General features: G+C 69.7%; 53 protein-coding genes (2 of these 53 cut by a window edge). 39 read left to right on the forward strand and 14 right to left on the reverse strand.

Annotated features, from left to right (window positions below; translation table 11 throughout):
- On the reverse strand, positions 1-202 hold the 5' end (the start) of the coding sequence (locus ACF1AJ_RS18590) for a MalY/PatB family protein (RefSeq protein ID WP_391508667.1). 959 nt of this gene lie to the left of the window's left edge; 202 of the gene's 1,161 nt are visible here — the first part of the coding sequence; it begins with the start codon at positions 200-202; its stop codon lies off the left edge, out of view.
- 65 nt (positions 203-267) lie between these two features.
- Between ACF1AJ_RS18590 and ACF1AJ_RS18595 the strand changes: the two genes are divergently transcribed.
- The 7 genes from ACF1AJ_RS18595 to guaA all read left to right on the forward strand — a co-directional run bounded on the left by ACF1AJ_RS18595 (position 268) and on the right by guaA (position 8,330).
- Positions 268-1,386: a GuaB3 family IMP dehydrogenase-related protein gene (locus ACF1AJ_RS18595; protein ID WP_089908665.1), complete on the forward strand. Its 1,119-nt coding sequence runs from the start codon at positions 268-270 to the stop codon at positions 1,384-1,386.
- A gap of 102 nt (positions 1,387-1,488) precedes the next feature.
- On the forward strand, positions 1,489-3,309 hold the full coding sequence (locus ACF1AJ_RS18600) for a glycerol-3-phosphate dehydrogenase/oxidase (RefSeq protein ID WP_391508790.1): 1,821 nt from the start codon (positions 1,489-1,491) through the stop codon (positions 3,307-3,309).
- A gap of 133 nt (positions 3,310-3,442) precedes the next feature.
- Positions 3,443-3,976: a cation:proton antiporter regulatory subunit gene (locus ACF1AJ_RS18605; RefSeq protein ID WP_391508668.1), complete on the forward strand. Its 534-nt coding sequence runs from the start codon at positions 3,443-3,445 to the stop codon at positions 3,974-3,976.
- 6 nt (positions 3,977-3,982) lie between these two features.
- Complete coding sequence (locus ACF1AJ_RS18610; RefSeq protein ID WP_391508669.1) at positions 3,983-5,353, forward strand: cation:proton antiporter; 1,371 nt, start codon at positions 3,983-3,985, stop codon at positions 5,351-5,353.
- 56 nt (positions 5,354-5,409) lie between these two features.
- Entirely contained in the window at positions 5,410-6,237 is an 828-nt protein-coding gene (locus ACF1AJ_RS18615; protein WP_391508670.1) for an SURF1 family protein, read from the forward strand.
- Between the two features lie 4 nt (positions 6,238-6,241).
- Positions 6,242-6,691 (forward strand): DUF3817 domain-containing protein, encoded by a 450-nt coding sequence (locus ACF1AJ_RS18620; RefSeq protein WP_018191911.1) that lies wholly within the window; start codon positions 6,242-6,244, stop codon positions 6,689-6,691.
- A 25-nt stretch (positions 6,692-6,716) separates the two neighbouring features.
- Positions 6,717-8,330: a glutamine-hydrolyzing GMP synthase gene (gene guaA, locus ACF1AJ_RS18625; RefSeq protein WP_391508671.1), complete on the forward strand. Its 1,614-nt coding sequence runs from the start codon at positions 6,717-6,719 to the stop codon at positions 8,328-8,330.
- 67 nt (positions 8,331-8,397) lie between these two features.
- Here guaA and ACF1AJ_RS18630 read toward each other — a convergent pair whose 3' ends face one another.
- Complete coding sequence (locus tag ACF1AJ_RS18630) at positions 8,398-9,189, reverse strand: Bax inhibitor-1/YccA family protein (protein ID WP_391508672.1); 792 nt, start codon at positions 9,187-9,189, stop codon at positions 8,398-8,400.
- Positions 9,190-9,229: 40 nt separating this feature from the next.
- Entirely contained in the window at positions 9,230-9,826 is a 597-nt protein-coding gene (locus tag ACF1AJ_RS18635; RefSeq protein WP_391508673.1) for a hypothetical protein, read from the reverse strand.
- Between the two features lie 85 nt (positions 9,827-9,911).
- Between ACF1AJ_RS18635 and ACF1AJ_RS18640 the strand changes: the two genes are divergently transcribed.
- The 3 genes from ACF1AJ_RS18640 to ACF1AJ_RS18650 are packed head-to-tail and all read left to right on the forward strand — an operon-like array spanning position 9,912 to position 14,646.
- A complete protein-coding gene (locus ACF1AJ_RS18640; RefSeq protein WP_391508674.1) occupies positions 9,912-10,979 on the forward strand; it encodes a glycerophosphodiester phosphodiesterase family protein in 1,068 nt (355 codons plus the stop codon).
- Positions 10,980-11,029: 50 nt separating this feature from the next.
- Positions 11,030-13,585 carry an ATP-dependent helicase gene (locus tag ACF1AJ_RS18645; protein ID WP_391508675.1) on the forward strand — a complete coding sequence of 852 codons (2,556 nt, stop codon included), beginning with the start codon at positions 11,030-11,032 and terminating at the stop codon, positions 13,583-13,585.
- Positions 13,582-14,646, forward strand: coding sequence for an FUSC family protein (locus tag ACF1AJ_RS18650; RefSeq protein WP_391508676.1), 1,065 nt, complete (start codon positions 13,582-13,584; stop codon positions 14,644-14,646). The genes ACF1AJ_RS18645 and ACF1AJ_RS18650 overlap by 4 nt, the downstream gene beginning before the upstream one ends.
- Here ACF1AJ_RS18650 and ACF1AJ_RS18655 read toward each other — a convergent pair.
- Together ACF1AJ_RS18655 and ACF1AJ_RS18660 are read right to left on the reverse strand one after the other, a co-directional pair.
- Complete coding sequence (locus tag ACF1AJ_RS18655; RefSeq protein ID WP_391508677.1) at positions 14,643-15,500, reverse strand: oxygenase MpaB family protein; 858 nt, start codon at positions 15,498-15,500, stop codon at positions 14,643-14,645. The two genes, ACF1AJ_RS18650 and ACF1AJ_RS18655, sit on opposite strands and share 4 nt — an antisense overlap.
- Before the next feature lie 57 nt (positions 15,501-15,557).
- The gene (locus ACF1AJ_RS18660; protein ID WP_391508678.1) at positions 15,558-17,162 is read right to left on the reverse strand and encodes a hypothetical protein; all 1,605 of its coding nucleotides are present in this window, start codon (positions 17,160-17,162) and stop codon (positions 15,558-15,560) included.
- Positions 17,163-17,396: 234 nt separating this feature from the next.
- Here ACF1AJ_RS18660 and sucC point away from each other — a divergent pair, with 234 nt between their 5' ends.
- From sucC to ddaH, 8 genes are all read left to right on the forward strand, one after another.
- Positions 17,397-18,560, forward strand: coding sequence for an ADP-forming succinate--CoA ligase subunit beta (gene sucC / locus ACF1AJ_RS18665; RefSeq protein WP_391508680.1), 1,164 nt, complete (start codon positions 17,397-17,399; stop codon positions 18,558-18,560).
- Between the two features lie 17 nt (positions 18,561-18,577).
- A complete protein-coding gene (gene sucD / locus ACF1AJ_RS18670; protein WP_018191900.1) occupies positions 18,578-19,465 on the forward strand; it encodes a succinate--CoA ligase subunit alpha in 888 nt (295 codons plus the stop codon).
- 145 nt (positions 19,466-19,610) lie between these two features.
- A complete protein-coding gene (locus tag ACF1AJ_RS18675) occupies positions 19,611-20,993 on the forward strand; it encodes a hypothetical protein (protein ID WP_391508681.1) in 1,383 nt (460 codons plus the stop codon).
- Positions 20,994-21,048: 55 nt separating this feature from the next.
- Positions 21,049-22,353 carry a DUF6350 family protein gene (locus tag ACF1AJ_RS18680; protein WP_391508682.1) on the forward strand — a complete coding sequence of 435 codons (1,305 nt, stop codon included), beginning with the start codon at positions 21,049-21,051 and terminating at the stop codon, positions 22,351-22,353.
- A gap of 35 nt (positions 22,354-22,388) precedes the next feature.
- A complete protein-coding gene (gene purN / locus ACF1AJ_RS18685; RefSeq protein WP_018191897.1) occupies positions 22,389-22,982 on the forward strand; it encodes a phosphoribosylglycinamide formyltransferase in 594 nt (197 codons plus the stop codon).
- Positions 22,979-24,559, forward strand: a complete 1,581-nt coding sequence (gene purH / locus ACF1AJ_RS18690; RefSeq protein WP_391508683.1) for a bifunctional phosphoribosylaminoimidazolecarboxamide formyltransferase/IMP cyclohydrolase — start codon at positions 22,979-22,981, stop codon at positions 24,557-24,559. The genes purN and purH overlap by 4 nt, the downstream gene beginning before the upstream one ends.
- A 104-nt stretch (positions 24,560-24,663) precedes the next feature.
- Positions 24,664-25,719 carry a Glu/Leu/Phe/Val dehydrogenase dimerization domain-containing protein gene (locus ACF1AJ_RS18695; RefSeq protein ID WP_391508685.1) on the forward strand — a complete coding sequence of 352 codons (1,056 nt, stop codon included), beginning with the start codon at positions 24,664-24,666 and terminating at the stop codon, positions 25,717-25,719.
- A 24-nt stretch (positions 25,720-25,743) separates the two neighbouring features.
- Positions 25,744-26,967, forward strand: coding sequence for a dimethylargininase (gene ddaH / locus ACF1AJ_RS18700; RefSeq protein WP_309860910.1), 1,224 nt, complete (start codon positions 25,744-25,746; stop codon positions 26,965-26,967).
- On the opposite strand, the gene ACF1AJ_RS18705 is transcribed toward ddaH, so the two are convergent.
- Positions 26,939-28,315, reverse strand: a complete 1,377-nt coding sequence (locus ACF1AJ_RS18705) for an MFS transporter (RefSeq protein ID WP_391508686.1) — start codon at positions 28,313-28,315, stop codon at positions 26,939-26,941. The genes ddaH and ACF1AJ_RS18705 overlap by 29 nt on opposite strands.
- A gap of 401 nt (positions 28,316-28,716) precedes the next feature.
- On the opposite strand from ACF1AJ_RS18705, the gene ACF1AJ_RS18710 reads away from it, so the two are divergent.
- The 3 genes from ACF1AJ_RS18710 to ACF1AJ_RS18720 all read left to right on the forward strand — a co-directional run bounded on the left by ACF1AJ_RS18710 (position 28,717) and on the right by ACF1AJ_RS18720 (position 32,992).
- Complete coding sequence (locus tag ACF1AJ_RS18710) at positions 28,717-30,591, forward strand: ABC transporter ATP-binding protein (RefSeq protein WP_391508687.1); 1,875 nt, start codon at positions 28,717-28,719, stop codon at positions 30,589-30,591.
- The gene (locus tag ACF1AJ_RS18715; protein ID WP_391508688.1) at positions 30,588-32,402 is read left to right on the forward strand and encodes an ABC transporter ATP-binding protein; all 1,815 of its coding nucleotides are present in this window, start codon (positions 30,588-30,590) and stop codon (positions 32,400-32,402) included. Before ACF1AJ_RS18710 ends, ACF1AJ_RS18715 begins: the two co-directional genes overlap by 4 nt.
- A gap of 146 nt (positions 32,403-32,548) precedes the next feature.
- A complete protein-coding gene (locus tag ACF1AJ_RS18720) occupies positions 32,549-32,992 on the forward strand; it encodes a hypothetical protein (RefSeq protein ID WP_391508689.1) in 444 nt (147 codons plus the stop codon).
- 103 nt (positions 32,993-33,095) lie between these two features.
- Here ACF1AJ_RS18720 and ACF1AJ_RS18725 read toward each other — a convergent pair whose 3' ends face one another.
- On the reverse strand, positions 33,096-34,151 hold the full coding sequence (locus ACF1AJ_RS18725; protein ID WP_391508690.1) for a hypothetical protein: 1,056 nt from the start codon (positions 34,149-34,151) through the stop codon (positions 33,096-33,098).
- Positions 34,152-34,329: 178 nt separating this feature from the next.
- Here ACF1AJ_RS18725 and ACF1AJ_RS18730 point away from each other — a divergent pair, with 178 nt between their 5' ends.
- The 5 genes from ACF1AJ_RS18730 (at position 34,330) to ACF1AJ_RS18750 (ending at position 38,783) form a co-directional block, all read left to right on the forward strand.
- Positions 34,330-34,677 carry a response regulator gene (locus ACF1AJ_RS18730; protein ID WP_018191889.1) on the forward strand — a complete coding sequence of 116 codons (348 nt, stop codon included), beginning with the start codon at positions 34,330-34,332 and terminating at the stop codon, positions 34,675-34,677.
- Between the two features lie 43 nt (positions 34,678-34,720).
- On the forward strand, positions 34,721-35,365 hold the full coding sequence (locus ACF1AJ_RS18735; RefSeq protein ID WP_391508691.1) for a LuxR C-terminal-related transcriptional regulator: 645 nt from the start codon (positions 34,721-34,723) through the stop codon (positions 35,363-35,365).
- Between the two features lie 4 nt (positions 35,366-35,369).
- Positions 35,370-37,208, forward strand: coding sequence for a histidine kinase (locus ACF1AJ_RS18740; RefSeq protein WP_391508692.1), 1,839 nt, complete (start codon positions 35,370-35,372; stop codon positions 37,206-37,208).
- 97 nt (positions 37,209-37,305) lie between these two features.
- A complete protein-coding gene (locus tag ACF1AJ_RS18745) occupies positions 37,306-38,481 on the forward strand; it encodes an anion permease (RefSeq protein ID WP_391508693.1) in 1,176 nt (391 codons plus the stop codon).
- Between the two features lie 2 nt (positions 38,482-38,483).
- Positions 38,484-38,783 (forward strand): hypothetical protein, encoded by a 300-nt coding sequence (locus ACF1AJ_RS18750; RefSeq protein ID WP_391508694.1) that lies wholly within the window; start codon positions 38,484-38,486, stop codon positions 38,781-38,783.
- 20 nt (positions 38,784-38,803) lie between these two features.
- Here ACF1AJ_RS18750 and ACF1AJ_RS18755 read toward each other — a convergent pair whose 3' ends face one another.
- The 3 genes from ACF1AJ_RS18755 to ACF1AJ_RS18765 form a co-directional block, all read right to left on the reverse strand.
- Complete coding sequence (locus ACF1AJ_RS18755; RefSeq protein WP_391508695.1) at positions 38,804-39,229, reverse strand: hypothetical protein; 426 nt, start codon at positions 39,227-39,229, stop codon at positions 38,804-38,806.
- 61 nt (positions 39,230-39,290) lie between these two features.
- Positions 39,291-39,659, reverse strand: a complete 369-nt coding sequence (locus ACF1AJ_RS18760; protein WP_391508696.1) for an MGMT family protein — start codon at positions 39,657-39,659, stop codon at positions 39,291-39,293.
- Complete coding sequence (locus ACF1AJ_RS18765; protein ID WP_026307266.1) at positions 39,643-40,095, reverse strand: GNAT family N-acetyltransferase; 453 nt, start codon at positions 40,093-40,095, stop codon at positions 39,643-39,645. Before ACF1AJ_RS18765 ends, ACF1AJ_RS18760 begins: the two co-directional genes overlap by 17 nt.
- A 146-nt stretch (positions 40,096-40,241) precedes the next feature.
- Between ACF1AJ_RS18765 and ACF1AJ_RS18770 the strand changes: the two genes are divergently transcribed.
- The gene (locus ACF1AJ_RS18770; protein ID WP_018191879.1) at positions 40,242-41,456 is read left to right on the forward strand and encodes an NADP-dependent isocitrate dehydrogenase; all 1,215 of its coding nucleotides are present in this window, start codon (positions 40,242-40,244) and stop codon (positions 41,454-41,456) included.
- Between the two features lie 84 nt (positions 41,457-41,540).
- Here the strand turns inward: ACF1AJ_RS18770 and ACF1AJ_RS18775 are convergent, their stop codons facing one another.
- Complete coding sequence (locus ACF1AJ_RS18775; protein WP_391508697.1) at positions 41,541-42,332, reverse strand: SDR family NAD(P)-dependent oxidoreductase; 792 nt, start codon at positions 42,330-42,332, stop codon at positions 41,541-41,543.
- Positions 42,333-42,453: 121 nt separating this feature from the next.
- On the opposite strand from ACF1AJ_RS18775, the gene ACF1AJ_RS18780 reads away from it, so the two are divergent.
- The 7 genes from ACF1AJ_RS18780 (at position 42,454) to nagB (ending at position 50,289) form a co-directional block, all read left to right on the forward strand.
- Positions 42,454-43,638, forward strand: a complete 1,185-nt coding sequence (locus ACF1AJ_RS18780) for an ROK family transcriptional regulator (RefSeq protein ID WP_391508698.1) — start codon at positions 42,454-42,456, stop codon at positions 43,636-43,638.
- A gap of 81 nt (positions 43,639-43,719) precedes the next feature.
- Entirely contained in the window at positions 43,720-45,069 is a 1,350-nt protein-coding gene (locus ACF1AJ_RS18785) for an extracellular solute-binding protein (RefSeq protein ID WP_391508699.1), read from the forward strand.
- 94 nt (positions 45,070-45,163) lie between these two features.
- The gene (locus tag ACF1AJ_RS18790) at positions 45,164-46,117 is read left to right on the forward strand and encodes a carbohydrate ABC transporter permease (protein WP_391508700.1); all 954 of its coding nucleotides are present in this window, start codon (positions 45,164-45,166) and stop codon (positions 46,115-46,117) included.
- Positions 46,114-47,013 (forward strand): carbohydrate ABC transporter permease, encoded by a 900-nt coding sequence (locus ACF1AJ_RS18795; protein WP_391508701.1) that lies wholly within the window; start codon positions 46,114-46,116, stop codon positions 47,011-47,013. Before ACF1AJ_RS18790 ends, ACF1AJ_RS18795 begins: the two co-directional genes overlap by 4 nt.
- Complete coding sequence (gene nagZ / locus ACF1AJ_RS18800) at positions 47,010-48,611, forward strand: beta-N-acetylhexosaminidase (RefSeq protein WP_391508702.1); 1,602 nt, start codon at positions 47,010-47,012, stop codon at positions 48,609-48,611. The genes ACF1AJ_RS18795 and nagZ overlap by 4 nt, the downstream gene beginning before the upstream one ends.
- Positions 48,608-49,504, forward strand: a complete 897-nt coding sequence (locus ACF1AJ_RS18805) for an ROK family protein (RefSeq protein WP_391508703.1) — start codon at positions 48,608-48,610, stop codon at positions 49,502-49,504. The genes nagZ and ACF1AJ_RS18805 overlap by 4 nt, the downstream gene beginning before the upstream one ends.
- Positions 49,504-50,289 (forward strand): glucosamine-6-phosphate deaminase, encoded by a 786-nt coding sequence (nagB, locus tag ACF1AJ_RS18810; RefSeq protein ID WP_309860857.1) that lies wholly within the window; start codon positions 49,504-49,506, stop codon positions 50,287-50,289. The genes ACF1AJ_RS18805 and nagB overlap by 1 nt, the downstream gene beginning before the upstream one ends.
- A 103-nt stretch (positions 50,290-50,392) precedes the next feature.
- Here the strand turns inward: nagB and nagA are convergent, their stop codons facing one another.
- From nagA to purU, 3 genes are read right to left on the reverse strand one after another with little or no spacing between them, the layout of a single operon-like run.
- The gene (nagA, locus tag ACF1AJ_RS18815) at positions 50,393-51,571 is read right to left on the reverse strand and encodes an N-acetylglucosamine-6-phosphate deacetylase (protein WP_391508704.1); all 1,179 of its coding nucleotides are present in this window, start codon (positions 51,569-51,571) and stop codon (positions 50,393-50,395) included.
- The gene (locus tag ACF1AJ_RS18820) at positions 51,568-51,930 is read right to left on the reverse strand and encodes a YrdB family protein (RefSeq protein ID WP_231947045.1); all 363 of its coding nucleotides are present in this window, start codon (positions 51,928-51,930) and stop codon (positions 51,568-51,570) included. Before ACF1AJ_RS18820 ends, nagA begins: the two co-directional genes overlap by 4 nt.
- A gap of 43 nt (positions 51,931-51,973) precedes the next feature.
- On the reverse strand, positions 51,974-52,837 hold the full coding sequence (purU, locus tag ACF1AJ_RS18825; RefSeq protein ID WP_354476653.1) for a formyltetrahydrofolate deformylase: 864 nt from the start codon (positions 52,835-52,837) through the stop codon (positions 51,974-51,976).
- Between the two features lie 89 nt (positions 52,838-52,926).
- Between purU and ACF1AJ_RS18830 the strand changes: the two genes are divergently transcribed.
- From ACF1AJ_RS18830 to ACF1AJ_RS18850, 5 genes are all read left to right on the forward strand, one after another.
- Positions 52,927-53,124 carry a hypothetical protein gene (locus tag ACF1AJ_RS18830; RefSeq protein WP_391508705.1) on the forward strand — a complete coding sequence of 66 codons (198 nt, stop codon included), beginning with the start codon at positions 52,927-52,929 and terminating at the stop codon, positions 53,122-53,124.
- The gene (locus ACF1AJ_RS18835; protein ID WP_391508706.1) at positions 53,121-53,537 is read left to right on the forward strand and encodes a PIN domain-containing protein; all 417 of its coding nucleotides are present in this window, start codon (positions 53,121-53,123) and stop codon (positions 53,535-53,537) included. The genes ACF1AJ_RS18830 and ACF1AJ_RS18835 overlap by 4 nt, the downstream gene beginning before the upstream one ends.
- Before the next feature lie 47 nt (positions 53,538-53,584).
- On the forward strand, positions 53,585-55,051 hold the full coding sequence (locus tag ACF1AJ_RS18840) for a purine-cytosine permease family protein (RefSeq protein WP_391508707.1): 1,467 nt from the start codon (positions 53,585-53,587) through the stop codon (positions 55,049-55,051).
- On the forward strand, positions 55,048-55,593 hold the full coding sequence (locus ACF1AJ_RS18845; RefSeq protein ID WP_391508708.1) for a cysteine hydrolase family protein: 546 nt from the start codon (positions 55,048-55,050) through the stop codon (positions 55,591-55,593). Before ACF1AJ_RS18840 ends, ACF1AJ_RS18845 begins: the two co-directional genes overlap by 4 nt.
- 165 nt (positions 55,594-55,758) lie before the next feature.
- Positions 55,759-56,637: the 5' portion of an MFS transporter gene (locus tag ACF1AJ_RS18850; protein ID WP_391508710.1), read on the forward strand. It continues 345 nt past the right edge of the window; only the first 879 of its 1,224 coding nucleotides appear in the window; the start codon lies at positions 55,759-55,761; its stop codon lies off the right edge, out of view.

Genomic DNA, 56,637 nt, shown 5'->3' on the forward strand with positions numbered 1-56,637 from the left:
ACGCTCGCTGCGTGCGGTCGTCCGGCCCGATGTACCCGGTGTCGCTGCGGTCGACGGCCGCATGCAGCGCCTGGGCGATCGGCGGGGCGAGTGGATAGTCCATCTCGGCGACGAACAGCGGGAGGACGTCGTCGGGGTACGCGCGCCACTTTTCGCTGGTGCGCTGGCGGAGACGGTTGAGGGGTTCGGCTTCGACGGTCACGAGACCACCTTTCCACAGGCCCCCGACGCCGAACAGGCGCGCGGCCTAGACTGAAGCGCGTGAGTATGGAGATCGAGATCGGCCGCGCCAAGCGCGCCCGCCGTGTGTACGCCTTCGACGACGTCGCCGTGGTTCCCAGCCGGCGCACCCGCGACCCGGAGGACGTCTCGGTCTCGTGGACCATCGACGCCTACCAGTTCTCCATCCCCTTCATCGCGGCCCCGATGGACTCGGTGGTCTCGCCGACCACGGCCATCATGATGGGCCAGCTCGGCGGTCTCGGCGTGCTCGACCTCGAGGGCCTCTGGACCCGCTACGAAGACCCGGAGCCGCTGCTCGCCGAGATCCGCGAGCTGCCTGCCGAGCGCGCGACGAGCCGGATGCAGGAGATCTACTCCGAGCCGATCAAGCCCGAGCTCGTCACGCGTCGCCTCGCCGAGATCCGCGAGGGTGGAGTGACCGTCGCCGGCGCCCTCTCGCCGCAGCGCACGCAGGAGCTGTACGAGACGGTCGTCGACGCGGGCGTCGACCTGTTCGTGATCCGCGGGACCACGGTCTCGGCCGAGCACGTGTCGAAGAACGTCGAGCCGCTCAACCTCAAGAAGTTCATCTACGAGCTGGATGTGCCGGTCATCGTGGGTGGTGCCGCCACCTACACCGCGGCGCTGCACCTGATGCGCACCGGCGCGGCCGGAGTGCTCGTCGGCTTCGGCGGCGGGGCCGCGTCGACCACGCGATCCACCCTCGGCATCCACGCGCCCATGGCGACCGCCGTGGCAGATGTCGCCGGCGCCCGCCGCGACTACATGGACGAGTCGGGCGGCCGCTACGTGCACGTCATCGCCGACGGCGGCCTCGGCAGCTCGGGTGACATCGTCAAGGCCATCGCCTGCGGCGCCGACGCCGTCATGCTCGGCACCACGCTCGCCCGCGCCACCGATGCGCCCGGCGGCGGATGGCACTGGGGCGCCGAGGCGCACCACTCGCAGCTGCCGCGCGGCAATCGCGTCGCCGTCGGTCAGGTCGCGCCGCTCGAGGAGGTCCTCTACGGGCCGGCTCCGGTGGCCGAGGGCTCTGCGAATCTCGTGGGAGCCTTGCGCCGAAGCATGGCCACGACGGGATACTCGGACGTGAAGGAGTTCCAGCGCGTCGAGGTCGTCGTCGCGCCGTACCGTACGCAGTAGAGCAGCGCCGGCCGAAGGCGGCCGGAGAGGGAGGAAACGATGGTGAAGTCCCAATCTGCCCCAGGCGGCGACAGGCACGCGACGCCCGCGTCGAACCCGGCCGTGACATACCCGTCGCGGCTCGGTCCGGCGGAGCGCGCCGCGGCGATTGCGGCGCTCAAAGACACGGAGCTCGACATCCTCGTCGTCGGCGGCGGCATCGTCGGCGCCGGATCGGCGGTGGATGCGGCGACCCGCGGTCTGACCACCGGTCTGGTGGAGGCGCGCGACTTCGCCTCCGGCACCTCCAGCCGCTCCTCCAAGCTGGTCCACGGCGGCATCCGGTACCTCGAACAGCTCGACTTCCGGCTGGTCCGCGAGGCGCTCATCGAGCGCGGGCTGCTGCTGCAGCGCATCGCTCCGCACCTCGTGAAGCCCGTGCGCTTCCTGTACCCGTTGCACAAGCGGGTGTGGGAGCGGTTCTACATCGGCGCCGGCATGATGCTGTACGACATCTTCTCGTACAGCGGCGGGCGGCCTCCCGGGGTCCCGCACCACCGTCACCTCAGCAAGCGGCAGGTGTTGAACGCCATCCCGTCGATGAACAAGGACGCCCTGATCGGCGGCATCACGTACTACGACGCGCAGGTCGACGACGCCCGCTACGTCGCCAACCTGGTGCGCACGGCCGCGCACTACGGCGCCCACGTCGCCTCCCGCGTGCGGGTGGAAGGCTTCATCAAGGTCGGCGAGCGGGTGGTCGGCGTGCGCGCCCACGACCTCGAGACCGACGAGCGGTTCGACATCCGCGCCAAGCAGGTCGTCAATGCGACCGGCGTGTGGACGGACGACACGCAGTCGATGGTGGGGGAGCGCGGCCAGTTCAAAGTGCGCGCGTCCAAGGGCATCCACCTGGTGGTGCCGCGGGACCGCTTCCAGTCGAAGATGGGCCTGCTGCTGCGCACCGAGAAGAGCGTGCTCTTCGTCATCCCGTGGGGCCGTCACTGGCTCATCGGCACGACGGACACCGACTGGCACCTCGACAAGGCGCACCCGGCGGCGACCGCGGCCGACATCGACTACCTGCTGGCCCACGTGAACGAGATCCTCAACATCCCGTTGACCCGAGAGGATGTCGAGGGTGTCTACGCGGGCCTCCGGCCCCTCCTCGCCGGCGAGTCCGAGCAGACGTCGAAGCTGTCGCGTGAGCACCTGGTCGCCCACTCGGTACCGGGCCTCGTCGTCATCGCGGGCGGCAAGTGGACGACGTACCGGGTCATGGCGAAGGATGCGGTTGATGCCGCCGTCAGCGCGATCGACGGCAAGACTCCGCCCTCGACGACGATGGACATCGCCCTGGTCGGAGCGGAGGGTTACCAGGCCGCGTGGAACCGCCGCCACCGGATCGCCCAGGAGTCCGGCCTCCACGTCGCCCGCATCGAGCACCTGCTGAACCGCTACGGAACGTTCGCGGAGGACATCCTCGCGCTCATCCGAGAGGACCCGTCGCTGGCCGACCCGCTGCCCGGAGCGGACGACTACGTCGGCGCCGAGGTCGTCTACGCGGCGACGCACGAGGGCGCCCTCCACCTGGAGGATGTGCTCGCCCGCCGCACCCGCATCTCGATCGAGGCCTGGGACCGCGGGGTCTCCGCCGCCCCGGTCGCGGCGTCGCTGATGGCGCGGGTGCTCGGCTGGGATTCGGAGCGGGAGGAGCGCGAGGTGCGCACGTACCTGCGGCGGGTCGAGGCCGAGCGCGCCAGCCAGCTGCAGCCCGACGACGAGTCCGCAGACCGCATCCGACTCGAAGCGCCCGACATCGTGGAGGCCGACGCCGCGGCGGCGAAGGTCGCGTCGAAGGCCGGCACGCCGACGAGCGCCGACCAGGCGCCGAAGGACGTCGAGGGCGCCGGTGCGGAGGACGCGCCGAGGACGGACGGGTAGCCGGCGACAGCGCACGCTGAGAAGCACCGCAGAAGGCCCTCCCGGAGCTCGCTCGCCGGGAGGGCCTTCGCACGCCTCCGGTAGGCTGGAGGCATACCCCCCTTATGCCGGCCGGCCCGGCGGATGGAGACGGATGATGGTAGACGTTCGACGGGTGAAGCTGCCCGGGGTCGGGGTGCTTCACACCTTCGTGACCGACGATGGCGGCAAAGTCGGCGTCATCGCGCACCGTTCCGGCCACAGCGACCTGATCACGTTCTCGGACCACGAAGACGGCAGCGACGTCACCAAGGTGTCGCTCCGGCTCAACGAGGATGAGGCCCACACACTCGCGGAGCTGCTCGGCGGCACGCAGATCACCGAGGCTCTGACCGCGCTCGACCAGATCCCCGGTCTCAGCATCGACTGGTTCACCGTCGACTATGACGACTACATCGCCGGCCAGCAGCTCGGCCAGCCGGGCGACCGCGGCTTCGTCGGCCTCACCGTCGTCGCCGTGGTGCGCGGGGACTCCGCCAACCCGGCGCCCGCTCCCGACTTCAAGGTGTTCCCCGGGGACACGTTGGTGGTCGCCGGCACGCCGGAGAAGGTCGCGAAGGCGTTCTCGTTCTTCCGCACCGGCGAGGTCGCCCACCGTGTCACCGCCGACGCTCCGCCCGGAGGCTGATCGACGATGCATCTCGGCGAAGAACTCATCGTTCTCGGCATCCTCCTGCTCGTCGCGTACGTGCTCGGGCGCCTCGGCAGGTTGGTGAGTCTCCCCGCGATCCCCATCTACATGCTGGTCGGGTTGCTGGCCAGCCCGCACACCGGCTGGTTCCCGCTCAACTTCGAGAGCGACTACATCGAGCTCATCGCGATCTTCGGGCTCATTCTGCTGTTGTTCAACCTGGGTCTGGAGTTCGACCAGGACGAGTTCTTCGGCAACTTCGGCAAGCTGATCGTCTCCGGCGGCTCGTACATCGTCATCAACATGGGCGTCGGCCTGATCTTCGGATTCATGGTCGGGTGGGGCACCCGCGAGGCGCTCATCATCGCCGGGATGACGGCCACGTCGTCGTCGGCGATCGTCACCAAATTGCTCATCGAACTGCGGCGGCTGGCGAACACCGAGACGCCGATGATCCTCGGCGTCACGGTCGTCGAGGACATCTTCATCGCCATCTACCTGGCGATCGTCTCCGTGGTGCTCAGCGGCGAGACCGACTTCTGGCCCGTGGTCGGCAAGCTCGCCATCGCGTTCGCCTTCCTCGTCGTGATGTTCACGATCGCGCGGTGGGGAGGCCGGTTCGTGTCGCGGCTGTTCCGCACGAAGGACGACGAGCTCTTCACCATCCTCTTCTTCGGCTTCGCTGTGCTGTTCGCCGGCATCGGCGAGCTGCTCGGCGTGACCGACGCGATCGGCGCCTTCCTCATCGGCCTGGTGCTCGGCGCGACGAAGTACCGCAGGAAGATCGAGCAGATCGCCATCCCGCTGCGGGATGTGTTCGCGGCCTTCTTCTTCCTCAACTTCGGGCTCGCGCTCGACCCGGCGAAGTTCCCGTCCGTGCTGCTGCCGGTCGGGATCGCGGTCCTCATGACGATCGTGCTCAACATCGGGGCGGGCCAGTTCGTCGCCTGGATCAACGGGATGGGCGTGCAGGCGGGCATCAACACCACGGTCATCCTCCAGAACCGCGGCGAGTTCGCCCTCATCCTCGCCACGCTGTCCCTGGCCGCCGGACTGGATGAGCGCATTCAGCCGTTCGCCGGTCTCTACGTGCTCGTCATGGCGATCATCGGGCCGATCCTCGCAGCGAACTCCGAGAAGATCGGTGCGATGATCCTACGGTCCGGACCGTCACGCCGACGGGATCGGAAGAAGACGAAGAAGCGCGAGCCGATGCTGGACGAGGAGATCGCCCTGGTCGAGGCCGCGACCGCCGACCTCGACTCCGACGCGCGCCGCGAGACGACGAGCGTCGACGAGACGCAGCGGGCCGTCGACAGGATGGTCGAGCGGGCCATGCAGGACGACATCAGCAGCGAACGGGAACGGGACTGACCATCGAGACGACCACGGGGGCCGAGCCGATCGCCGGCGAGACGACCCTCTTCCAGATGATGCGTCGCCCGCGATGGATCGGCGCGCTGGTATTCGCGCTGCTCCTCGCCGCCGGGTTCGCCTGGCTCGGCCAGTGGCAGCTCGAGCGTGCGGTCGAGTCGGGCAAGGCCGTCGAGGCTCCGAGCGAGACCGTGCTCCCGCTCGCAGACGTCGCCGGACCGTCATCGCCCCTGCACGATGTGGCCGTCGGGCAACTGGTCGAGTTCACCGGGACGTTCGTGCCCGAGGACTACCAGCTGCTTCACGACCGGCTCAATCAGGGGCGCAGCGGCTGGTGGGTCGTCGGTCACGTGAACCTGGAGCGCGACGGCCGGCCCGTCGCGCTCGCCGTTGCACGTGGGTGGGCTCCGGACAAGGCGTCCGCGCAGGCGGCGGTCGAGCGGCTGTCGCGGCAGGCGGACACGGATCCGCAGCGCATCGTGGGCCGCATCCTGCCCGACGAGCAGCCCGAGGTGCCGACCGACAAGAAGGATCCGACGGCGATGCGCACGCTCGGCGTCGGCGCCCTCTACAACCTGTGGACCGGCGTCGACGGCATGCCCGTCTACGCGGCCTACGTCGTCGAGCGCGGGGCGCCGGCCGGGCTGGTGCAAATCTACTCGCCCCCGCCGATCGCCCAGACCGAGCTGAACTGGCTGAACATCTTCTACGCGGCCGAGTGGATCATCTTCGCCGGGTTCGCGGTCTTCCTCTGGTATCGCCTGGTGAAGGACGCGAAGCAGCGGGAGGACGAGCTGCGCGAGGAGCAGCTGCTCGAACGTGAGAAGCGTGAGAAGCAGGATGCGATGGCCGGGAAGAACCCCCAGTCCGAGCCTTTAGAATAGGCCCATGCCCCTCGCTCCCAAGCTCGAAGACTTCCCGAAGATCCGCGGGGCGCTCCGGTTCTACCAGGTGTTCGCGTACGTCACGGGCATCATGCTGCTGCTCCTGTGCGCCGAGATGGTCGTCAAGTACGGGCTCGGCTACGAGCTGTTTGCATTCAGCAACTACGGCGCGCTGACCTTCGTCCCCGTCGAGACCGCCGTCGCTCCGACCGGCGTCGACCTGAGCACGGGCATCCTGATCGCACACGGCTGGCTGTACGTCGTGTACCTCATCTCCGACTTCCGCCTGTGGAGCCTGATGCGCTGGCCGTTCACGAAGTTCGTGATGATCGCCCTCGGTGGCGTCGTCCCGTTCCTCTCCTTCTTCGTGGAGGCGCGCATCACCAAGCAGGTGAAGTCCTACCTGGCCGGCCGTGAGGCCGAGGCAGCCGACCTCGTGGAGGCGACACATTAGCGGCGAGACAAGGAGCCCTGACCCGATGAGCACGGATGCGGCGTTCACCGATCTTCTGGGCGGAGCCGACTCCGCCAACCCGTCCGGGCCCGTCCTGGTTGTCGACTTCGGCGCGCAGTACGCGCAGCTGATCGCCCGGCGCGTGCGCGAGGCGAATGTGTACTCGGAGATCGTGCCGCACACGGTGACCGCGTCCGAGGTGGCCGCCAAGCGCCCCTCCGGGATCGTCCTCTCCGGCGGACCGTCCTCGGTGTACGAGGAGGGCGCACCGCGGCTCGACGAGGCGATCCTCGACCTCGGCGTCCCCGTCCTCGGCATCTGCTACGGCTTCCAGGTCATGGCGACCGCGCTCGGCGGCGAGGTCGCGAAGACCGGCCAGCGCGAGTACGGCTCGACCGCCGTGCGGATCAGTGACTCCGGCATCCTGCTCGACGGCCAGCCCGAGGAGCAGACGGCGTGGATGAGTCACGGTGATTCGGTCGCCCGCGCGCCCGAGGGCTTCGACGTCCTCGCCTCGACCGACGGAACGCCCGTCGCCGCCTTCGCGAACGACGAGCGGAAGCTGTACGGCGTTCAGTGGCATCCCGAGGTGAAGCACTCCGCCTACGGGCAGGCCGTGCTCGAAAACTTCCTTCACCGGGCGGCCGGCATCCCCGCGGACTGGAACAGTGGCAACGTGATCGCCGACCAGGTGGCGGCCATCCGTGCCCAGGTCGGTTCGGGCCGCGTGATCTGCGCGCTCTCCGGCGGGGTCGACTCCGCCGTCGCCGCTGCGCTGGTCCACGAGGCCGTCGGCGACCAGCTGGTCTGCGTGTTCGTCGACCACGGCCTTCTCCGCAAGGATGAGGCGCGCCAGGTCGAAGAGGACTACGTCAAGGCGACCGGCGTCCGGCTCGTCACTGTCAACGCGCAGAAGCAGTTCCTCGACGCGCTCTCCGGTGTCAGCGACCCGGAGACGAAGCGCAAGATCATCGGCCGCGAGTTCATCCGCGTCTTCGAGAAGGCCCAGGCCGACCTGATCGCCGAGGCGGCGAGCGAGGGCGACCCGATCCGCTTCCTCGTCCAGGGCACGCTGTACCCGGACGTGGTGGAGTCGGGCGGCGGTACGGGCACGGCCAACATCAAGAGCCACCACAACGTCGGCGGCCTGCCGGAGGACCTCCAGTTCGAGCTGGTCGAGCCCCTGCGCACGCTGTTCAAGGACGAGGTGCGCGCTATCGGGCGCGAGCTCGGCCTGCCGGAGGAGATCGTCTCGCGTCAGCCGTTCCCCGGGCCGGGCCTCGGCATCCGCATCGTCGGAGAGGTCACGCAGGAGCGTCTCGACCTGCTACGCGACGCCGACGCCATCGTGCGTGGGGAGCTGACCACAGCGGGTCTCGACGCCGAGATCTGGCAGTGCCCGGTCGTGCTGCTCGCGGACGTGCGCTCGGTCGGTGTGCAGGGCGACGGCCGGACCTACGGTCACCCGATCGTGCTCCGCCCGGTCTCAAGCGAGGACGCCATGACGGCCGACTGGACCCGCCTGCCCTACGACCTGCTGGCGAAGATCTCGAACCGCATCACCAACGAGGTGGATGGGGTGAACCGCGTCGTGCTCGACGTCACGTCGAAGCCGCCGGGGACCATCGAGTGGGAGTGATCCCGCACTGACGACGAAGGCCCGGGATGTGGTTCAGCATCCCGGGCCTTCGTCGTGAAACGTGGGGTCAGTCGCGCGAGATCGCCAGCATGCGGAGGATCTCGAGGTACAGCCAGATGACCGTGACCATGACGCCGAAGGCACCCGACCAGCCGTAGATGCGCGGGGCGCGGTTGGCGACACCCTGCTTGATCGCGTCGAAGTCGAGCACCAGCGAGTAGGCGCCGAGGAGGACGACCAGGAGGCCGATGATCAGGCCCAGCTTGATGCCGGTGTTGCCGAGCTCGACGCTGTTCAGCCCGAAGCTGCCCCCGGTCACGCCCGTCCACATGAGGACCAGGTTGACCAGCGAGTAGGCGAGGTAGCCGAACATCGCGATGAGGAAGATCTTCGTCGCCTTCGCCGAGGCGCGGATCTTGCCCGACGCGAAGAGCGCCAGGGTGACGCCCACGACGGCGAAGGTCGCGATGACCGCCTGGATGACGATGCCCGACCACTGCGACTCGAAGAACATCGAGATGGCGCCGAGGAAGATACCCTGTGCTGCCGAATAGCCGAGGATCAGCCCGGGCGAGGGCTTGCGCTTGAAGATGTTGACGAGCGCCAGCACGAAGCCGACGATCGCGGCGGGGATGGCGAGAACAGGGACGAACCAGCCGACGCCGGCGCCCGCGAGCAGGAGGACGAAGCAGATCGCCGTCTTCGTGATGGTGTCTTCGACCGTCATCCGGTCGGTGTCCGCGGCCGTCGCCGACGGCGACTGGTACATCTGCTCCAGGTTCTCGGCGGAGACGGTCGCGGCCTGACCGTTGGTGGAGAACGCCGGGTTCGTAGAGAAGGCCGGGTTGTTGAGTGCCATGAGCTCCTCGTTCTATGGGTGGACCGGTTAACGGTCGTCTTCAGTCAAATCTACGGGGTTCTTTTCTGAGAGTTCTGACAGATTGCCATGAATCGAATCGGATGGCGATCCATTTCGCCAGCCAGGCGGCCCCGACGATGACCGTCGTGCTCGTGGCGATGGTGATCCAGCCGTGCTCGTAGTCGTGCACGAACAGGGGGAGGAGGGCGCTCCAGGCGGCGGGGAGGAGGAGGACGGCGAACGACGGGAGCGGGCGGAGACGGACGAGCAGCCAGGCGGCGAGGACGACCGCGTAGCACCAGGCGAAGCCGGAGCCGCCGAGCATGAGCCAGGTGAACCCGAGGACGGGCAGCGGGACGGCGACGCGCCGGCCGATCGTCGAGGGGAGCACGGCCCAGCCGGCCGGCTGCATGAGCGATCCGATGAGGAGGAACGCAAGGCTGTACGTCGTGGTCCCGAGCACGCACGCGGTTCCGACGACGAGCATCGCGAGTCCGGCGATCAGCCGTGGGCGGTAGCCGCCCCAGCGGAGCGGGAGGAGGGACGCGGGCTCCCTCCAGCCCGCGCCGGCGAGCGCGGCGGCGTCGGGCCCCGCGGGGTCGCGGGGCGAAGGGGCCGTGCTCGGATCGGCGGACACCCGTCGATTCTGGCACTCCTGGCGCGTCGACAACCCGGTATTCCGGTCCCGCGGGCGCGCGCGTACCCCGGGCTAGGATCGGGCCATGCGCGCGCGAACGGCTCCCGTGGTCATCGGTCACCGCGGGGCTCCGGGGTATCGGCCGGAACATACGCAGGGCTCGTATGAGCTGGCGTTCCAGCTGGGTGCCGACGCCGTCGAGCCTGACATCGTGGCAACGAAGGACGGCGTGCTCGTCCTTCGCCACGAGAACGAGATCTCCGGAACGACCGATATCGCCGAGCGGGCAGAGTTCGCCGATCGCCGGACGACCAAGGAGGTCGACGGGATCGCCGTGACCGGGTGGTTCACGGAGGACTTCACCTGGGACGAGCTGTCCACCGTGCGGGCCCGGGAGCGCATCCCGGCTCTGCGGCAGCACAGCTCGACGTTCGACGGGCACTATCCGCTGTTGCGTCTGAGCGACCTGCTCGAACTGATCGACCGCGCGGGGGAGGGATCGTCGCGGCCGCCCGGCTTGGTGGCCGAGCTGAAGCACGCGACGTATTTCGAGGCCGCGGGGTATCCGCTTGACGAGCTCCTGCTGCGCGATCTCGCGGAGGCGGGCTGGACGGATCGCGCCGGCGTGGTGGTCGAGAGCTTCGAGCACACCGTGCTGGCGAAGCTGCACGAGCGCGGATTCCGGGGCCGGCGCGTGTATCTGCTGGAGGATGCGGGCGCGCCCGCGGATCGCGTCGCGGCACTCGGGTCGTCGGCGCCCGGGTACGACACCGACCTGAGCCTCCGCGGTCTGTATGCGCTGGGCTCTGCGGCGCCGTCGGCCGCGGACCGGGTCGACGGCATCAGCGTCGAGACCTCGCTCGTGCTGTCCTCCGGCTCGGTGTCGATGGCGCTGTTCGGGGAGGACGACGCCGCAGATGTCGGCGCGGTCACCTCCGACTTGGTCGATCTCGCGCACTCAGCGGGCCTTGCGGTGTTCTGCTGGACTCTGCGCCCGGAGAACGGGACGCTTCCCGCCGAGTTCCGGAGCGGTGACGCCGAGGGGGCCTGGGGGGATTGGCGGCGCTACTTCTCGATCCTGCTGCACTCCGGCGTGGACGGCGTGTTCGCGGACCACCCCGACCTGGCGGTGGCCGTGCGCGACGGTCGCTGACCGCGCTCGCGGCCGAATGACGGTGGCAGCGACTAAAATCGACTGCAGACATGACGAGCCTTCCCGACGCCCCGCAGACCACCCCTTCCTCCGTCCCGATCATCCTGGACGGGTGGCAGGGCGACGGCACCGACGTCGACGCGACCCCGGGCTCCGGCCGGGGCACGGGCGGCGGGCGGGGCTCGCGCGGAACGGGAGGCCCGGGTGGTTCCGGCCACTGGCGCGGGCCGAGCGAGCGCCTGTTCGAAGGGCTGAACCCGCAGCAGCGCGAAGCGGCCGAGTACCGTGGGCAGGCGCTGCTCATCGTGGCAGGTGCAGGCTCCGGCAAGACCAGCGTCCTGACCCGGCGCATCGCCGGGCTGATCGAGAGCCGCGAGGCGTGGCCGAGCGAGATCCTGGCCATCACCTTCACCAACAAGGCGGCCAACGAGATGCGCGAGCGCGTCGAGCAGCTGCTCGGCGGTAAGGCGCAGGGAATGTGGATCTCGACGTTCCACTCGGCCTGCGTGCGCATCCTCCGGCGCGAGGCCGAGACGATCGGCAAGACGCCGAGCTTCACCATCTACGACTCGGGCGACTCCCGCGCACTGCTGAAGCGCATCATCAAGGAGCTCGACGCCGACACTCTCGGATTCACCGTCGGCAGCGCGGCGAACCGCATCTCGAAGCTCAAGAACGAGCTCACCGATCTGGAGACCCACGCGCGCTCGGCCAACCTGAGCGACCCGCAAGAGGTCATGTTCCTCGAGATCTTCCGCCAGTACACGCGGGAGCTCCGACGCGCCAACGCCTTCGACTTCGACGATCTCATCGCCGAGACGGTGTTCCTCTTCCGCGCCTTCCCGCGGGTGGCTGCGCTGTACCAGAGCCGGTTCCGGCACATCCTGGTCGACGAGTACCAGGACACCAACCACGCGCAGTACTCGCTGATCCGCGAACTCACCATGCCGGTCGCTCCGGACATCGCCGACGACCTGGAGGCACACGGCCGCAATGTCGGCCCGCTGCGCGACGCTGCGGGCGTCATCCCGAGCGCCTCGCTCACCGTCGTGGGCGACTCGGACCAGTCGATCTACGCGTTCCGCGGCGCCGACATCCGCAACATCGTCGAGTTCGAGCGCGACTTCCCGGGCGCGAAGGTGGTGCTGCTGGAGCAGAACTACCGTTCGACGCAGAACATCCTGAGCGCTGCCAACGCCGTGATCTCCAACAACTTCGATCGCAAGGACAAGAAGCTGTGGACCGCCGTCGGCGACGGCGAGAAGATCGTCGGCTACACCGGGTACTCGGGCCACGACGAGGCCCAGTTCGTGGCCGACGAGATCGAGAAGCTGCACAGCGCCGGGATGGACTACAAGGACATCGCCGTCTTCTACCGCACCAACGCCCAGACCCGTGCGCTGGAGGAGATCTTCATCCGCTCGGCCCTGCCGTACAAGGTGATGGGCGGCACGAAGTTCTACGAGCGGGCCGAGATCAAGGACGCCATGGCGTATCTGATCACGGTCGCGAACCCGAGCGACATGCTGGCGCTCCGCCGCATCCTGAACACGCCCAAGCGAGGCATCGGACCGGCGACGGAGACCCAGCTGGCGAGCTACGCGGAGGACAACGGACTGACGTTCCGCGCGGCCATGCGCGACGCGGGCTCGCTGGGTCTCGGCCCCAAGGTGACGAACGCGATCCTGCAGCTGTCGAACCTGCTGGACGAGGCGGCGGCGAAGATCGACCCGTCGAACCCGGCCGGAGTCTCGCCGGTCGCCGACATCCTGACCTTCCTCCTGGACGGCAGCGGCTACCTCGAGGTGCTGCGCAACAGCCGCGACCCGCAGGACGAGGCGCGAGCGGAGAACGTGGACGAGCTCGTCGCCGTGACCCGCGAGTTCGCGCGCAACAACCCGGACGGGACGCTGGTCGACTTCCTCACCGAGGTATCGCTGGTAGCGGCCGCGGATGAGATCGACGACTCCAGCGGCTCGGTGTCGCTGATGACGCTGCACACGGCGAAGGGCTTGGAGTACGACGCCGTGTTCCTCACCGGAATCGAGGAGGACCTCCTGCCGCACCGGATGTCGGCGAACGAGCCCGGCGGCCCGGCGGAGGAGCGCCGCCTGTTCTACGTGGGCATCACGCGTGCGAAAAAGCGCCTGTTTCTGTCGCTGGCGATGACGCGCGCGCAGTTCGGCGAGACCGCGGTCGCGATGCCGAGTCGTTACCTGCAAGAGATCCCCGCCGATCTGATCGATTGGCGCCAGTCGCCGGGTTCGGCGAACGGCCGCGGCGGCACGCAGTCCCGTGCGCTCAACGCACGGCGCCCGGGGCTGGGCGCCGGTTCCGGCGGGACCGGGTGGAACGACCCGCTCTCGTCGTCGACGTTCCGCCAGGAGCGCCCGAAGGCGGAGTGGCCGAACCGCGTCACGGGCAAGGTCCGCGACAACGGCGACCTCGAGCTGTCGCCCGGCGATCGCATCCGCCATTCCGACTTCGGCGAGGGCCGGGTCACGCAGGTGACCGGGCAGGGCGCGAAGCGCGTCGCGCATGTCCAGTTCGACAAGGTGGGCGCGAAGAAGCTCCTCATCAAGATCGCCCCGATCGACAAGCTGTGACGGCGGCTGCCCCCGCAGAACGGAAGGGCGGAACTCCGCGCAACCTCGAAGTCGGTCTGCGTGCGGCCGTCGCAGTCGCGGTGCCGCTGTTCCTGCTCTTCGCGGCCGGTCGGCTCGATCTGACCGCGTACGCCGCCTTCGGTGCGTTCACCGCGCTGTACGGGAGGAACGAGCCGTACCGGGTGCGGGTGCGGACCCTGACCGTCGCGGCTGTCGCGCTGCTCGTGAGCATTTCCGCCGGCGTCGGTCTCGCCGTGCTCGGTGAACCACTCGCGCTCGTGGCCGTTGCGCTGGTGCTGGTCGTCGGCGGCGGAACCCTCTTCGTCACGGTCTTCCAGATGATGCCGCCGCAGGCGCTGTTCTTCGTCTTCGCCCTGCTGGTCTGCGCCGCCGTACCGACTCCGGCGGCGGACGCGCTCCCGCGCATCGGTCTTGCGGTCGCGGCGGCGGCGTTCGCGTGGCTGCTGACCATGTCCGGCTGGGCGGTGCGTCGCATCCCGGGCGTCGCGCGCAGTGCCTTGGGGCGCTCCGGATTCGTGCCCGAGCTGCGTCGGCGGCCTGGCATCGACACAGCCGCCGTCAGGGATGCCCGGGTCTGGCTCACGGTGGCCCAGAACGTCGTCGGCGTGCTGATCGCCGGAGGTGTCGCCCTCGCGTTCGGGCTCGGTCATGCCTACTGGGCCGTGGTGAGCGTCGTGGCCGTGATCCCGCCGGCGCGGGCGGCGCACTCCATTTCGCGTTCCCTGCACCGGATCGTGGGGACGATCGTGGGAGTCGGGGTGACGGCCCTGTTGCTTGTCTGGTCGCCTCCGGCCGTCGCGATCATCTGCGTGATCGTGGTGTGCCAGTTCTTCGCCGAGATCCTGGTCGCCCGGCACTACGGCGCCGCCCTCGTCTTCATCACGCCGCTGGCCCTGTCGGTCTCGCACCTGGCGAGTCCGACTCCCCTGAACGTGCTGGTCGTTGACCGCGTCCTCGAGACGGTCCTCGGCGCGGGCGTGGGCATCGCGCTGGTGCTGCTCGCCCGCGCCGTCGAGCGCCGACGGGGTCTCGACGCCTAGCGCTGCGCGGTCGGCTTCGTCGCGCCACGATCCTCGGGGCCGGCTGCACCCGGTGCGAGGACCGCCCGCCGGAGCTTCGCCCGATAGCGCTCCCGCGGCACGTGGCGGAGCCGGAGCGGAAGCCGAGGGTAGACCGACGCGGTCCATCGCATCGCCCGCTCGAACCGGAGCTGCCGCCTCTCGTCCCACGGGAGCCCGAACTGTTGTCTCACCGATTCGGGAAGGAGACCGGCTGTTACAAGCCGCACCAGGGGCAGGGTCGGGCGGAGCCACCACGGCACGCGACGTGGATGCAGGATCTGCCGTGACACCGCCCGTACGTCGTCGTTCACCCCGAGCAATAGGAGCATCCGCTCCCAGTAGGCGTCGAAGTCCGCGCGCCGGGCCGGCCATCGGTCGCGGGTGAGCTGCAGGTTGGAGAGAGCCCCCGAGAGGTCCTCGTACGCGCTGTCCGCTTGTGCGGGGGTGAGCGGACCGAACACTCGCCGATGCAGATCCATCACCGTCTGATAGAGGGTAGCGGCCACCCAGAGCTGGAGCTCCGGATCGAAGGCGTTGTAGGCCGAACCGTCCGCGGCGATCGTCCCGCGGACGGGCGCATGCGCGCGGTTCACGATTCTCCGCATGGCCGCGAGCTCTGCCTCCGAGCCGAACATGGTCGCCGTGAGATAGACCATCGTGCCGTCGAACCGGTCCATGAGCCGCTCGGCGAAGTCGCTGTGCTCGACGACGCCCTGGCCGACCGAGGGATGCGCGATCTGCAACAGAAGCGCACGGCCTCCGCCTGCCAAGGTCAGCGCCTCGGAGACGATGTCCTCGACCTCGACGGGACGGTTGCGGGGATTTCTGCGCACCCGGACATCCTGTCGTCGGCTCCTGCGAGGGACCGGAGAATGACCGTCTCATGCTGCTCACGGCCCCACCCACGTCGAGCGGGCTCGCCGGGGGCGCACGTTACGTCGACCGGTGACGTGCGGAGGCCGACCGGGGCGGTCGACCATCTCGGGGTCGAGGACCGCTCCCTCGAGTGCCGCACGCCTCCCGCGTGCGCGACGGGCTCCGCGGGTCCGCAGCCGGCCGGCGATCAGCAGCAGCACGCCTGCGACGCCGGTGCCGGAGCCCCATACTGCCGGCAGGAGGGCGTCGGCGCCCGTGTCGGCCAGTCGCGTCTGAGTGAGCGCGGGCTCGACATCCGGCACCGGGACGGTGGGAGTCTGCGCCCGGGTGATCTCCGTGGCGATGCCGAACTCGGACGTCCACGGGTGTACCCGTGCGCTGCCTGCATCGGGATCGGTACGTCCCGGGTCGATGCGTTCGGTCCAGACGTAGTAGCCGTCGGCCGGCAGAGTGCAGGTCGGAGTGGTGTATTCGCCGACCCCGTCGATCACCGTCTCGACCGTGCAGACGGTGGGCGAGTCCGGCGGCGGTGCGGGGGAGTGGGCGATCGGGTCGGCGAACGGCCCGAGTAGCGTGCTCTCGACGACCGCGGTGACGGCGGTGAAGCCGTCGTCGCTGGAACGAACTCCCCAGGTCGGTAACAGCCCATCACCCTCGGCGACACTCACGGTGAGGTGGTCCGCGATCTCGGCGCCCGGATGCGCTTCCGCCAGAGAGGTTCGCGTAACCACCTGGGGCTGGAACGGCAGTGGTGACGGACCGGTCGCGTGCGCCTCGGCCTGCGCGTTCGCCGTGGACGGTTCCGCGATCAGCACGGCCTGAGCATCCGTCGTCGGCAGAGCGACGGTGATCCGGTTGCCGTAGGGAAGCTCCCCGGTCTTCGCGGTGGCGCTCACGGCGACGCTGGCCTCCGAGCCGGTCGGCCGGATCGCGACATCGGTCCCGGACCGGATCGTGCCGGCGCTCCCGCCGCCGTCGAGTGTGGCTCCCGTGAGGGAGACGGAGACCGGGTGGGCCCCGCTGGGGAGCAGCTCCGGACCGGCGATGCGATCGACGGTGAGCTCGACTCGCAGGCGGCCCGCTCCCGTCTCGGCGAGTTCGACGACAACGGCGGCGCGCACGCCCGTCGAGGCGCGGCTTCGTGCCTCGGCCAGCATCTCGACCGCTCGCGCGTAGACGCGGTCGCTGTCGGCTCCGGCCCGTGCCGCGTGCTCACGTGCCTCGGGCTCGGACATCCCGGCGTACATCCACGTCGCCAGCTGGCCGGCGGCCGCGGTGAGTCGGTCGCTGCTCCCCGCCCAGGTGCGGGCGAAGTAGGCGAACATCGCCGACTGCTCCGGCGTCCACCAGCCCATTCCGGCCGGGTCGGCGTAGCTGTACTGGAGGCCGACCGGTGCGACCTTGCCGGGATTCAGGCAGAAGCCCAGTGCGCCGTCGTCGAAATGGTAGGCGCCCAGCCACCAGCCGTCGGCCGACTGGTATCCGGGACCGTGGCCGTCGCCCACAAGGGCGCGCGCCGGCCCGGCAGCGGGGGTGAGCGCTCCATGGAGGACGCCGAGGAAGACGGCGAGCCCCGCGAGGCACACAGCGGAGATCAGGGTGAAAGGTCGATGAGTCATGCCTCCACCGTCGCGGCGCCGGCGGCGCCGCGTGGTCGCTGTCGACGGATCGGTGGACAACGGCGTTCGCCGAGGACCTGTGAACACCTCGGCCGGTTTCGGCCCGTTCAGGGGAAGGGTCTAAAGTTCTTCCTGGCGAATTTATCTCGGCGTCGAGCTATTCTCGCGCCGGACCGTCAGGAGAAATCAGCCGGCAGCCACGAGCGCACCGGAACACCAGCGGATTGGATAACCGTGGATCTATACGAGTACCAGGCCAGAGACCTGTTTGAGAAGTACGGGGTCCCGGTGCTTCCGGGCATCGTCGCCGACACCCCCGAGGAGGTGCGTGCGGCTGCCGAGAAGCTGGGCGGCGTGACCGTCGTCAAGGCGCAGGTCAAGACCGGTGGTCGCGGAAAGGCCGGCGGTGTCAAGGTCGCGAAGAACGCCGATGAGGCGGAGGCAGCGGCGCAGGCCATCCTCGGACTCGACATCAAGGGCCACGTCGTCCGTCGCGTCATGGTCGCCGGCGGCGCCCGCATCGCTCGCGAGTTCTACTTCTCGGTGCTCCTCGACCGCGCCAACCGCTCCTACCTCTCGCTGACCAGCGTCGAGGGCGGCATGGAGATCGAGCAGCTCGCTGTGGAGAAGCCGGAGGCGCTCGCCCGCGTCGAGGTCGACCCGCGCGGCGGCATCGACCACGCGAAGGCCGTCGAGATCGCCCAGGCCGCCGGATTCCCGGAGGACCTGGTCGAGAATGTCGCCGATGTCTTCGTCAAGCTCTACGAGGTCTACACGGGCGAGGACGCGACCCTCGTCGAGGTGAACCCGCTCGTCCTCACCGAGGAGGGCGACATCATCGCTCTCGACGGCAAGGTCTCGCTCGACGAGAACGCCGACTTCCGTCACCCCGACCACGAGGCGCTCGAGGACAAGGACGCGGCCGACCCGCTGGAGGCCAAGGCCAAGGCGGCGAACCTCAACTACGTCAAGCTCGACGGCCAGGTCGGCATCATCGGCAACGGCGCGGGCCTCGTCATGTCGACGCTGGACGTCGTCGCCTACGCCGGCGAGAAGCACCAGGGCGTCAAGCCGGCCAACTTCCTCGACATCGGCGGCGGCGCGTCCGCGGAGGTCATGGCCGCGGGTCTCGACGTCATCCTCAACGACCCGCAGGTGAAGAGCGTGTTCGTGAACGTCTTCGGCGGGATCACCGCGTGCGACGCGGTCGCCAACGGCATCGTGAAGGCCCTGGAGATCCTCGGCGACGAGGCGAACAAGCCGCTGGTCGTGCGTCTCGACGGCAACAACGTCGACGAGGGGCGCCGCATCCTGACCGAGGCCAACCACCCGCTGGTCACCCTCGCGCTCACCATGGACGAGGGCGCCGACAAGGCCGCCGAGCTGGCCGCGAAGTAAGCGAAGGACGAACGAGAATGTCTATCTTCCTCAACAAGGACTCCAAGGTCATCGTCCAGGGCATCACCGGCGGCGAGGGCACGAAGCACACCGCTCTGATGCTGAAGGCCGGCACCCAGGTCGTCGGCGGCGTCAACGCCCGCAAGGCCGGCACGACCGTCACCCACGGCGATGTCGAGCTCCCCGTGTTCGGCACGGTCGTCGAGGCCATCGAGAAGACCGGCGCTGATGTGTCGATCATCTTCGTGCCGCCGGCGTTCGCGAAGGACGCGATGGTCGAGGCCATCGACGCCGAGATCCCGCTGCTCGTCGTGATCACCGAGGGCATCCCGGTGCAGGACTCCGCAGAGGCGTGGGCCTACGCCAAGGAGAAGGGCAACAAGACCCGGATCATCGGCCCGAACTGCCCCGGAATCATCACGCCCGGCGAGTCGCTGGTGGGGATCACCCCCGCGACCATCACCGGCAAGGGCCCGATCGGCCTCGTCTCGAAGTCGGGCACGCTGACCTACCAGATGATGTACGAGCTCCGGGACCTCGGCTTCTCGACCGCCATCGGCATCGGCGGCGACCCGGTCATCGGCACGACGCACATCGACGCGCTCGCCGCGTTCGAGGCCGACCCGGAGACGAAGGCCATCGTGATGATCGGCGAGATCGGCGGGGACGCCGAGGAGCGTGCCGCCGACTTCATCAAGGCGAATGTGACCAAGCCGGTCGTCGGCTACGTCGCGGGCTTCACGGCGCCCGAGGGCAAGACCATGGGCCACGCCGGCGCCATCGTGTCGGGCTCGGCGGGCACCGCCCAGGCCAAGAAGGAGGCGCTGGAGGCGGCGGGCGTCAAGGTCGGCAAGACGCCGTCCGAGACCGCAGAGCTGCTGCGTGAGGTCTACGCCGCGCTGTAATCGCGCCACGTACCACCGCGAAGGCCGGGACCCGGGAGGTCCCGGCCTTCGTCGTTCCCGCGCCGGCCACTCCGCTCAGGTACTCCCTGCCGCACACGGCGACCGCGGCGCTACAGTGAGCGCACCGTGCCGGAAGGAGACGCTGATGGCTCGTCCGACGAACACCGAGCTGCTGCAGCGCATCGCAGCCCTGGAGGAGGAGAACGCGGCGCTCCGCATGCAGAGCGCCGATCCTGCGGCCGATACAGTGCCGATCGCGTCGTCCCCGCCGGTCAAGCACCAGCGCAGCTGGGCGTGGACCCTGCTCGCGACCGTCCTGATCGTCCTCGGCGCCATCCTCGCGCCCGTCGCGGTGATCTCGTCGTGGGCGAAGGTCCAGCTGACGGACACCGACTCCTTCGTCTCGACCTACGCCCCGCTCGCGCATGACGCCGGCGTCCAGGCGTTCGTCACCGACGAAGCCGTGAAAGCCGTACAGGACAACGTGGACATCGACGGGCTGACGTCTCAGGTGATCGACGGCATCACCGATCTCGGCACGGGCCCGGTCGCCACCAAGGCTCTGGAGTCGCTGAAGGCTCCGCTCGCTCAGGGCATCGAATCGCTGCTGCGTTCGACCGTCCAGCGCTTCGTCGCCTCGGATGCGTTCGCGCAGGTCTGGCAGCAGGCGCTCCGGACGAGTCACGATCAGCTCATCGCGACGATGCAGAACGACCCGAAGGCGGCCATCACGGTCGGGTCGGACGGCTCCGTCGGCATCCAGCTCGCCCCGATCATCGACCGGGTGAAACAGCTGCTGGTGGATCAGGGGGTGACGTTCGCGGCGCAGATCCCGTCGGTGGACCGCACCATCACCGTTGCACAGAATTCGTCCATCCCCACTCTGCAGCTCTTCTACGGGCTGGCGGTCGCGGCCGGTGCGTGGCTGCCCTGGGTCGCCATCGGGCTGCTGGCGTTGGGCGTCGTCGTCGCCCGCCGTCGTGCCCTCGCTCTGATCTGGGCTGCGGTCGCGCTGGGCCTCGCCATGGGGATCACCCTGGCCGCGATCGGGATCGGCCGGCTCGTCTTCGTCTCGTCGGTGTCGCCGTCGCTCGTCCCCTCGGGGCTGGCGCAGACGCTGTTCTCGACGGTGACGGATGCGATGATCGCGACCGCCGTCGCCGTGCTGGTCCTCGCGATCGCTGTCGCCGTGGTCGGGTGGTTCTCCGGCCCGTTCGCCGTTCCCCGGAGGCTGCGCGGTTTCTTCGGCGACGGTGTCGCCTGGGTGCGCCAGTCGGCGGAGCGTCACGGCATCACGACCGGCCGGGCGGGCGAGTGGATGTACGCCCAGCGCACGCTGCTCCGCGCGGCCGTGGCGGTGATCGCCGCCGCCGTCGTGCTGTTCGTCCGCCCGCTCACACCGGCTCTGATCATCTGGACGCTGGTGCTCGCGGCGCTGGTCGTCGCGATCCTCGAACTGGTGCAGCGGCCGGTCATCACCGTGCCGGAGCAGGCCGACGACGAGACGCCGGTGGTCACGGTCTCCTGAGCGCCGAAGTGTCGGCCCTCCGGGCCGCGTGCGCGCCGGTAGGCTCCGTTCGGTCATGAGTCGCACAACCGTCGCCCTGCTCGCCGCGCTGGAGGCGCTCATCGTCGCCGCCATCGGCATCGGGATCTGTCTCGTCCCGATCACGATCCTCTGGGCGGCGCAGTACCAGCTCGGCGCCGATTTCACGGTCGTGTGGCGTTCCGCCGCCGACATCTGGCTGGTCGGCCACGGGGTCAACCTGACCATCGCTCTCGATCCGCAGACGGTCGCGCAACTCGGCCTACCGGCCGCGGCGGTGCCGTTCCAGGTGACGATCGCGCTGCTCGGGTTCGCCGCCCTGACCGCCGGGCTGGGCGTTTGGACCGGGATGCGCGCAGCCGAGACCGATCAGCGCGCGGTCGGTGCCCTGAGCGCGCTGGCGGCTTTCGCGGTGATCTCGACGCTCGTGGTCCTGACCGCGGGCTCCGCGGTGGCGCAGCCGTCTCTCTGGCAGGGCATCATCCTGCCGCCCTTCGTCTACGGGGTCGGGATCGCCGCCGGATTCGGCTTCGCCGCGCTGCGCGGCGGGGCGCCCGCCGAGGCCGGGTCCGTTCCCGCGTCGGGGGATCGGGATGCGACGGGCGCGCTCGACGGCGGCATCGGCGGCTCCTCGCCGGGCCGGGCGGCCGCGCCGGCCGTCCTCTCCGTGCTGCGGACCGCCACCGTGCCGATCCCCGGCGCCCTGCGCACCGGCGCGGCCGCCGCACTGCGGGCCGGGACGGCGGCGACCGCCATCGTGATCGGCGTGGCCGCTCTGGTGGTCGCGCTGCTGATCTTCGGCAATTACGGGACGATCATCAGCCTCTACGAGCAGCTGCAGACCGGTGTCGCCGGGGGAGCGGCGCTGACCATCGGGCAGCTCGCCGTCATCCCGAACGTCGTGGTGTGGATGGCGTCGTGGCTGGTCGGGCCCGGCTTCGCCCTCGGCACCGGGTCGTCGGTGAGCCCGATCAGCACCGCGCTGGGCCCGTTGCCGGGGCTGCCGCTCTTCGGCATCATCCCCGCCGGCGGGTGGAGCTTCGGCCTGGTCGGTGTCGTCGTCCCGATCCTCGCCGGCTTCGTCTCCGGTGTCCTGGTCCGCTCGCGGACGGCGGTTCGGGGGCTCGATGGCCTGCAGGCCCTGCTGCTGACCGCGCTCGGGATCGGCGCGGTCGCCGGGATCGAGCTGGGGCTCCTGGCGTGGTGGTCGTCCGGTGCGCTCGGACCCGGGCGCTTGCACGATGTGGGACCGAACCCGTGGCTGGTCGGCGCGCTGGCGGCCGCGGAGGTCGCCGTCGCCGCAGGGATCGGGCTGGCGGCGGCCGGGCGCGGCCGCAGGTGATCGAGCCGGTCGTCGCACGCCGCTAGGCTGGTGGAGTGCTCTCGATCGTGGTGCTGATCTCCGGTGGCGGCTCCAACCTGCGTGCCCTGCTGGAGGCCTCGGAAGACGCCGAGTTCCCCGCCCGTGTCGTCGCCGTGGGCGCCGACCGCGACGCGGACGGCTTCGAGCACGCGGAGCGCTTCGGCATCCCGACCTTCACGGTGCCGTTCACGTCGTATCCGAGCCGGGAGGAGTGGGGCGACGCCCTGCTCGAGCAGATCCGCCAGTGGGAGCCCGACCTGACCATCCTGTCCGGCTTCATGCGTCTGGTGCCGCCACGGGTGGTCGAAGCGCTGTCGCCGCGGCTCATCAACACGCACCCCGCGTACCTGCCCGAGTTCCCGGGCGCGCACGCGGTCCGCGACGCGCTCGCCGCCGGCGTGACCCAGACCGGGGCGAGCCTGATCGTCGTCGACAACGGTGTGGACGCCGGCCCCATCATCAGCCAGGAGCGCGTGGAGGTGGAGCCGGGCGACACCGAGGCCGCCCTCCACGAGCGCATCAAACCTGTGGAGCGACGGCTGCTCATCGACGCCGTGCTCGACATCGCCAACGGACACATCGACCTCGAGGAGCTTGCCCGAGCATGAGCGGACCCCGTCACGACGCCAGCCTGTACCGCGAGCGGGATCTCGTCCCGATCCGCCGCGCCCTGATCTCGGTCAGCGACAAGACCGGACTGCTCGACCTGGCATCCGCGCTCGCCGCGGCGGGAGTGGAGGTCGTCTCCACCGGCTCCACGGCACAGACCATCCGCGACGCCGGTCACGCGGTGACCGATGTCGCCAGCGTCACCGGGTTCCCGGAGTCGCTCGACGGGCGCGTGAAGACGCTGCACCCGGCCATCCACTCGGGCCTCCTCGCCGACCTCCGGCTGGCGTCGCACGAGGAGCAGCTCAAGGACCTCGGCATCGAGCCGTTCGAGCTCGTCGTCGTCAACCTGTACCCGTTCGTCGAGACGGTTGCTTCCGGCGCGGTCGGCAACGACGTCGTCGAGCAGATCGACATCGGCGGCCCGGCCATGGTGCGCGCCGCCGCGAAGAACCACGCCAACGTGGCGATCGTGGTGTCGCCAACAGACTACGACGGCATCGTGGATGCGATCGCCGCCGGCGGCACGACCTTCGACCAGCGGCGCGAGCTCGCGTCGAAGGCATTCGCGCACACGGCCGCCTACGACGGCGCCGTCGCCGCCTGGTTCGCGGGCGCAGCCCCCTCCACCGACGACTTCCCCGAGCGGTGGGAGGCGCGGGCCGAGCTCAAGCAGACCCTCCGCTACGGCGAGAACTCGCACCAGGCGGCCGCCCTCTACGCCGACCCGAAGGGCACCGGCATCGCCCAGGCGACCCAGCTCGGCGGCAAGGAGATGTCGTACAACAACTACGTGGATGCGGACGCCGCCCTGCGCAGCGCCTACGACTTCCGCGAGCCGGCCGTCGCCATCATCAAGCACGCGAACCCCTGCGGAATCGCCGTCGCGGACGACATCGCCGAGGCGCACCGCAAGGCGCACGAGTGCGACCCGGTGTCTGCGTACGGCGGCGTGATCGCGGCCAACCGCACGGTCACCCTCGCCATGGCCGAGACCGTGAAGGGCATCTTCACCGAGGTGCTGATCGCCCCGGGCTACGAACCGGAGGCGCTGGAGCTCCTGCAGACGAAGAAGAACCTCCGCATCCTGCAGCTGCCCGAGGGGTACGCCCGCGCGCTGACCGAGTTCCGCCAGATCTCGGGTGGCGTGCTCGTGCAGGACTCCGACCGCTTCGACGAGTTTTCGTCGGAAGCCTGGACCCTGGTCGCCGGCGAAGAGGCCGACGCGGCGACCCGCGCCGACCTCGAGTTCGCGTGGAAGGCATGCCGCGCCGTGAAGTCGAACGCCATCCTGCTCGCCCACCACGGCGCCTCCGTCGGGGTCGGCATGGGCCAGGTCAACCGCGTCGACTCGTGCACCCTGGCGGTCAGCCGGGCGGGGGAGCGGGCGGCCGGCTCCGTGGCCGCATCCGACGCGTTCTTCCCGTTCGCCGACGGACCGCAGATCCTCATCGACGCGGGCGTCCGCGCGATCGTGCAGCCGGGCGGCAGCATCCGCGACGAAGATGTGATCGCGGCGGCGAAGGCGGCTGGAGTCACCATGTACTTCACCGGCGAGCGGCACTTCTTCCACTAGGAGAACGCGCGGCGACGTTGCCTCCGCGGCCGGGTCGCGGGAGAATGGACGGCGGTCCACAAGACCGTCATACATTTTCACCGCGATCCCACGAGGAGACACCGATGTCCGTCCTGCCCGCAGACCTGCCGCACGAAACACTGCACGTGGTGAAGGGGAGGCGGAGCGGTCTCACCATCAGCATCGCGGTCCACTCCACCGTCCTCGGCCCGGCCCTCGGCGGATGCCGGGTCTGGACGTACGACTCCTGGCAGGAGGCGGTCGCCGACTCGCTGCGGCTGGCGGAGGGCATGACCCTCAAGAACGCTGCGGCCGGTCTCCACCGCGGCGGGGGCAAGGCCGTCGTCTATGTGCCGCGCGGCACGGTGCTCACACCGACCGAGCGCTACGAGGCCATGCTCGATCTCGGCGACGCCGTCGAGACGCTCGGCGGCAGCTACATGACCGCGGAGGATGTTGGCACGAGCGCCGAGGACATGTCCGTCGTCGCGTCGCGCACCGCGCACGTCTGCGGCCTCCCGCCGTCGGAGGGCGGGGTCGGGGAGCCCAGCGATGCGACCGCGGCAGGCGTCTACGCCGGTCTGCAGGCCACTATGGAGCGTGCGTTCGGCAGCCGGGATGTCGCCGGCCGCCACGTGATCGTGCTCGGCCTCGGCCACGTGGGATCGCTCATCGCCATGCGCCTCGCCAGCGAAGGCGCCGTGCTCACCGTCACGGACGTGAACCCCGCGAAGCGCGCCCTCGCGGACGCGCTCGGCGCCACCTGGGTAGAGCCGGAGGACGCCCACCGCGTCGAGGGCGATGTCTTCGTCCCCGCCGGTGTCGGCGGAGTCCTGACCGACCGGGTGATCGACGAGCTCCGGGTCGCCGCGGTCGTCGGCCCCGCGAACAACCAGCTCGCGCACCGCTCTGGAGCGGAGCGTCTCGCCGCACGCGGCATCCTGTGGGCTCCCGACTTCGTCGTCAACGCGGGCGGTGTGATCTTCCTGTCGATGGCGGGCGAGCCCGGCGTGACCGCCGAGGCCACGCAGGAGCGCGTCGAGCGGATCGGCGACACGGTCGCCGAGATCTTCCGGGCGGCCGACCAGCGCGGGGTCACCACACTGCAGGCAGCGGAGGAGCTCGCGCTCGACCGGCTCCGGGAGCCAGCGAACGCATAGCAGCGCTCCGCTAGGTTGGTTCCCATGACGTCTTCCTGGGGCCGCCGGCTCATCGCATCCCTTGTCGCTGCCCTCGTGGTGGTCCTCGTCGTTCACGCGGCGATGATCGCCGCGTTCTACGTGGGGAGCCTCGCCGGGTCGTCGGCCCCGTCGGGGGCGTTGATCGTCGCCGTCAGCAACTACTTCTCGCTGACCAGCGTCATCGCCTTCGTGCTGCTCTGGGTCGCCGGTTTCGTCGGTGCGTTCGACCGGTGGTGGACGGCGTTGATCGCGGGCGTGCTGGCCGGAGTGCTGGCGCCCGCGGTCGGGACCATCCTGACCGCCACCTCGGGCGGTTCGCCGTTCAGCGGCGACCTGATCGTCGCGGTGCTCGGCACGCTGCTCGGGATCAACCTCCTCTACGCCGTCGCCATCACCGCGCTCACTCCGACGTTCGGCCGGTGGCTGTTCCGCGTCGTCGAGGGCACCCGCAGCCGCTTCGAGACCGACCGGAAGGTCGCGCTGGTCCGCATCCCCGCCGGCAATCTCGCCGAGGGCCTGGTGACTCACATCGACCGCCAGCCGGTGGATGCGGAGCGCGCGGACGCGCAGTGGGACGCCTACGTCGCGGCCCTCTCCGAGGCCGGCTGGCAGACCGTCGAGGTCGCGAGCGCGGACTCCATGGCCGACTCCGTCTTCGTGGAGGACACCGCCGTCGTCTTCGGCGACACCGCCGTGATCACCCTGCCCGGCGCGGAGTCGCGCCGCGCGGAGGTCGTGGGCACGGAGGCCGCGCTGCGAGCGCAGGGTCTGCACCTCGAGCGCATCGAGGCGCCGGGGACGCTCGAGGGCGGCGATGTGCTCAAGGTCGGATCGACGGTCTACGTCGGTCGCGGTGGGCGCACGAACGCGGAGGGCATCCGCCAGCTCCGTGCCCTCGTCGCGCCGCTCGGGTACACCGTCGTCGCCGTACCGGTCACGAAGGCACTGCACCTGAAGACGGCTGTGACGGCGTTGCCCGACGGGACGATCATCGGCTACGAGCCGATCGTGGACGACCCGCGCGTCTTCGAGCGCTTCCTCCCCGTGCCCGAAGCGCATGGCACCGCGGTCGTCGTGCTCTCCGACGACACCGTGCTGATGTCGTCGTCGGCCCCGCAGTCGGTGGCGCTCGTGGAGGACCTCGGCTACACCGTCATCCAGGTCGACATCTCGGAGTTCGAGAAGCTCGAGGGATGCGTCACCTGCCTGTCGATCCGGATCCGCTGACTCCCTCCAGCGACTCCCGGCGTGCTCTGAGTCGAGCAGGCAGGGCGCACCACGCTGCGGTCGCCGCAGCGAGCAGGGCCGCGGCAGCCCATCCCGCACCGACGCCCGCCACCGTGGCCACGAGCACCAGCGCGGAGGTGCCGAGTGCGGTTCCGAGCTGGGCTCCGGTGTTGAGGATGCCGCTTGCGCTCCCCGCGAGGTCGTCGGGCACTGTCGTGCCGATCGTCGTCGCGGCGACGGATGAGAGCCCCAGCCCTGCGCCTGCCAGTGCGACTCCGACGAAGATGCCCCACCAGGTGCCGACGGTCAGGGCCATCAGCAGGCAGCCGAGCGCGATCGCCGCGATGCCCATCCCGCACACGGCGTAAGCACTCAGCCGCTTCAGCAACGCGCGCGTACTCGTCGAAGTGAAGATGACCGCGACGCTCAGCGCCATCAGTGTCAGTCCGGCGGCGATCGGGTCGAGTCCGAGCCGCTCCTGCAAGAACAGGGTCGCCAGGACGGCGGTCGAGCTGGTGGTCGCAGTGTTGACGAACGACAGCAGGGTGCCGTGCCGCAGCGGGCGCGACCGGAAGGCGGCCGCGGGGATGAGGGGTGCGCGGGCGGTGCGCAGCCGGATGCCGAGGAGGACGGCGAGGACGACGCCGGCACCGACCGCCGCGACGCCGATCATCCGGGTTGCTGGTTGCTCGATCCAGGCCGCGCCCGCGATGACGGCCATGACCGCGAGGATGAGAAGCGCGGCGCCCAGGGCGTCGATCGGCCCCTTCTCGAAGCGTTCGGGTACCCCCGCCACCGTGGCGACGATGCCGATCGTCAGCGCGACGGCGAGCGGCAGGTTGACCCAGAAGACGGCCGGCCACCCGAACGCCTGCACGAGCAGCCCGCCGACCAGGAAGCCGGATGCGCCCGCTGCCGCTCCCGTGGCGCTCCACGCCGCGAGGGCGCTCCTGCGCTGCGGGGCGTCTGGTGTCGCCGAGAGCAGCAGCCGCAGTGCCGAGGGGACCGACAATGCGGCGGCCGCCCCCTGCAGCGCCCGGGCGACCAGGACGACGGCGAGGGCTCCCTGGTCCCAGACGGCAGCGGTGCCGCCCAGCACGGAGACGGCGCCGAACATGCCGATGCCCACGAGCAGGATGCGTCGATGCCCGAAACGGTCGCCCAGCCGAGCGCCCAGGATGAGGACGCCGCCGAAGAACATGGCGTAGACCGTCGCCAGGGGGCCAGCCGCGGACTGCGATGCGCCCAGGCCGCTCAGGATGGCGGGAATCGCCGTGGTCGCGCTCGTCACGCCCAGGACGTCGACGAACTGCACCAGACACAGCACGAAAACGGCCCCTCTGCGCACGCGGCCACCGTACCCGGCGCCTCCGACAGGCCAACCCTCCACGGGGACGTGAGAAAAACTCTTGCATTCGGCGAGAACCTGGCAATATGCTGTAGGGCTGCCTTGTCGCGGCATAACGGACGTGTACATCGAGGCTGGGAGGACGCCATGACGACGATCGAGACCGCACGAAAGACCACCGTGCCCGGGATCGTCGCCGCTCTCGCGGCCGACGCCCGACCGTCCGGGCGGTAGCTCCCCGCCCCTCGCCGCGCGCTGCCGCGCACGACACCGGGATCGTCTGCGGACGCTCCCCGCATCCACACCACAAGACCCGCCATCGTCGGCGCGTCTTCGGCGACTCCTCCGCGTGCTCGCCGCCGGCTCCATGACGTCGGACACCTACAGAAAACGGATCATCCATGTCTGTCGCCCAGACTCCGAACACCCAGACTCCGAACACCCAGACTCCGAAAACTCGGACTCCGAAGACCGCCGCGAAGCGGAAGAGCACCGCGCGCATCCTGCTGCGCATCCTCCCGTTCGCGAAGTCCGCTGCGCCCCGCATCATCCTGGGCATGGTGGCCGCGTTGCTGGCCAGCCTCGTCGCGCTGAGCATCCCGCAGGTGCTGCGCTGGCTGGTCGACGGCCCGCTGTCGACGGGTGACCCGTCGGCCGTGTGGCCCGCCGCGCTGCTCGTGGTCGGGCTGGGTGCTGCCGAAGCGGTCTTCATCTCGCTGCGGCGCTGGTTCGTGCTGACCCCGGGGACCCACGTCGAGGCGAAGATGCGTAACGCGCTGTACGCGCAGCTGCAGGATCTCCCGGTCGCGTTCCACGACCGGTGGCCAAGCGGCCAGCTGCTGTCGCGCGCGGTCAGTGACCTCAGCATGATCCGCCGCTGGCTGTCGTTCGGCATTGTGCTGCTGGTGGTCAACGTCGTCACGATCGTGGTCGGGTTCGCGATCCTGATCGGGTGGAACTGGATCCTGGGGCTCATCTTCCTGGTGTGCTCCATCCCGCTGTGGATCTACGGGTTCGTGTTCGAGAACAAGTACTCGGTCATCGCGCGGCGCAGCCAGGATCAGGCGGGCGACCTGGCGACGGCGGTCGAGGAGTCGGTGCACGGCATCCGTGTGCTGAAGGCGTTCGGGCGCGGCAAGCACGCGCTGAAGACCTTCGAGTCGCGCGCGGAGGAGCTCCGCGGTACCGAGATCGAGAAGGCGAAGGCCATCGCCGGCATCTGGCTCTGGCTGCTGCTGGTCCCGGACGTCGCGTTCGGCATCTGCCTCGTCGTCGGCGTCTGGCTGTCGGCGCAGGGGCAGCTGTCGGTCGGCGAGCTCGTCGCGTTCTTCGCCACGGCGACCGTCCTGCGGTTCCCCGTGGAGTCGATCGGCTTCCTGCTGTCGATGACCTTCGACACCCGCACGGCGGCGGACCGCTACTTCGAGGTGATGGACGAGGTCAACACGATCACCGACCCGGCCGAGCCCAAGCACATCGCCGAGCCGCGGGGAGAGCTTGTCTTCGACGACGTGCACTTCCGGTACCAGGACTCGCCGGAGCGCTTCCCGGATCTGCTCGACGGCATCAGCCTGACGGTCCGCCCGGGGGAGACGATGGCCCTGGTCGGCTTGACCGGCTCGGGCAAGTCGACCCTGACCGCGCTGACGACACGGCTGTACGACGTGACCGGCGGCGCGGTGAAGGTAGACGGAGTGGATGTGCGCGACCTCACCCGCTACGACCTGCGCAAGGCGATCGCCATGGCGTTCGAGGATGCGACCCTGTTCTCGGCGTCCGTGCGCGACAACGTCCTGCTCGGCCGTGACGACCTCGACCCCGCATCGGCGGAGGCCGAGCGCGTGCTCACCGAGGCGCTCGAGGTGGCGCAGGCGGGCTTCGTCTACGACCTCCCCGAGGGTGTCGAGACGAAGGTCGGCGAGGAGGGGCTCAGCCTGTCCGGCGGTCAGCGACAGCGGCTCGCGCTCGCGCGTGCCGTCGCCGCGAATCCCAGCATCCTGGTGCTCGACGACCCGCTGTCGGCGCTCGACGTCGACACCGAAGCGCTCGTCGAGGCCGCGCTGCGCCGGGTGCTCGCCTCGACCACGGCCCTGATCGTCGCGCACCGCCCGTCCACGGTGATGCTCGCCGACCGGGTGGCCCTGCTGGAGGACGGCCGCGTCACCGCGGTCGGCACCCACCACGAACTGCTCGCCAGCAGCGAGCACTACCGCTTCGTCATCTCCAGCCTGGAGGACGAACAGAACGAAGAGATCCTCGAGGAGGTGAACCTGTGAGCACCACGACCGTCCTGGGCGTCGAAGGCGAAGAGCGCAACGACCTCAGCAAGGAGGAGAGCCGGCAGGTGCGGCGCCGTTCGCTGCGCCTGCTGGGCTCGCTGCTGCACCCGCTGCGGATGCGGCTGGCACTGACGGCCGTCGTGGTCGTCGTGAGCACGGCCGCCCAGGTGGCGGGTCCTGCGATCATCGCGTTCGGCATCGACAACGGCCTCCCGGCGCTGCTCAAGCAGGACTGGTTCCCGCTGGCCGCAGCCGGTGTCGCGTACCTGGTCACCGGCGTGATCGGCGCGGTGCTCATCGCCTGGTACACGGTGCTGAGCGCGCGGATCAGCCAGGCCATCCTGCTCGACCTGCGCAAGCGGGTGTTCCTGCACACGCAGAAGCTGTCGCTCGAGTTCCACGAGTCGTACACGTCCGGCCGGATCATCTCGCGCCAGACGAGCGACCTGGATTCCATCCGGGAACTGCTCGACTCGGGCATCAACCAGCTAGTCCAGGGCTTCCTGTACATGCTGTTCATCGCGATCGCGCTGTTCTCGATCGACTGGATCAGCGGTGTCGTGCTGCTCGTGTCGCTCGTGCCGCTGTACCTGCTGACGCGGTGGTTCCAGAAGCGCTCGCAGGTGCTGTTCCGCATCTCGCGGGTCGCGTCGGCGAAGCTGATCGTGCACTTCGTGGAGACCATGACCGGCATCCGCGCGGTCAAGGCGTTCCGCAAGGAGAAGCGCAACGAGAAGGACTTCGGCGGGCTGGTGGAGGACTACCGGGATGTGAACGCCCGCGTCATCCAGCTGTTCGGGATCTTCGACCCGGGGCTCGTGATGATCGGCAACGTCACGGTCGGCGTCGTGCTGCTGGTGGGCGGCTTCCGCGTCGCCGACGGGCAGCTGGCGATCGGCGTGCTGCTCGCGGTGCTGCTGTACACGCGGCGCTTCTTCGACCCGATGGAGGAGATGGCGATGTTCTACAACTCCTACCAGTCGGCCGCCGCGGCGCTGGAGAAGATCTCCGGTGTCCTGGAGGAGGAGCCCAGCGTTCCGGATCCGGTGCAGCCGGTCGACCTGTGGTCGGCGCAGGGGCACGTGAGCTTCGACGAGGTCTCTTTCGCCTACAAGAAGGACCGCGTCATCCTGCCGGAGTTCACGCTCGACATCCCGGCCGGGCAGACGGTCGCGCTGGTCGGTTCGACCGGTGCCGGCAAGTCGACGCTGGCGAAGCTGATCTCGCGCTTCTACGACCCCACCGCGGGTTCGGTGAAGCTGGACGGCGTCGACCTGCGCGACCTGCACCCGAAGGATCTGCGCCGGGCGATCGTGATGGTCACCCAGGAGGCGTACCTGTTCAGCGGCTCTGTCGCCGACAACATCGCCCTGGGCAAGCCGGATGCGACGCGCGACGAGATCGTGCGGGCGGCGGAGGCCGTCGGCGCGCACGAGTTCATCGAGGGTCTGCCGAACGGCTACGACACCGACGTGAACAAGCGCGGCGGCCGCGTCTCCGCGGGACAGCGGCAGCTGATCTCATTCGCGCGGGCGTTCCTCGCGGACCCGGCCGTGCTCATCCTGGATGAGGCGACGAGCTCGCTCGACATCCCGAGCGAGCGCCTGGTGCAGGAGGCGCTGCAGACGCTGCTCGCCGACCGCACGGCCGTGATCATCGCACACCGCCTGTCCACCGTCGCGATCGCCGACCGGGTGCTCGTCATGGAGCACGGCCGCGTGGTCGAGGACGGCACGCCCGACGACCTGATCGCGGGCACCGGCCGGTTCGCCCAGCTGCACGCGGCCTGGCGCGATTCGCTGGTGTAGCGGTCACGGTCGCGCGTGCGGCCGCGCGTCCGGCGGGGACCACGGGAGACCTCCCGTGGTCCCCGCCGTCGTCTCGGCGGCCCGGGGATGCGGCGATTGACCGCTATCAGGAGGCCACGGCGCGGTAGCCGCTAAGGTTCCTCGTGATGTCGGCGTTCAGAGGGTCGAGCCGGGGAAATCCCGTCTGGTTGCTGTGGTTGATTCTGGGTCTCACGTTCCTGTTCATCGCGTGGGAGGTCGGTTCCTGGTTCTGGTTGCAGCGTCCGGTCGAGTTCACGGAGTCCGATCTGTATGGAACCTGGGTGAGCGATGGTCCGCATCCGACGACCCTGGATTTCACGAAGGATGGCGTCGTGACGATTTCGGGTGCGCCCCTCCCTCAGGCGCCCGAAGACGAGGATCCCGTGCTGAGCGGTGTGACCGAGTGGAAATACTTCCCGGATACGCGCGATCCGAGCGTTTCGGTGGGCGGAACCCACAGCCAGTCCCTGTCTGCGGAGAACTCGATGTTCTCGACCGTTTTGGCCCTGTACACCGGTGACCCGGACTCGGCGGGCACGAGGGTGGTCTTCAGACACACGGACGGCTAACCCTGGTCGGGGCAAGCCTCGACGTCGCGGGCGATTCCGGCGGGGACCACGGGGAAGCCTCCCGTGGTCCCCGCCGCCGGTCGCCGGCCGGTCAGGGGTTGAGTCAGCCGGCCGGGGACCAGGTCGAGCGCGCCCGGGAGGGACGCAGCGTGCGGTGTCCGCCCACGCGAGCATGCGGGGTGCGGCGCACGGAGGGGGCCTCGCGGGCCAGCGCCGTGCGGAAGAGGGGCAGGCGGGACAGCAGGCCGTCGCGCATCCCGTCGCGGAGCACGACCACCTCGCAGCCCGCGTCGATGTAGGCGCTCGCCGTCGGGCCGTCGGCGAAACGTGCTGCCGCGCCGGCGGAGACGGTGATGCAGTCGGCGACGAGTGCGCGACCGGCCGTCGCCACCACGGTGGTGCGGGAGGTCGCCGGAGCGACGAGCGAGCGGATGGTGCGGGCGAGTGCCGGCCACTCGGACGGACGGATGGCCGTGCCGTCGGAGAACGTGTCGCCGAGGTCGAGCAGCTCCAGACGGCGGCCGGTCGCGGCGGACACCTCTGCGCTCGCACGCACGGCGCGCTGCAGGAGCGCGACCAGGTCGGTGGCGGCGGTGTCCGAAGCGACGGGGAGGGAGAGGCCGGCGACGCGCACCCCGAGCGCCGACGCGTACCGGGCGACCGCATCGGCGATGGCCGGGTCGACCCGGAGCAGAACCTCCGTGCCGGCCGGTGCGGAGACGAACGTGTCCAGGTCGTCCGGGTCGTCGACGACGAACCGGCGGACGCCCGCCTCCCAGGCGGAACGCCGCTGCAGCCAGCGCGCACCCGGCGTGGCGTGCAGCACCCGACCGAGGTCTGCACCCACTCGGCGGAGGGCCGGGAGTGCGGCGTCGTGGGTCACGGTGAAGCCGGCGCCCTCGGCGGAGATGGTCGCGAGAAGAGCCGGATGCGCGAGAGCGCTGACGTCGTAGTGCACGTCCACCCACGGGAAGGCAGCGCGCAGGTCGCGGAAGCGACGAGCCGCTCGCGTCAGATCGATGACGACGACGGGCAGCTCATCGGCGCCACGTCGGCCCCGCCCGGAGTGACGGCCGTCCACCGCGCCCGCCCCGGTCGCCGCGTCCGTTCGGGCGGCAGCGGCGCCGGTCGGGTCGGCGGTTCGGGTCGCGGTGGACATCGCCATCTCCTCGGGTGGACTTTCGTCCCGCTCATCGGCGGGAACCTCGACGTTCGGGTCGTTGAGGTTGTCTCACATCCTGGCCCGGGCCCAGATGGCCCACATCCGGGGGGTCACCTCATTCCGTTTGCGTGGAGGCACGGATGAACCTCGGGGTGCGTGCGGAGATGATGGTGCCATGTACCTCCGCGTTGTGATCGTCGACGACCACGAGCGGTTCCGTGAACAGGCGGCGGAGCTGCTCCGCCTGGAGAGCTTCATGGTGGTCGGCGACAGTGCGACCGCGGCCGGCGGCATCGAGCTGAGCCGTCGCCTCGCCCCGGACGTCGTCCTGCTCGACGTCGGCCTGCCCGACGCCAGCGGCTTCGACATCGTGCCCGCGATGCGGGCGACCGGAGCCGCCGTCGTGCTCACGTCGAGCCGGTCGGCGACCGACTACGGAAGACGGGTCGCCGACAGCGGCGCGGAGGGTTTCATCAACAAAGACGAGCTGACCGGTGAGGCGATCCGCACCCTGCTAAGGTAAGCGCGTGAGCGGGGGACAGACTGTAGAGTCTCGCGCGCTCAGAGTGGCCGTCGCCGACGACGCAGTGCTGCTGCGCGAGGGGATCGGACAGATCCTGCGCGCGGGCGGTATGGAGGTCGTCGCCTCGGTGGACACCGCCGAGGAACTCCTGCGCGCCGTCGCGACCGACGCGGACGTCGACGCGATCGTCCTCGACATCAAGATGCCGCCCACCCACACCGACGAGGGGCTGCGGGCTCTCGAACGCCTGCGTGCGAGCGGCTCCCGCGCCGGCATCCTGCTTCTCTCGATGTACACGACCGCGTCGTACGCGATCCGGGCGATGAGCGCCGGCAGTGGCACCGGCTATCTGCTCAAGGACCGCGTCGCCGACGCCGACACCCTGATCACCGCGGTCCGCACAGTCGCACGCGGCGGCTCGGTAGTCGATCCGGAAGTCGTGCAGCTTCTCGTCACCGCGCGGTCGTCGGAGGCGACGGTCGAGTCGCTCTCCTCGCGGGAACGGGACGTGCTGCGGCTGATGGCGGAGGGCAAGTCGAACGTCGGTATCGCGACCGAGCTGCACCTGAGCCTGCGAACCGTCGAATCCCACATCGGGCACATCATGGCGAAGCTGGGCGTGGAGGACTCCGCCGAGGGCCATCGGCGGGTGCTCGCCGTTCTGCGCTTCCTCGGCCGGGACGCCTGACCCCATGGACGCCGCGCTCCCGGCGCATCCGGAGGCCGCGCGCACCGGCGATGTCGGCGTCGCCCCCGCCCGACCAGGCGCCGGCCGAGTGATCCTCCGCGCGCTGGCCGTCACGGTCGCCATCGCGTCGAATGTCACGGCGCAGGTGCTCAGCGCGCTCACCGGCGACTACGGGCCGCGTCCCTCCGGCGTCGGCTGGGCCATCGTCTTCGTCTCGGTCGCGGTCGTCTACGTCGTCTGCGCGGTGATCGCCTGGCGGATCGTGCGGAGTCCCATCCCCGGCTGGCTCATGGTCGGGGCCGCCTTCTTCTGGTCGGCGGGCGCCTGGTATCCGCTGGTCCGGCAGTGGGGCTGGGTGTGGCCGTGGGTGCAGGGCGTGACGGACCTGTGGGCGGTGCTGGTCGGGCTCCTCGTGCTCTGCTACCCGACGGGGAGGCTGGTCGCCCGCTTCGACCGCGCCATCCTGCTGGCCATCTCCATCGCCTTCGCGGTGCGTCTCGGCGGCACCCTGCTGTTCTCGTCGCCCGAGCCGACCGAGTGCGGGTGTGTGATGAATCCGTACGCGGTGCTGCCCAGCGACACGGCCGACTACTGGCTGGGGCTGGCGTGGCGCTTCGTGGGGCTGGCGCTCATGCTGACCGTCGCGGCCCGGCTGATCGCGCGGTGGTTCACCAGCTCCCTCCCGGCCCGCCGGGTGGCCTTCGTGATGCCGCTCGCCATCCTGCTCTGGTGCTACGGCACGGTCCAGGACTCGCTGAGCTTCGCGTTCGGTTGGGACGGTGGCTGGCTGCAGTTCATCCCGCCGGTCGCGATCGCGCTGATCCCTCCGGCGTTCGTCGGCGGTGTGCTCTACGCGCGGGGACTGCGCTCGCGGATGGCGGACCTCGTCATCGTCGCGCGCGACAAGGTCGACCGCGGTCTGTGGGAGTCGAGCCTCGCGCGGATGCTGCACGACGGATCCCTGCGCGTGTTCTGGTGGGACGAGCCGCTGCAGAGCTACCAGACCAGCGACGGAAGACCGATGCCGGACGCCGGTCCGACCGACCGGCCGGGTCGCTCGGTGCTCGCGATCGACTCGGACCAGGGGCCGATCGCCCTCATCGAACACGACGTGGCACTCAGCCAGGACGACCGCCTGCTCGATGCCGTCTCGTCGGCGCTCCTGCTCTCCGTCGACAACGACCGGCTGCGCGGGCGGCTGGAGCGCACCATCCAGGAACTGCGGGAGTCGCGGCTGCGCATCGTCGAGGAGGGCTACCTCGCTCGCCGGAAGCTGGAACGTGACCTTCACGACGGCAGCCAGCAGCAGCTCGTCTCGCTGGCCATCAGCCTCCGCATCGCGACGTCGAAGGCCGAAGCGCACGGCGACGAGGAGCTCGCCGGTGACCTGCAGCGCGCGTCCGAGCAGCTCGCGGATGCCCTCCGCGAGCTGCGGGAGCTCGCCCGCGGCATCCACCCCACGGTGCTGAGCGACGGCGACCTGCGTTCGGCGATCGAGGAGCTCGGACTCCGGAGTCACGTGCCGGTCGAGGTCCACGTGGATATCGTCGGCCGGCTGCCCGAGGTCGTGGAGGAGACGATCTACTACTGCGTCTCGGAGGCCCTCGCCAACGCTGCGAAGCACGCGCGCGCTCGCACGTGCACCGTCATCGTGTCGCGTGCGGACGCGACGGTGACGGTCATCGTGAAGGACGACGGACAGGGCGGCGCCCGCATCGAGCCGGGCGGTGGACTCGAAGGCCTGCGCGACCGGGTGGAGGCCGTGTCCGGCCGCGCCGAGGTGCGATCGGTCGAGGGCCTCGGCACGATCATCGAGCTCACCATCCCGGTGCAGGGTTCCTGACCAGAATTCATCCGCCGTTCACGAAGGCGGGCGGGGATCGGCGTACTCAGGGGGTGGGCGCATCGCGTGCCCGTCAACCTTCCCGGAAGGACCGCCGATGGACATCCTCGTCACGGTCGTCGCCGTGATCGTCGTCGCCCTCGTCTTCGACTTCACGAACGGCTTCCACGACACCGCCAACGCGATGGCGACCTCCGTCGCCACCGGCGCACTCAAGCCGCGGACCGCCGTGCTCATCTCGGCCGTCCTCAACCTGGTGGGCGCGTTCCTGTCGACCGCGGTCGCCCAGACGATCTCCGGCGGCGTCATCAAGGAGGGGTCGTCGGGTGTCGACATCACCCCGACGATGATCTTCGCCGGCCTGGTCGGCGCGGTGCTGTGGAACCTCGTCACCTGGTACTTCGGCCTGCCGTCGAGCTCGACCCACGCGCTGTTCGGCGGACTGATCGGCGCCGCCGTGATCGGAGCCGGTTTCGGAGCCGTGGACTGGGGTGTGCTGCTGAGCAAGGTGATCGTCCCCGCTCTGCTGTCGCCCCTGGTCGCGGGAGGCGTCGCCCTGGTGGCCACCTTCGCGGCCTACCGCATCACCCGGAATGCGCGGGTCCACGGCGCGGAGGCCGGGTTCCGGCACGGCCAGACGGTCTCCGCCTCCCTCGTCTCGCTCGCTCACGGCACGAACGACGCCCAGAAGACCATGGGCGTCATCACCCTCACGCTGATCGCGGCCGGCTACCTGAGCTCCGGAAGCGCGCCGCCGTTCTGGGTGATCGTCTCGTGCGGCCTGGCGATCGCGCTCGGCACGTACCTCGGCGGCTGGCGGATCATGCGCACGGTCGGCAAGCGGATCACCGACGTGAAGGCTCCGCAGGGCTTCGCGGCAGAGACGTCGTCCGCCGCCACCATCCTGGTCTCGTCGCACCTCGGCTTCGCCCTCTCCACCACGCAGGTCACCTCGGGTGCCGTCGTGGGGAGCGGCCTCGGCAAGAAGCTCGCCTCGGTGCGCTGGGGTGTCGTCGGGCGGATCGCGACGGCCTGGGTGGTGACATTGCCCGCCGCGGCCTTGGTGGGCGGACTGGCGGCCTGGATCGCCTCGGCCAGCCTGATCGGACTCATCGGGGTCGCCGTGGTCGGGCTCCTCGCCGGTCTCGGATTGTGGGCGCTGTCGCGCCGCAATCCGGTCACCCGGCATAACGTCAACGAGGGCGACGTGGCCGAGGACGACGCGACCGGCTCGCGCGCGACGGCGTCCGTGGGCGCCGGGCAGGAGGGATGAGGATGCGACAGCTGATCGTCAACGCGGCGGCCCCCGACGGCTCGTTCCTCGGCGTGGACTGGGGTTCGTTCGTCGTGGTACTGCTGGTCGCCTTCGCAGCGACGACGGTGGTCGTCATCAGTTACGCGGTCGCTCTGCGGCTGCTGTCCGTCGGCGCTCCGCTGGACGCCGACGGCGGAGCGGCGAGCGTGCGGACCGGGCGACGCCCGCTCACCGCGACGGTCGGAGCGATCGTCTGCTTCGCCATCGGCGTCGCCGCGGTGCTCTATGGGATCTGGCTGATCGTCCCGCAGTTCCACTGACGCCGCGCGGGCGGCCGGCGCTACTTCTTGGCCGGTGACTTGACCGCCCAGACCTGCTGACCGATCCCGAAGGCGGCCCAGCCGTTCGGGCACTTCGACGACTCGGGCGGGATGCCCTGGACCGGCCACCAGCTGTCCTCGATGGGGGGCTTCGGCGTCGCGACGGCGCCGGAGCACACGTTCGGCGCGAGCAGCGTCTTCGACGTGTACGTCATGATCGCCGACCCGTTCTGGGTGTCGTAGTCGACGCGGATGACCGTCGCGTCATCCGGCACGAACGTCGGCGAACCGATCAGGGCCGTGTTCGACGCCTTCATCTCCTTGGCCGTGTCCCAGATCGCGGAGTCGACGTGAGGCTCGAACGCGGTCAGCACCGAGCATCCGGACAGGGCCAGGGCGAGGGCGGACGTCGTCGCGATGACTCCGGCGGTTCGGATGCGGGGCACGGCAGCTCCAGGGGAAAGGGACAAGGATCTCCTACGAGTGAACACTACGGAACTGAATGGTTCATCGGTCGGAGGGATGATTCCGCGCGTCGTCGAAGCGGGCCGCCCGCAAATCTACCCGGTACGGCGACTTTCCGCCGCCCAGCAGGGGAGTGCCCTCGGCGCGGTAGTGCTGCAGCGCGATGTGCTCGTGACCCGCCGCGGGGTGTCCGCTGGCCCGCACGACCCGCCACCACGGCACGTCCGACCCGTAGTACGCCATGACCTGGCCGACCATCCGGGCCGCACGCGACCCCAGCGTCGCCGCCACATCCCCGTAGGTCATGACGAGCCCGGGCGGGATCGCATCCACGACCTCGAGCACCCGCTCGACGAAGGATGCGCTCGCCGCGTCCTCCGGGTCGGGTTCCGGGTCAGAGATCGAGGGCACCGATCGTCTCGCCGTACTGGGTCTCGCCGACCGGCTGGAAGCCGCTGCGGAGGAAGAACTGCTCCGGCCCGAGCTCGCCCGACTCCCAGATCACGTAGAGGCGCTGGTGGCCGCGGGCGCGCGCCTCGTCGGCGAGTGCACGCACGGCGAACGTGCCGATGCCGCGACCCTGGTCGTCGGCGTCGACGTTGATCCGCCACAGAATGGCCTTGAACTCCTCGTGCTCGGCGTTCGGGTCGAAGTTGCCCATGATGAAGCCGACCACCTCGTCGCCGTCGAGCACGACGCGCTGCCACGAGGTGTTCGGATCGGCGACCGCGGCCGCGGCCGAGTAGGACACGGGAGCGATGAACTGCTCCTGGCCCGGCTTCAGCGTGAGCGCGTTCGCCGCCACGACGGTCCGCGCGCTCAACTCTTCCAGTCTCAACTCAGCCATGACGAAAGGGTAACGTGCGCGAGCGACCGCGGCATAGTCGCGCCGCACCCGACCGGCAGCTGATAGAAAGTGTCTCGATGTCAAGATAGTTGTCGCGCTCGGGTAAGCTGTCGTCGGCGTAAAACGGCAGACACCCCAGGAGAACCATGGACAAGATCAAGGTTGACGGAACGGTCGTCGAACTCGACGGCGACGAGATGACACGCATCATCTGGAAGGCCATCAAAGACTCTCTCATCCACCCGTACCTCGATGTGAACCTCGAGTACTACGACCTCGGCATCCAGAAGCGCGATGAGACCGACGACCAGATCACGATCGACGCGGCCCACGCCATCCAGAAGCACGGCGTCGGCGTGAAGTGCGCGACCATCACCCCCGACGAGGCTCGCGTCGAGGAGTTCGGCCTGAAGAAGATGTGGAAGAGCCCGAACGGCACGATCCGCAACATCCTCGGCGGTGTCGTCTTCCGCGAGCCGATCATCATCTCCAACATCCCGCGGCTCGTCCCCGGCTGGAACAAGCCGATCGTCATCGGCCGTCACGCCTTCGGCGACCAGTACCGCGCCACCGACTTCACGTTCGACGGCCCGGGCACGCTCACGATGAGCTTCCAGCCGGCCGACGGCGGCGAGGCGCAGTCCTTCGAGATCTACCAGGCACCGGGCGCCGGCGTCGCGATGGGCATGTACAACCAGGACGCGTCTATCCGCGACTTCGCGCGCGCGTCGTTCAACTACGGCCTCGACCGTCAGTACCCGGTGTACCTGTCGACCAAGAACACGATCCTGAAGGCCTACGACGGCCGCTTCAAGGACCTGTTCCAGGAGGTCTTCGACACCGAGTACAAGGAGAAGTTCGACGCGGCCGGCCTCACCTACGAGCACCGACTCATCGACGACATGGTGGCCTCCAGCCTCAAGTGGGAGGGCGGCTACGTCTGGGCGTGCAAGAACTACGACGGCGACGTGCAGTCCGACACCGTCGCGCAGGGCTTCGGCTCGCTCGGCCTGATGACCTCCGTGCTGACCACGCCGGACGGCTCGGTCGTCGAGGCGGAGGCCGCGCACGGCACGGTGACCCGCCACTACCGCCAGTACCAGCAGGGCAAGCCGACCTCGACCAACCCGATCGCCTCGATCTTCGCCTGGACGCGCGGCCTCGCGCACCGGGGCAAGCTCGACGGCAACCAGGACCTCATCGACTTCACGCACACCCTCGAGGACGTCGTCGTGAAGACGGTCGAGGAGGGCAAGATGACGAAGGACCTCGCGCTGCTCGTCGGCCCGGAGCAGAAGTTCCTCACCACGGAGGAGTTCCTGGACGCCATCAGCGAGAACCTGAAGGCGCGCCTGGGCTGACCCTCCCTCACACATTCGTGCCGAATGTGCGCTATCGCGACGCGAAAACGCACATTCGGCACGAATCGTTAAGGGGTCAGCGGGTCAGCGGGCGGTCCAGCCGCCGTCGATCGCGAGGGTCTGGCCGGTGATGAGGGATGCCGAGGGCGACGCCAGGAACGCGACCGCTCCCGAGACCTCGCGCGGCTCGCCGATGCGGTGGAGCGCGGCGATGCGCTCGACGGTGTCGGCACGGAACGCGTCGTCCGAGAGCGCGGCGGACGTGCCGTCGGTCTCGATGAAGGTCGGCGCGACGGCGTTGACGCGGATGCCGTACTGGCCCCACTCGACGGCCAGGCAGCGCGTCAAGTGGACGACGGCGGCCTTCGCCGCGCAGTACGACGCCTCGCCGGGCAGCGCCACGAGCCCGGCCTGCGATGCGACGTTCACGATCGCGCCGCCTCCGTTCTCCCGCATGCTCTTCGCGACGTGCTGCGACAGGAAGAACGTCGAGCGGGTGTTGAGCTGCCAGACGTGGTCGAAGTCGTCTTCGGTGACCTCGAGGGCGGGGGAGTCGATCCCGCCACCGGCGTTGTTGACGAGGATTCCGATCGGACCGCCCTCCTCCGTCACCGCGTCGATGGCTGCCCGGCAGGCGGCCAGATCGAGCACATCCATCCGGATGGCCACCGCGTCGACGCCGAACGCGCGCAGTTCGTCGACCAGCCCGGCCGAGCCGTCGGGGTCGCGGACGCCGAGCACGACGTCGGCGCCCTGGCCGGCCAGTTCGAGCGCGATCTCTCGGCCGAGGCCGCGGCTGGCGGCGGTGACGAGGGCACGCGAACCGGTGAGCGTGAACGGGGCGCGGGTGGATGCGGCGGGGGCTTCAGTGACCATGGGGGGAGCCTAGCCCCGGGTCGGAGGGCGCGCAGAACGGAAGTCGGGACCACGCGAAGTCCGTGTAACAACTTCGTTTCGTCTCTTGCAATTCATTTGTTCGTAAGCTTTACTAACAAACATGACGACGACCGAGGTGCAGGGAAGCACCGGGGGACTGGCTCCGGGCCGGGCTCTCCGGCCGCGCGCCAAGGTGCTTCCCGAGCACGCCCGCAGCCACAATCGGTCGCTGGTGCTGCAGACCCTGTACCGGGATGGGCAGCGCAGTCGTGCAGACCTTGCCAGGGAGACAGGGCTCACCCGGGTGACGGTCTCCGACCTCGTGGCCGAACTGCTCGCCGAAGGGCTCGTCATCGAGCTGGGCCAGCGCGAGTCCGCGCGACCAGGCAAGCCGGCCGTCCTCCTCGACATCGACCGCGCGGCACACCAGATCATCGGAGTGGACCTCAGTGACCACGACCGCTTCCGCGGAGCGGTGATGGATCTGGACGGACGCATCCTCGCCAGGGCGGAGGTCATGCTCGCGGACGGCGAGGGCGGGGAGTCGGCCACCGGCGAGTCCGCGGCCGCCAAGGTCGACGCCCTGGTCGACCGGCTGGTCGCCGCGACCACCGCACCCGTGCTCGGGATGGGCGTCGGCTCGCCCGGTGTCGTCGACCTGACCGGCACCATCCTGACGGCGCCCAACCTCGGCTGGGACGACCTCCCGCTGCAGCAGCGCCTCGCGGCACGCACCGGCCTGCCCGTCGTCGTCGCCAACGACGCCAACGCGGCGGCGCTCGCCGAGCACACGTACGGAGGGGCCGCGGGCGACATGATGCTCATCCGAGTCGGCCACGGTATCGGCGCAGGTCTCCTCGTCGCCGGCGCGCTCGTCTACGGCAGCCACTTCGCGGCGGGCGAGATCGGGCAGGTCATGGTCGGGACCGATCTGGGTCTTGAGACGACCTATAACCGCGATCAGGTGCTCGAGCACTGGCTCAGTGTCCCGCAACTGCAGCGCGGCATCCGCGACGCCGAGGCCGCCGGCGTCGACGCGACGCCCATCCTCCGCGAGGCGGGGCAGCGGCTCGGCATCGCCCTCGCGCCCGTCGTCGGCGCGCTCAACCTGTCGGAGATCGTGCTCAGCGGCCCGACCGAACTGCTCGACGGCCCCCTCGCCGAGGCGACCGTCCACACGCTCCGGAACCGGACCATGGCCCAGAACCATGCCGACCTGTCCCTCCGGATGACCACGCAGGGGCAGGACATCGTCCTCCGCGGCGCGGCCGTACTCGTCCTCTCCGGACAACTCGGGGTCTCTTAACACAGCACCACCCGAACCACGACCCCTGCACCGACGGTGTGCTGCACCTGCAGCCACTGACCACTACGAAAGGAACCAGCAATGAAGAGAAAGCTCGTCGGCCTCGCCGCTGTGGCAACGGCTTCCGCTCTCGTGCTCGCCGGATGCGCCTCGGGAGGCTCGACCGCCGCGAGCACCGACGGCAAGGGCAAGACGGTCACCCTGTGGCTCGTCGGCTCCGACACCCCGGACAAGCTCCGCGACTACCTCAAGACGGAGTTCAACAAGGAGACCGGGGCGACCCTCAAGATCGAGCAGCAGGACTGGGGAGACATCGTCACCAAGCTCACGACGGCCCTCCCGGACGCCAACAACACGCCCGATGTGACGGAGATGGGCAACACCCAGTCGCCCACCTTCACCAACGTCGGCGCCTTCCTCGACATCTCCGACATGTACAAGGACCTCGGCGGGAGCGACCTGCTGCCGTCCTTCGTCGAGGCCGGAAAGGTCGACGGCAAGAACTACACGCTGCCCTACTACTTCGGGTCGCGCTACATGTTCTACCGCAAGGACATCTACCAGGCGGCCGGGGTGAGCGTCCCCACGACGCTGGACCAGTTCAACACGAACGTGGCCGACATCACGGCCAAGAACCCGAAGGGGATCAACAACTTCTCCGGCTTCTTCCTCGGCGGCCAGGACTGGCGCGACGGCATCTCCTGGATCTTCGCCAACGGCGGGGACATCGCTAAGAAGGACGGCGACAAGTGGAAGGCCACCCTCGAGTCGGAGGAGTCGCTGAAGGGCCTCCAGCAGCTTCAGGACCTGTACAAGAACGCGTCCAAGGCGCCGAACGACGCAAAGGACTCGAACCAGTACATCTACCTCAACGACACCGACCAGACGGTCGACGCCGACGGGAACAAGACCGGTGACACCTCCCTCGCGGCGGCCACCATCATGGCTCCGGGATGGGCGCACTGGTCGATCGGCGACATCGGGAAGGGCGACGACGGCAAGCCGACGCGCACCTGGAACGACGCCACGTTCGGCACGTTCGTGCTCCCGGGCAACGACGGCAAGCCGGCCCCCGTGTTCGCGGGCGGCTCCAACATCGGCATCTCGGCGAAGACCAAGGAGCCGGGGCTGTCGAAGACGCTCCTGAAGATCATCTTCTCCAAGGAGTACCAGGAGATGCTCGGCAAGAACGGCCTGGGCCCGGCGAACGAGAAGTACACCTCCTCGCTCGGCGACGACCAGTTCGCGAAGGCGCTCATCGAGTCGGCATCCAACTCCAAGCTCACGCCGGCCGCACCCGGCTGGGCCTCGGTCGAGGCGGGCAACGTGATGGAGGAGTTCTTCTCCAAGATCCGCGACGCCTCCGACCTGAAGGCGCTCGCGCAGGAGTACGACAAGAAGATCGACGCGCTGCTCAACGTCAAGAGCTAGCGCTTCACACCTGATTGACGAGACACGCCGTGCCGGAACGCACCGGCACGGCGTGTCGCGTCAACTCGATCACTGACACGGAAGGAGGCCGTACGTGACCGCCACCGAGGACACCCGCATTGCCGTGGGGCCGCCGGCACCGGCGCCGGACGCACCGCGCCGCCGCCGCGGGAAGCTCACGCCGTACTCCCTGCTGCTCCCGGCCATCATCATCCTGCTCGTCGCGCTCGGCTACCCGATCGTGTGGCAGCTGATCACCTCGATGCAGCACTTCGGACTCGCCCAGCAGTTCGGCAAGCCGGCCGAGTTCGTCTGGTTCGAGAACTACATCACGCTCTTCTCCGACGGCTACACCTGGGTCGTCGTCGGCCGTTCGATCGCCTTCTGCCTGGTCACCGCCTTCGTCACGGTCGTGATCGGCGTCGGGATGGCGTTGCTGATGAACGCGGTCAACAACGTCGTGCGCATCATCCTGCAGATCGCCCTGCTGCTCGCCTGGGCGATGCCGGTCGTCGCGGCCATGACGGTCTGGAACTGGCTGTTCGACTGGCGTCGCGGCGTCGTCAACTACGTGCTCACGTCCTGGGGGCTCGACTTCCAGGACCACAACTGGCTCCAGAATCCGCTCTCCTTCTTCTTCGTCGCGATGGTGATCGTGACGTGGATGAGTGTGCCCTTCGTCGCGTTCTCCGTCTACGCCGGGCTGACCCAGGTCTCCACAGAGGTGGTCGAGGCGGCGCAGATGGACGGCGCGCGGGGATGGCAGCGGCTGCGCTACATCATCCTGCCGATCATCCGGCCCGTGCTCGGCATCGTCCTGCTGCTGCAGATCATCTGGGACCTGCGCGTCTTCGCGCAGATCAAGCTGCTGCAGGACAAGGGCTCCATCGCCAGCGAGACCAACCTGCTCGGCACCTACATCTACCAGCTCGGCGTCGGCTCGAGCGACTTCGCGATGGCGAGCGCCGTCAGCGTCTTCGTGCTCGTGCTCACCGTCGCGCTCAGCTGGTTCTACGTGCGCTCCCTGCTCAAGGAGGACGAATCGTGACCACCGCGACCTCGACCCGGCCCGCCGCCGTCTCGGCGCGGCCCCGGACCCGGACCCGCCGGCGCATCCGCGCCTCCCGTGTGCTGCTCGGCGCCCTCGGCATCGTGCTCGCCCTGGTGTGGGTGTTCCCGGTGTACTGGATGGTGAACTCGTCGCTGCTGCCGAACGTCATCCTGCAGAACACCACGCCGACGTGGCTTCCGTTCGGCGGATCCTTCGACAACTTCTCGGCCGTCGTCGAGGGCGGGACGTTCTTCCCGGCGCTCGGGATGAGCGTCGCGGTCGCCCTCATCACCGTCGTGTGCTGCCTGGCGTTCGCGTTCCTGGCGGCGCTCGCGATCAGCCGGTTCAAGTTCCGCGGGCGTCGCTCGTTCGTGCTCGCGGTGTTGCTGATCCAGATGCTCCCCGCCGAAGGGCTGTTCATCGCGCAGTACAAGCTGATGGGCACGCTGGGCCTGCTCAACACGGTCGTCGGGGTCAGCATCCTCTACATCGCCGCCGTGGTCCCCTTCACCATCTGGATGCTGCGCGGCTTCGTCGCCGGCATCCCCGCCGACCTGGAGGAGGCCGCCATGGTGGACGGCCTCAGCCGTACGCAGGCGTTCCTGCGGATCACGTTCCCGCTGCTCGCCCCGGGGCTCGTCGCCTCCGGCGTCTACGCGTTCCTGCAGGCCTGGAACGAGTTCACGGTGGCCCTCGTCATCCTGCCGCAGTCGAGCAGCGCGACGCTGCCGCTGTGGTTGCGGGGGTTCGTCCAGCAGTCCGCCTCGCGGGCGACCGACTGGGGGCAGGTCATGGCCGCATCCACTCTGGTCGCCGTGCCGGTCATCATCTTCTTCCTCATCGTGCAGGGCCGGATGACCAGCGGCCTCGTCAGCGGGGCGGTGAAGGGGTGAGCGGCGCGTCCGTCGCCCACACCGCCGTCGCCGATCCGGACCTCCGCCGCAGCATCGCCGCGACGCTGCTGCCCGGGTTCGTCGGGACGACGCTGCCCGCGTGGCTCGAGGAGCGCCTGCGCGGCGGCCTCGGCGGAGTGTGCCTGTTCGGGCAGAACATCGCTACGCCGGAGCAGCTGCGAGCCCTGACGGACGCGATCTACGCCGCCAACCCGGACGCCGTCGTCGCGATCGACGAAGAGGGCGGCGACGTGACCCGGCTGTACTACGGGAGCGGTTCGCCCTACCCGGGCAACGCCATCCTGGGCCGCCTCGGCGACGCGGGCTACACCGAGCGCGTGGCGCACCGGGTCGGCCAGGAGCTGAGGCGCGCGGGCGTGAACCTCGACTTCGCCCCGGACATCGACATCAACTCCAACCCGGACAACCCGGTGATCGGCGTGCGGAGCTTCGGCTCGACGCCCGAGGTGGTCGCCGAGCACGGTGCCGCCTGGACCCGCGGGCTCCAGTCGGCGGGCGTCGCGGTCGCCGCGAAGCACTTCCCCGGGCACGGTGACACCGGCACCGACTCGCACCTCGAGCTGCCCGTCGTCGACCTGTCGCCGCAGCAGCTGCGCGAGCGGGAGCTCGTCCCGTTCCGCGCCGTGATCGACGCGGGCGCCCGGGCGGTCATGACGTCGCACATCCTGCTCCCGCAGCTGGATGCGATGCACCCGGCCACGCTCAGCCCCGCGATCATCGAGGGGATGCTGCGCGGCGAGCTCGGCTTCGACGGCGTCGTCGTCAGTGATGCGCTCGACATGCAGGGCGCCAGCGGTGAGCGCGGCATCCCGGAGGCGGCGGCGCTGGCGCTCGCAGCCGGCTGCGACCTGCTGTGCATCGGCACCGAGAACACCGACGAGGAACTCGCCGCGATCGAGCAGGCCATCGCCGACGCCGTTGCGGCGGGCCGCCTTTCCGCCGCCCGCGTCTCCGCCGCCGCCGCCCGCGTCCGCACCCTCGCCCGATCCCTCCGCGTCGCGCCTCCCGTCCCGTCCCTTCCGCCCACCGTCGAGTCCGCGAACTTTGCACGCGACACGTCCGCTGAGCGTGCAAAGTCTGCGGACTCGACGGCGGGGCAGAGCCAGCTGCGGGCGGCAGATGTCGCGGCGGCGGAGCGCGCCTTCGACGTGAGCGGGCACGGGCGCGAGTGGCTGCGGGAGAACGGCGGCGGACGGTACTCGGTCGTCCGCATCGACACGGTCGCCAATATCGCCGTCGGGACGGCGCCGTGGGGACCGTTCTCGGAGGTCGAGGCCGACCCGGGAACCCCGTGGGCCGCGGCATTCACCGCCAACCCGGCGGTCGTCTTCACCGAGAGCGACCATCCCGACCTGGTGCTCGCCGCGCAGTCCCCGGTGCTCGTCATCGGCAAGGACAACCACCGGCACGCCTTCGCCCGGGCCGCCATCGACCGGTTGCGCGCCGAACGCGAGCGCGTGCTCGTCGTCGACATGGGCTGGCCGAGCGACGACCGCGCCTATGCCGACATCGCGACCTTCGGCGCATCCCGCCTGGTCGGTCGCGCCCTCCTCGAACTGCTCGGACGCCGGACGTGAGGCTCGGGATCGACATCGGCGGCACCAAGACCGACGCGGTCGCCGTCGACGAGCTCGGCGCGCTCACTCAGCGGGTGCGTCTGGTCACGGGGTTCGGGCATGACGCCGTCGTCGAGACCGCCGTCGCCGCCGTTTCACGCATCGGAGAGCTGACGGGGCTCCCACCCGGCGGCTTCCAGTCGATCGGGATCGGCGTGCCCGGAATGGTCGACACCGCCTCCGGGCAGGTCGCGCACGCGGTCAATCTGGGTCTCGAGCAACTGGAGCTCGGCGGGATGCTCGCCGGCCGGCTCGGCGTCGGCGTCCGCGTCGAGAACGACGTGAAGGCCGCCGCCCTCGGCGCCTACCACCTGCTCGGCCTGACCGGCACGATGGCGTTCCTCAACCTCGGGACCGGGATGGCCGCCGGCATCGTCGTCGACGGACGCCTCTGGCGCGGGAGCACGGGCATCGCCGGCGAGATCGGCCACCTGCCCGTCGACCCGCAGGGAGCCCTCTGCGCCTGCGGTCAGCGCGGCTGCCTGGAGACCGTCGCGAGCGGATCGGGCGTCGCCCGCCAGTGGCCGACCGACGACCCTCTGCCGGTGCGCGCGGTGTTCGCTGCGGCGGCCGATGGCGACCCCGTCGCCCGCGCGATCACGGCTAGGCTGGCTGCGGGCATCGCCTCAGCGGTGCGCGTCCTCGTGCTCACCGTCGATGTCGGCACCGTCGTCATCGGCGGCGGCCTGAGCCACCTCGGGGAGCGCCTGCTCGGCGACGTCCACGAGGTGCTGCACGACTGGGAGCGCACGTCGCCGTTCCTGGCGTCGCTCGACCTGCCCGGGAGGGTGCGCCTCGTTCCCGAAGGCACCCCCGTCGCCGCGCTGGGCGCGGCACTCGTAGGAGAGAACTGATGGCCGAAATCGTCGTCGTCCGCGACCAGGACGCCGCGGGCGAGCTCGCCGCGCGCAGCATCCTCGACCTGATCGCCGCCAAGCCCGATGCGGTGCTGGGCCTCGCGACCGGGTCCACCCCGCTGGCGGTCTACCGAGCCCTCGAGCGCGGCATCCAGGAGCGCGGTGTGGATGTGTCCCACGTGCGCGGGTACGCGCTGGACGAGTACGTGGGACTGCCGGCCGGGCATCCCGAGTCGTACCGCGCGGTGATCACGCGTGAGGTCGTCGAGCCGCTCGGATTGACGCCGTCGCTCATCCACGTGCCCAACGGATCCCTCGACGGCATCGAGCACGCCGGGGCCGACTACGAGAAGGCGATCGCGGAGTCCGGGGGAGTGGATGTGCAGCTCCTCGGCATCGGGACCGACGGCCACATCGGGTTCAACGAGCCCGGTTCGTCGTTCGCGTCGGTGACCCGCGTGAAGACGCTGACCGAGCAGACCCGCAAGGACAACGCGCGCTTCTTCGCGTCGGAGGACGACGTGCCGATGCACTGCATCACGCAGGGGCTGTCGACGATCCTGCGCGCGCGGCACCTGATGCTGCTGGCGTTCGGCGAGGGCAAGGCGGAGGCGCTCGCGGGTGCGGTGGAGGGGCCGGTGTCGGCCTCCAACCCGGGCTCGGCCATCCAGCTGCACCCGCACGTGACGGTCCTCGTGGATGAGCCGGCGGCCTCGCGCCTGCGCAACCTCGACTACTACCGCTACGCCTACGCGAACAAGCCCTCCTGGCAGACCCTCTGACCCACTGTCGACCGCCCCACCGTCGAGTACGCACAAACTGCACGCGGCACGCCGCCAGAGCGTGCAAAGTTCGTGTACTCGACGGCGGGGAGGTGGGCGCGCGTCAGGCGAGCGGGGCGCCGTCGGCGACGACGGTGGTGACGCGCCACTCGTGGTCGAGCAGGACCGCGTCGGCGACGTAGCCGGCGTGCAGCCGTCCCAGGCGGTGGGATTCGCCGAGCACGTGGGCGGGTGTGCGGGTGAGGGCGGTGACCGCGACGACCGGGTCGAGCCCGGCGAGCGTGACCGCGTTCCGCAGGGCGACATCCTGCGTCAGCGTGGAGCCGGCGATCGTGTCGGTGCCGGAGAGCACCGCGAGCCCCCGGTGGACGGTGACGTTGAGGCCGCCAAGCCGGTAGTCGCCGTCCGTAGCGCCGGCGGCCGCCATCGCATCGGTCACGAGGGCGACGCGGCCGGGCGCCTCGCGGAACAGCAGCGCCCCGACCGTTGGGTCGACGTGAAGCCCGTCGAGGATCAGCTCGAGCGTCACGTCGGGGTTGTCGATCGCGGCCATGACCGGCCCAGGTGCCCGGTGGTGGATGCCCGGCATCGCGTTGAACGCGTGCGTCAGCAGCCGCGCGCCCACCTCGAAGGCGCGAGCCGTCTCGGCGTATCCGGCGGTCGTGTGGCCGACGCCGACGACCGCACCGGCCTCGATCAACACGCCGATCGCCTCCAGGGCGTTGGGAAGCTCGGGCGCGATGGTCGCCGTCCGGAGCGTTCCGCGGGCGGCGGCGATGAGCTCCTCGACGGCCTCCGGCTCGGGGTCGCGGAGGAAGCGGGCGTCGTGCGCTCCGCGTCGTTCCGGCGCGAGGAACGGGCCCTCCAGGTGCGATCCGAGCACGAGCGGGTCGCTCGCGGTCAGCTCGGCGACGACGGCGAGGCTCTCGCGCAGCGACGCCAGCGGGTTCGCGACGTGCGAGATCAGGGAGCGGGTCGTGCCATGCGCGCGGTGCGTCGCGAGCGCTGCACGCATCTGGTCGATGCCGTCGTCGTAGGGGTGGCCTCCGCCGCCGTGGCAGTGCAGGTCGATGAAGCCCGGGGTCAGCCAGTGGCCGTGCGCGTCGATCACCTGCGGCCCGGCGTCCGATGAGGCGTCGCCATCCGTGCCGCGCACCGCCTCGCGCCAGCCCGATCCGGTTCCGGTCGCGGTGATGTGCGCTCCATCGGTGACGAGCCAGAAGTCGTCGACCAGCCCATCCGCATCCACCTTGCGGGCGCTGTGGATGACGAGGCCGCTCATGAGAACTCGCGCCGTCCGTTGATCACGCCGCTGATGGTCGCGATCACCGCGAAGACGATGGCGACGACCGGCTGGCCGAGGTCCCACCAGGCGAACGCCGCGGAGCCCATCACGACGATCTCGACGATCGCCTTCACGAACGGGTCGACGTGCAGCACCGCGCGCGGCGAGCGGAACAGCGCCCACAGCAGGATGGCCACGACCGGAGCCCCGATACCGACGAGGATGTTCCACGGCAGCGGCCAGGCCAGGAACCCCCAGATGCCGAGCGAGACGATGGCGAACAGCTCCAGGACGAAGCGCAGGATGTCGTTCGGCCCCACCGTGAGCCGGGCGTGCTGGTCGGGTGCTGAGGTCACCACGGCAGTCTACCGACGCGCCGTGGGGCTGAGACAGCGCGGCTCAACGGAAGATGATGGTGCGCGCGCCGTCGAGCAGCACGCGGTCTTCGGCGAACCACTTCACGGCCTGCGTCAGCGTCCGGCTCTCCTCGTCCTGTCCGATCGCCACCAGCTCCTGCACGGTGTTGCTGTGGTCGACCCGGACGACGTTCTGCTCGATGATCGGCCCTTCGTCGAGGTCGCTGGTGACGAAGTGGGCGGTCGCTCCGATCAGCTTTACGCCGCGCGCGTGCGCCTGGCGGTACGGGTTGGCGCCCTTGAAGCCGGGGAGGAAGGAGTGGTGGATGTTGATCGCGCGCCCGGCGAGGCGCTCGCACAGCTCCGGCGAGAGGATCTGCATGTACCGCGCGAGCACCACCAGCTCGATGTCGTGCTCGTCGACCGCCTCGAGGATGCGCTGCTCGAACGCCGCCTTCGAGTCCGGGTCGGTGACGACCCGCGACTCGAAGGGCACGCCGTAGAACCCGGCGAGATCGCTCAGGCTGTCGTGGTTGGAGAGCACGAGCGGGATCTCCACCGGCAGCTGCCCGGCGCGCTGACGGAATAGCAGGTCGTTGAGGCAGTGCGCGGCCTTCGACACGAGCACCAGCGTCCGGAGCGGACGGCCGACGTTGTCGACCCGGTGCGTCATCCCGAACTCCTCCACCACCGGGGCGAGCGCGCGTTCGAACTCGTCGCGTCCAGCAGCCGACTCCACCTGCAGCCGCATGAAGAAGCGGCCGGTGTCGGTGCTCGCGAACTGCTGGCTCTCGGTGATGTTGCCGCGCGCGGCGACGATCGCGCCGCTGACCGCGTGCACGATCCCGGGGCGGTCGGAGCAGCTGAAGGTGAGTACCCAGTGATTGGAAGCGGAGGAGTCGGTCACCAGATCAGGGTAGCGGTCGGCGTGATAGCCTTGGTTGATATCCAAAATATGTCTGCATTAGGGGGCATTTGATGATGAAGCAAGTATCGGTGACCGTCGGTCTCGACGTGGACATCTACGAGACCCTCGAGATCATGGCTCGCGGCGAGAGCCGGACGGTCGGTGAGGAGCTTGAATACATCGCGGGGAGGGTCGCGGTGGGCGAACCCGTCGACCCGCGTCCGAACTACAAGAAGCTGGGCTTCGTGGAGTTCATCCGGAACCGGGTCGAAGCGATGGACGAATGATCCTGCTCGACACGAACGTCCTGTCGGAGTTCGCGAAGCCCGAGCCGGACCCGCGTGTGCTGTCCTGGTTCGCCTCCGTCGGCGATGGCGAACTGCGAATCTCGGTCGTCACCGTCATGGAGATGCTCACCGGAGCCAATCGCATGCAGGACGGCCGCCGGTCGGAACACAAGGCCGGGATCATCCTCGAGATCCTTGGGTACTACCACGCCCGCACCCTCCCGTTCGATCCGGTCGCCGCGGCGGAGTGCGCCACCATCAGATCGGTCCGGGAGGCGGCAGGCCGCCCGATCGCGCTGGCGGATGCGATGATCGCTGCCACCGCGGTCGCCGCCGAAGCCGACGCGGTCGCAACGCGGGACAAGGATTTCGCCGACGTCGGCGTCCCCGTCATCAATCCCTGGGCGGCCTGAGCCCGCTCTGGTTGACGCGCCGGGGCGGGGTGCACCACGATCGGTGCATGACCAGCACCGGTGAGGATGCGCCCGATACCCGTACGGGCGCGGCGTCCGCTTTCGACGTAGAGCTGAACGGGCTCAACACCATTCACGAGAGTGAGCGGAAGGGGCGGCCGCGCGACCTGTTCTGGCCGTGGTTCGGCGCCAACGTCTCGGTGTTCGGGCTCAGCTACGGGTCGTTCCTGCTCGGCTTCGGCATCTCGTTCTGGCAGGCGACCATCGTCGGCGTCATCGGCATCGTCGCCTCGTTCCTGCTGTGCGGCGTGATCGCGCTCGCCGGCAAGCGCGGGTCCGCACCGACGATGGTGCTCAGCCGCGCCGTGTTCGGGGTGGAGGGCAACCGTGTGCCCTCGGCGCTCTCGTGGCTGCTCACGGTCGGATGGGAGACCGTGCTCGTCTCGCTCGCCGCGCTCGCCACCGCGACCGTGTTCGAGCAGCTCGGCTGGGAGGGCGGTGTGGTCACCAAGCTGGTGGCCCTCATCGTCGTCGTCGCGCTCGTCATCGTCGGCGGCGTGATCGGCTTCAACCTCATCATGCGCATGCAGATGGTCATCACGATCGTGACGGGCGTGCTGACCGTGGTCTACATCCTGCTGGTCCTGAACCACATCGACCTCGGCGCCGTCGCGGCGCTCCCCGCTGGGGACGCGCCGCACGTGATCGGCGGGTTCGTCTTCATGCTCACCGGCTTCGGGCTCGGCTGGGTGAACGCCGCCGCCGACTACTCCCGCTACCTGCCGCGCAGCGCCCGCAGCGGGGGAGTGGTGGGATGGACGACCTTCGGCTCGTCGCTCGCCCCCGTCATCCTGCTGATCTTCGGCATCCTGCTCGCCGGCTCCTCCTCGAAGCTGAGCGAGGCCATCGCCGCCGACCCGATCGGCGCGCTCGCGTCGCTGCTGCCCACCTGGTTCCTGGTGCCGTTCGTCATCGTCGCCGTTCTCGGGCTCGTCGGGGGCGCCGTGCTCGACATCTACTCGTCCGGGCTGGCGCTGCTCAGCGTGGGCGTCCGCGTCCCGCGCTACGTCGCTGCGGGCATCGACGGCATCATCATGACCGCCGGCGCGATCTATGTCGTGTTCTTCGCCACCGACTTCCTCGGCCCGTTCCAGGGGTTCCTCATCACGCTGGGCGTGCCGATCGCCGCCTGGTGCGGCATCTTCATCGCCGACATCCAGCTGCGCCGCCGCGACTACGCGGAGGCCGAGCTGTACGACAGGCGCGGTCGCTACGGTGCCATCCGCTGGCTGCCGATCGCGCTGATCGTGGTCGGAACCGCGATCGGCTGGGGCCTCGTCACCAACGGGTCCGCCTCGTGGCTGGCCTGGCAGGGATACCTCCTCGGCCCGATCGGCGGCAAGGAGGGCGACTGGGCCTTCGCGAACCTGGGCGTGCTGGTCGCGCTGGTCACCGGCTACCTGGGCACGCTGCTGTTCTCCCGCAACGCGGTGCGCCGGCAGGAGGAGCGATGACCGGCCCGACGCTCGTCGTCGTCGACATGCAGCAGGTGTTCGGCGACCCGGCGAGTCCCTGGTTCACCCCGCGCTTCTCGGACGCGGAGGCCGTGATCGCCGGGATGGTGCCCGCCTTCGAGCGCGTCGTGTTCACGCGCTTCATCGCACCAAAGCGGCCGGAGGGCGCCTGGGTGCCGTACTACGAGCAGTGGCCGTTCGCGCTCGTCCCGGCCGACGACCCGATCTACGACCTGGTGCTCGCGTTCCGCGACACCGGGCATCCGGTCGTCACCGAGACGACGTTCGGCAAGTGGGGTCCCGCGCTGCGGGAGGCGCTCGACGGGTCGCAGGATGTGGTGCTCGCCGGCGTCTCCACCGACTGCTGCGTGCTGAGCACCGCACTGGGAGCCGCGGACGCGGGCGTGCGCATCCGGGTCGCGGCCGACGCGTGCGCCGGCCTCAGCGATGCCGACCACCAGCGGGCCCTGGACGCGATGGCGCTGTACGCGCCGCTGATCGAGATCTCGGACAGCACTGCCATTCTCGACGGCCTCCGGTAGAATCGTCTGCGGTCGGCGGTTCTCGCACGGCCCTGGGCGCGCACATGGGCGCGTAGTCGACCCGCCATCCCATCCCGGAAGCCGCAGCCAGCCACTGGCACCGGCGCCGAGGCCCGCACGTCGCGGCGGAATGGCCGGGGAACGCCGTCCGTTGGACAGATCCGTATGACTGCCACTTCGACGACTCCGGCGCGCATCGCGCCGAAATTTCCGTGGACCGGGCTGATCGCCCTGGCCGCGGCCACCTTCCTCTCCGTCACCAGCGAGATGATCCCGACCGGCCTGCTGCCGGACATGAGCTCCTCGCTCGGCGTGAGCGAGGCCCAGATCGGGCTGCTCGTGACCGTGTTCGCGTTCACCGTCGTGGTCACCAGTGCACCGCTCACGGCGCTGACCCGGCGCTGGCCGCGCCACGGCCTGCTGATCGGCATCCTGGTCGTGCTCGGTGTCTCTAACGCGCTCACCGCGATCGCGCCGGACTACGCCTTCGTGGTCGGCTCGCGCGTGCTCGGCGGTGTCGCGCACGGCATGTTCTGGTCGATCGTCGGCGCGTACGCCGGCCACCTGGTGCCCAAGGAGCAGATCGGCCGTGCCGTCTCGATCACTCTCGGCGGCGGCACACTGGCGTTCGTGCTCGGTGTGCCGCTCGGCACGTTCGCGGGGCATGTCTTCGGCTGGCGGCTGTCGTTCGGGCTGCTCGCCGCCCTCATGATGGTGGGCGCCGTCGTCATCTGGAAGTTCCTCCCGGCGGTCGAGCGGGAGGCGGACGGCAAGCGACGGCGTGAGCGCGACCGCACGGTGCCCCGGCCACGCGACCGCACCATCCCTTTGGTCATCATGGTCTGCGTGATCGCGGCCGTCACCATGGTCGGGCACTACGCGTTCTACACGTTCGTGGTGCCGTTCCTGACGGGGCCGATGGGCGTGCCCGCGGGCAACGTCGGCGCCCTGCTGTTCATCTACGGGATCGCGGGCGCAGGCGGGCTGATAGTGGCTGGTTCGGTGTTCGGTCCGCGCCCGCAGCTCGGGCTGATCCTCGCGCTG

Origin of the sequence: Leifsonia sp. NPDC014704 (assembly GCF_043083605.1) — a bacterium.
In the GTDB taxonomy this organism is placed as follows: Bacteria; Actinomycetota; Actinomycetes; order Actinomycetales; family Microbacteriaceae; genus Leifsonia.

Bases quoted from the DNA above. Each gene is read 5' to 3' on its own strand.
- ACF1AJ_RS18595 (WP_089908665.1), top strand. From the start codon at position 268: ATGGAGATCGAGATCGGCCGCGCCAAGCGCGCCCGCCGTGTGTACGCC.
- ACF1AJ_RS18605 (WP_391508668.1), top strand. From the start codon at position 3,443: ATGATGGTAGACGTTCGACGGGTGAAGCTGCCCGGGGTCGGGGTGCTT.
- ACF1AJ_RS18610 (WP_391508669.1), top strand. From the start codon at position 3,983: ATGCATCTCGGCGAAGAACTCATCGTTCTCGGCATCCTCCTGCTCGTC.
- ACF1AJ_RS18615 (WP_391508670.1), top strand. From the start codon at position 5,410: ATGATGCGTCGCCCGCGATGGATCGGCGCGCTGGTATTCGCGCTGCTC.
- ACF1AJ_RS18620 (WP_018191911.1), top strand. From the start codon at position 6,242: ATGCCCCTCGCTCCCAAGCTCGAAGACTTCCCGAAGATCCGCGGGGCG.
- guaA (WP_391508671.1), top strand. From the start codon at position 6,717: ATGAGCACGGATGCGGCGTTCACCGATCTTCTGGGCGGAGCCGACTCC.
- ACF1AJ_RS18630 (WP_391508672.1), bottom strand. From the start codon at position 9,189: ATGGCACTCAACAACCCGGCCTTCTCTACGAACCCGGCGTTCTCCACC.
- ACF1AJ_RS18640 (WP_391508674.1), top strand. From the start codon at position 9,912: ATGCGCGCGCGAACGGCTCCCGTGGTCATCGGTCACCGCGGGGCTCCG.
- ACF1AJ_RS18645 (WP_391508675.1), top strand. From the start codon at position 11,030: ATGACGAGCCTTCCCGACGCCCCGCAGACCACCCCTTCCTCCGTCCCG.
- ACF1AJ_RS18660 (WP_391508678.1), bottom strand. From the start codon at position 17,162: ATGACTCATCGACCTTTCACCCTGATCTCCGCTGTGTGCCTCGCGGGG.
- sucD (WP_018191900.1), top strand. From the start codon at position 18,578: ATGTCTATCTTCCTCAACAAGGACTCCAAGGTCATCGTCCAGGGCATC.
- ACF1AJ_RS18675 (WP_391508681.1), top strand. From the start codon at position 19,611: ATGGCTCGTCCGACGAACACCGAGCTGCTGCAGCGCATCGCAGCCCTG.
- ACF1AJ_RS18680 (WP_391508682.1), top strand. From the start codon at position 21,049: ATGAGTCGCACAACCGTCGCCCTGCTCGCCGCGCTGGAGGCGCTCATC.
- purH (WP_391508683.1), top strand. From the start codon at position 22,979: ATGAGCGGACCCCGTCACGACGCCAGCCTGTACCGCGAGCGGGATCTC.
- ACF1AJ_RS18695 (WP_391508685.1), top strand. From the start codon at position 24,664: ATGTCCGTCCTGCCCGCAGACCTGCCGCACGAAACACTGCACGTGGTG.
- ddaH (WP_309860910.1), top strand. From the start codon at position 25,744: ATGACGTCTTCCTGGGGCCGCCGGCTCATCGCATCCCTTGTCGCTGCC.
- ACF1AJ_RS18710 (WP_391508687.1), top strand. From the start codon at position 28,717: ATGTCTGTCGCCCAGACTCCGAACACCCAGACTCCGAACACCCAGACT.
- ACF1AJ_RS18720 (WP_391508689.1), top strand. From the start codon at position 32,549: ATGTCGGCGTTCAGAGGGTCGAGCCGGGGAAATCCCGTCTGGTTGCTG.
- ACF1AJ_RS18725 (WP_391508690.1), bottom strand. From the start codon at position 34,151: ATGTCCACCGCGACCCGAACCGCCGACCCGACCGGCGCCGCTGCCGCC.
- ACF1AJ_RS18730 (WP_018191889.1), top strand. From the start codon at position 34,330: ATGTACCTCCGCGTTGTGATCGTCGACGACCACGAGCGGTTCCGTGAA.
- ACF1AJ_RS18740 (WP_391508692.1), top strand. From the start codon at position 35,370: ATGGACGCCGCGCTCCCGGCGCATCCGGAGGCCGCGCGCACCGGCGAT.
- ACF1AJ_RS18745 (WP_391508693.1), top strand. From the start codon at position 37,306: ATGGACATCCTCGTCACGGTCGTCGCCGTGATCGTCGTCGCCCTCGTC.
- ACF1AJ_RS18750 (WP_391508694.1), top strand. From the start codon at position 38,484: ATGCGACAGCTGATCGTCAACGCGGCGGCCCCCGACGGCTCGTTCCTC.
- ACF1AJ_RS18765 (WP_026307266.1), bottom strand. From the start codon at position 40,095: ATGGCTGAGTTGAGACTGGAAGAGTTGAGCGCGCGGACCGTCGTGGCG.
- ACF1AJ_RS18770 (WP_018191879.1), top strand. From the start codon at position 40,242: ATGGACAAGATCAAGGTTGACGGAACGGTCGTCGAACTCGACGGCGAC.
- ACF1AJ_RS18775 (WP_391508697.1), bottom strand. From the start codon at position 42,332: ATGGTCACTGAAGCCCCCGCCGCATCCACCCGCGCCCCGTTCACGCTC.
- ACF1AJ_RS18780 (WP_391508698.1), top strand. From the start codon at position 42,454: ATGACGACGACCGAGGTGCAGGGAAGCACCGGGGGACTGGCTCCGGGC.
- ACF1AJ_RS18785 (WP_391508699.1), top strand. From the start codon at position 43,720: ATGAAGAGAAAGCTCGTCGGCCTCGCCGCTGTGGCAACGGCTTCCGCT.
- nagB (WP_309860857.1), top strand. From the start codon at position 49,504: ATGGCCGAAATCGTCGTCGTCCGCGACCAGGACGCCGCGGGCGAGCTC.
- nagA (WP_391508704.1), bottom strand. From the start codon at position 51,571: ATGAGCGGCCTCGTCATCCACAGCGCCCGCAAGGTGGATGCGGATGGG.
- ACF1AJ_RS18835 (WP_391508706.1), top strand. From the start codon at position 53,121: ATGATCCTGCTCGACACGAACGTCCTGTCGGAGTTCGCGAAGCCCGAG.
- ACF1AJ_RS18840 (WP_391508707.1), top strand. From the start codon at position 53,585: ATGACCAGCACCGGTGAGGATGCGCCCGATACCCGTACGGGCGCGGCG.
- ACF1AJ_RS18845 (WP_391508708.1), top strand. From the start codon at position 55,048: ATGACCGGCCCGACGCTCGTCGTCGTCGACATGCAGCAGGTGTTCGGC.